The following is a 57,005-nucleotide window of genomic DNA, read 5'->3' as shown; positions in this document are numbered from 1 at the left end:
GTGCATGGACGCGATCGGTGACGTGCGGGAGCCGTCTCAACGGGTGCCGGATCTCCTCCCCTGCCCGAGGGCCGACGCCAGCCCCGAGGGGTCGGTGCCCAGCTTCCGGTAGACCGCCGACAGCAGGCATACGACGGTCTGCTCGTCCGTGTGGAGCTCCGCTGCGATCTCCGGCTCGGTGCGGCCGGCGACGGTGAGCGTGGCTGCCGTGCGTTCGCGTGTGGTGAGGGTGTCGGTCTCGGCGCTGTGCAGACGGCGGGGGCGCAGTCCGGCGGCGGCGAGCTCGTCGCGGGCCGTCTCGGCGAGTCCGTCGGCGCCGCACTGGGCCGCCGTTTCGAGGCCCCGGTAGAGATGGTCGGCGGCTTCCCTGGTGCGGCCGTTGCGGCGCAGTTCGGTGCCCAGGGCTACCAGTGCGTAGGCGAGCTCGTAGGCGGCCGGGGAGCGGTCCAAATGGGTGACGGCCTCTTCCAGGTACTTGACCCGGGCGGAGCCCGAGGACACCTCCGCGGCCGTCCGCAGGGCCTGTCCGATGGCGGACGGGGCGCCGAACTGGCGGGCGCGGCCGACCGCCTCCAGGGCGGTGTCCAGGGCCCGTTCGGGGTCGTCGTGGCTCTGTGCGCGGGCGAGGTGCACCTGCCAGGGGCACCAGGCCGGATTGCGGATGCCCCGGGGGTCGAGGCGGCGTCCGGCGGCCGAGAGCGCGGCGGCCGCTTCCTTGGGCAGGCCGCGGGCCAGGAGCAGTTCGCCGTACACGGTCTGGACGTCGGGGAAGACTACGGCGGCCGGGAAGGGTTCCCCGAAGCAGAAGGCGTCGGCGGTCTGGGCGGCCTCCGTGACCCGGCCCCGGGCCAGCAGGACCTCGATCAGGATGCCCATGGCGTACCAGTGGGCGGGGGTGCCGGGCCCGACGCGTTCGGCGAGCCTGAGGCCCGCGCGGACGAAGTCCTCGGCCTCGGCGAGCCGCCCCCTGCGATAGCGGACGTAGGCCAGCAGGGTGTAGGCGAAGGAGAGGTGGGCGCCGCGCCAGCCCTGGTGTTCGTAGTCGGCGATCCCGGCGGCGAAGAGCTCCTCGGTGCGGCCCGGCCGGTCGGCGTACATGAAGGTCATGGCCACCAGGACCGGGACCTCGAATCCGCGGTCGGGCTCGGCCCAGCGCAGGCCGCCGGCCAGGGCGCGTTCGGCGTGGTGGAGGGCGACGGGGGCGGGTTCGCCGCGCAGGACCGCGTCCCAGGTGCGCAGTCCGATGACGTAGCGCTCGGTGAGGTCGCGGCCCTTGAGCCGGTCGGCGAGCCGGGCGAGGCGGCGGGAGCGGGCCGGATGGTCGGGCTCGTCGGCGCGGAAGGCGTCCCACATGAACTGCTCGGCCGCCATGCGCAGCCGGACCCGGGCGTCGCCGGTCAGCCGTATCTCCCGGGCGAGGGTGTCGGAGGCCTCGGCGAGGTGGTCGCTGTGGGCGAGGACCTGGGAGAGGCGGTAGACGATGTTGTGCCGCAGTTCGGGGTCGGCGATGGGCTCGTCGAGGGCGGCGCGCAGATGGTTGACGGTGGTCGCCGGTTCGGTGAGCAGGGAGGCGGAGCCCAGCTCGTACAGGACGGCGGCCCGGTCGGCCGGGAGCGGGGGTTCGCGCAGCGCACGGGCGAGGTAGCCGCGGGCGGCGTCGGGGGCGCCGGCCCTGAGGGTCTCGCCGGCGGCGGCGCGCAGTTGCTGCACGACCCAGGTGTCGCCGTCGGGGTGGGTCTCCAGGAGATGGCGGCCTGCGGCGGAGGGCCCCTGCCCGTCGTTGATCACGCACCAGGCGGCCTGTCCGTGCAGGGCGACCCGGACGCCGGTCGGGATGGCCCGGTAGACGGCGGTGGCGATCAGCGGGTGGACGAACTCCAGGGTGCCCTCGGCGGTCACGTCGCCGGTGAGGATGCGGGCGCCGCGCAGCGCGTCCGCGGCGTCGGCGGCCTCCTCGGGGCCGAGTCCGGCGACGGCGGCGGCGAGCGCCGGATGGATCTCGGTGCCCAGGACGGCGCAGGCCCAGGCGAAGCGGACGGTGGAGGTGCCGAGGCGTTCGAGCCGGGTGATCAGACCGCTGCCCTTGACGGCGGCGGCGAGGTCGCGCAGCAGGGGTGCCCCGGCCTCGGTCGGGGTGAGGCCACGGTCGCTCACCTTGGCGGTCAGTTCGACCGTCTCGAACGGGTTGCCCTCGGTGACGGCCCAGCACTCGCGGCAGAACGCGTCGTCGGCGTGCGCGCCGAGGGTCTCCCGCACCAGTCGGGTCACGGCGGCCACGCTGAGCGGCTCCAGGCCGAGCGGGCGTCCGCCGGCGCGTCCAGGCAGTGAGCGGAACGACTCGGCGTGGTCGGGCAGTTCGTCGGGCCGGTAGGCGACGACGACCAGCATCGGGAGGTCCTCGGCCCGGGGTGCGAACGCGGCCAGCCAGCGCAGGGATTCGGGGTCGGCCCAGTGCGCGTCGTCGAGGACCAGGACCATCGGGGCGCGGCGCACGGCGAGATGGGTGAGCACCCAGTCGAGGCCGTCGCCCAGGCCCTGCGGGTCGGGTGGGGCGCCGTCGGTGGGGGCGCACAGACCGAGGGCGGGGCCGACGATGTCGTACCAACTGCCCAGTGAGGAGCGCAGTTCGGCCTCCGGGACGCCCGCGAGCTGCGGTTGCAGGAGCTGGCGGGCCACGTGGAAGGCGACGCGCTGTTCCTGGTCGCCGCCGCGGGCGGACAGCACCGTGCAGCCCTGTGCGGTGGCGCGGCGGCGGACCTCGGCGAGGAGGGTGGTCTTGCCGATTCCGGCGCGGCCCGCGAAGGCCAGTAACGCGCCGCGCGGCGGCGCGGGCTGTTCGGTGCCGTCCGCCCGCAGACCGGTGAGCTCGCCCAACGCCTCGTCGATCGCGGCGAGTTCGCTTTCCCGTTCGAGGAGCGTCCGCTTGTTCCGAACGATCCGTTGTTCCATCACTACCCCCCGCCACAGTCGCACCCGCGCGGGGAGCGGGCACGCAGCGTGGCTGTCAGGCACCCCAGCGTACGCCTCGCCGCGACCGTGTGAGCATGATCGGCAGGTACTGCTCGAAACAGTTCCGCGCGGGCTTCCGGTCCCCCCGTACGGAGCGGGTGCGGCTCACTCCTCGGGGGGTGCGGGCGGTACCACCGCGATCGGGCTCGCCGCGTGCAGCAGGACCGCCTGGGTGACGGAGCCCATCATGCGGGCCGGCGCGAGGAGGCGTCGGCGGTGGCGCCCGACGACGACCAGCGCGGCGTCCCCGGAGGCGGCCACGAGGTGACCGGCCGCGTCGCCGGGCAGCGCGTGGACGTCGCAGCGGACGTCCGGGCGCGCCTTGCGGTGCGGGGCGAGGAAGCCCTCGGCCAGGATCCGTGTCTCGTGCTCGACGGCGCTCCGGTCGACGGCGGGCGGGAGCAGTTCACCGGGGGCGGCCAGGCTCGTCACCGGCCACGGGTAGGCGGCGATCACCTGGAGGCGGGCGCCGAGCAGGGCGGCCTCGGTGAAGGCGAAGGCCAGGGCGGCCTCGTCGGGGCTGTCCGCGTGCAGGCCGACGACCACCCGGGGCCCGGGCTCGGCCGGCAGTCCCTCGTGAACCTCGCGGCCGGGCCGCGGCACCACGACGACGGGGCACTCGGCGTCCCGGGCGGCGGCAAGGCTGTTGGAGCCGAGCAGCAGGCTGGCGAAGCCGCCGCGCCCCCGGGATCCCAGCACCAACAGCTGTGCGGTGGCGCTGAGTTCGGGCAGGACGACGGCGGGCGCCCCCACCGGGGCGGTGTACTCCACGTCGAGGCCCTCGCCGCGGCCCGCCAGATGCTCGCGCGCCCGGTCGAGGACGAAGTCGTCGTCGGGTCCGGGCGGTCCCACGACCAGGATGTCGGGCTGGGCCCAGGCGGCGTACTGCCACGCGTGCGCCACCCGCAGCGGGGCGGAGCGTCTGCGGGCGGCCGCGAGGGCCCAGTCCAGGGCACGCAGGCTGTCGTCCGAACCGTCGACCGCTGCGACGACCGGCGCAGTGTTCATCGTTCCTCACCTCCGGAAGGCGACCTCCCCCTGTCCGGGGCCAGCCTCGTCGAGGCGGCCGCCCCGGAGGGGCCCTACAGGTCGCGTGTCCGGAAAACGGGACGGAACACCCACCGGTCGGCTCGTCGGCACCGCTCGCGGCGCCCCCGGCTCAGGTCAGGTCGAACTCCCCTTCCCTCGCCCCGGACACGAAAGCGCCCCACTCCGCGGGGGTGAAGATCAGGGAAGGGCTCTGGGGCCGGCCGCTGTTGCGCATCGCGATGAATCCCTCGACGAAGGCGATCTGGACATCCCCAAGACCTCGGCTGCTGGACTGCCACTCGGCCCCGCTCAGGTCCAGCTCCGGCTTGTCCCAACCCACGAGCGGCTGCTGCTGGATGGTGCTCTCGGCCACGTCCGTGCTCCTCCCGATTCGTCGTCCGCGGTCAGCCTAGCGATCGACCCCGACCGCCGACAGGCCACATGAGGAGGACCTTTCAGGTGTCGGGCGCGTCGGATCCCACGAGCCACATCGAGAAGAACTGGGAGCCGCCGCCGTAGGCGTGCCCGAGCACCCTGCGGACCCCGTCCACCTGGTGCTCTCCCGCCTGTCCACGGACCTGGAGCGCCGCCTCGGCGAAGCGGATCATGCCCGAGGCGCCGATCGGGTTGGTGGACAGCACACCGCCGGACATGTTGACGGGCAGGTCCCCGTCGAGCTCCGTCACCCCGGACTCGGTGAGCTTCCAGCCCTCGCCCTCCTCGGCGAAGCCGAGGTTCTCCAGCCACATGGGCTCGTACCAGGAGAACGGCACGTACATCTCGACGGCGTCGATGTCCCGGCGCGGGTCGGCGATGTGGGCCTGTCGGTAGACGTCGGCGGCGCAGTCCTTGCCGGCCTGCGGCGAGACGAAGTCCTTCCCGGCGAAGAGCGTGGGCTCGCTGCGCATCGCGCCGCCCAGCATCCAGGCGGGCGGCCGGGGCGCGCGGGCGGCCCCGGCCCGGTCGGTCAGGACCATGGCGCAGGCGCCGTCCGAGGACGGGCAGGTCTCCGAGTAGCGGATGGGGTCCCACAACATGGGGGACGCCTGGACCTTCTCCAGGGTGATGTCGTGCTCGTGGAGATGGGCGTAGGGGTTCTTCAGGGCGTTGCGCCGGTCCTTGTAGGCGACCAGCGAGCCGATCGTGTCGGGGGCGCCGCTGCGCCGCATGTACGCGCGCACATGGGGCGCGAAGAAGCCGCCCGCGCCCGCGAGCAGCGGCTGCTGGAAGGGGACCGGCAGCGACAGGCCCCACATGGCGTTGGATTCGGATTGCTTTTCGAAGGCGAGGGTGAGGACCGTGCCGTGGACGCGTGCCGCCACGAGGCCCGCGGCGACCAGCGCGGTGGACCCGCCGACCGAGCCGGCCGTGTGCACCCGCAGCATGGGCTTGCCGACCGCGCCGAGCGCGTCGGCCAGGTACAGCTCCGGCATCATGACGCCCTCGAAGAAGTCGGGCGCCTTGCCGATGACGACGGCGTCGATGTCGGACCAGGTCAGCTCGGCGTCGTCCAGGGCCCGCCGGGCGGCCTCGCGGACGAGTCCGGCGATCGACACGTCCCGGCGGGCCGCCACGTGCTTGGTCTGGCCGATCCCTGTGACGGCCACGGGCTCCTTGCTCATCGTGGATCCCCTTCGAGTACGGCGACCAGGTTCTGCTGCAGACAGGGGCCGGACGTGGCGTGGGCGAGCGCCCGGTCGGACTCGCCACGGTGGATCCGGGCGGCCGCCTCGCCGATCCTCACGAGACCGGCGGCCATGACCGGGTTCGCGGCCAGGGCGCCGCCGGACGGATTGACGCGCACGCCGTCGTCGAGCCGCAGCGCCTTGCGCAGGACGACCTCCTGGGAGGCGAACGGCGCGTGCAGCTCGGCGGTGTCGACGGGCCGTTCGAAGGCACCCGCGCGCTCCGCGGCCAGACGCGTGGAGGGTGAGTCGGTCAGATCGCGCACGCCCAGTGCGTGGGCCTCGATGCGGTGGTCGAGGCCCCGGATCCAGGCGGGTCGCGCGCACAGGTCCCGGGCCCGCTCGGCGGCCGCGAGGATCACGGCGGCGGCGCCGTCGCCGATGGGCGGACAGTCACCGGTGCGCAGGGGCCGTACCAGGTAGTCGCCCCGGGGCACCGGACCACGAAGCTGCGCGTGGGGGTTGTCCGCGGCGGCGGCCCGGCTGCGTGCCCCGACGGCGGCGAGCGCGGGCTCGTCGGTGTCCCCCGCGTCGATGAGCGCCTGCGCCTGGAGCGCGGCCAGCGCCACGGAGTCCGGCCACAGCGGGGCGACGTAGTACGGGTCGAGCTGCCGGGAGAGCACGTCACGGACCGAGCCGGGCGAGGACTTGCCGTACGCGTACACGAGAGCGGTGTCCGCGTCCCCGGTGAGCAGCTTGGTCCACGCCTCGTACAGCGCCCACGCGCCGTCCATCTCCACGTGCGACTCGGAGATGGGCGGCCAGGCCCCCACGCCGTCGAGGGCGAGGGTGAAGGAGAAGGCCCGGCCGGCCAGATAGTCGCTGGAGCCGGAGCAGGTGAAGCCGATGTCGGCGGTCCTCAGGCCGGTTTCGCCGAGGACCTCGTGCAGCACCGGCATGAGCATCTCCACCTCGGAGAGCTCCTCGCTGGTGCGCCGGTGCCCGGTCTGCGCGAAGGCCACGACGGCGATGTCCCGCGTCAGGGCGGCTCCTTGCGTCACAGCAGCTCCTTGTAGGCGTCGTAGTCCGCGTCGGGTTCGCCGGTGGGCCGGTAGTGGTCGGGATGGCGGGCCCCGTCCGTCCACACCGGCTCGACGCGCAGGCCCATCCGCACCTGGTCGTAGGGGATGCCGCCGATACGGCCGTGCAGCGCGAGGCCGGCGCCGTCGAGGGCGATGTGCGCGTAGACGTAGGGCACCTCGATGTCGAGGTTCCGCGCCTTGATGTTGACGATGCAGAAGGTGGTGACCGTGCCGCGGGGACCCACTTCCACCTGTTCGGCTGTGGCGACACCACATGTGGGGCACGCACCCCTGGGCGGGACGTACACCTTGCGGCAGGACGGACAGCGCTCGCCCACGGTCCGCCGTCCGGAGAGGGCGGTGATGTAGGCGGACTGTGCGCGGCCGGGCGAGTAGGTGTAGTCGAGGCGGGCGGGGGCGACGATCCCGGTGACCGGGTCCTCGAACTCGCCGCTGTGCGCCTCGGCTCCGGTGTTCTCGCCCGCCTCGCTCGCATCGCCCACCTCGCTCGCCTCGCCCTCGTACGGCTCGAAGCAGGCGATGTCCGTGATGGCGCCGGAGCGCTCCTCGGCCCAGCGCACGCGCACCCGCATGCCGGTGTGCACGGTGTCGGGGCCGGGCGCGTCCAGGACGTGCAGGAGGGCGGTGTCGGCGCCGTCGAGCCGGACCAGGACCCAGGCGAAGGGGGTGCCGAGGGGCTGGCCGCGGCGCGGTTCGTGGTTCCAGGCCCAGGTGGTGACGGTGCCGGTCGGGGCGACCTCGACAAGCTCGCGTATCTCCTCCGCGGTGACGGGGTCGTACTCCACGGGCGGCACGAGGACGTGGCCGTCGCCGGTCCGCACGCCGAGGACGACACACTCGCGCAGGCCGGTGAGGAAGGCGCTCTGGACCGGGCCGAGGGAACGGGTGAAGGGGAACTCCACGACCAGGGGGGCGCTCAGGACTTCGGGCATCGAAGGCTCTCTCCTTCGCGGGTCAGGCACGCTTGTAGACGGGGGATCGCTTCTCCGCGAAGGCACGGGCGCCCTCCTCGGCGTCCGCTGTGTCGAAGACCGGCCAGCCACGCCCCAGTTCGGCGGCGAGCCCCTCGGTCTCGGTCATCTCCGCGGTCTCGTACACCGAGGCCTTGACGGCCTCGACGGCCAGCGGGCCACAGGCGTTGACCCGCTCGGCGATCTCCAGGGCCTGCTCCAGCGCGGTGCCGTCGGGGACGACATGGCCGATCAGCCCGATGTCCGCCGCCTCGCGGGCGCTGTAGGGCCGTCCGGTGAGCAGCATCTCCAGTGCGTGGGTGCGCGGGATCTGCCGTTGCAGCCGGACGGTCGAGCCGCCGATCGGAAAGAGCCCGCGCCTGACCTCGAACAGGCCGAAGGTCGCGGACTCGCCCGCGACCCGGATGTCGGTGCCCTGCAGGATCTCCGTCCCGCCCGCGACGCAGTACCCCTCGACGGCGGCGATCACGGGTTTGCGCGGGCGGTGGTGGCGCAGCATCGCCTTCCAGTGCAGGTCGGGGTCGGCCTTGAGCCGGTCGCGGTAGTGCTCCCCCGCCATGCCCCGGCCGGCCAGCGCCTTGAGGTCCATCCCGGCGCAGAAGGCGCCCCCCGCCCCGGTGAGCACGATCGAGCGGACCGTGTCGTCCTCGTCTGCCTCCAGCCACCCGTCGTACAGGCCGACGAGCATGGGCAACGAGAGCGCGTTCTTGGCGTCGGGCCTGTTGAGCGTGAGCACCAGTGTGGCACCCTCGCGCCGCACGCTGAGGTGTTCCGTCCCACCCATTGACCGTCTCCCCTCTGAAAGAACGAGAACAGGTTGCAGTAGGCGCGTGGGCACTTCAAGGGTTTTCTGACAGACAGTCAGATTTCTTGGCGCGGACCCTTCCCAGTTGCGGCGCCCTTTGCTCTGATGACCGGCGAACCGTCGGATGCCAGGCACGCCCGCGCGCTGCAACGGGGTCAGGAGGAGCGGTGGAGTACAACCTTGCCGACCTGTTCGAGTCGGTCGTCGACGTGGTGCCGGACCGCGAGGCGCTCGTGTACATCGACCACCCCGGCACGGGCGCGGAGCGCCGGCTCACCTACGCGGAGCTGGACACCGCCGCCAACCGCATCGGCCACCATCTGATCGACAGCGGGATCCGCCCCGGCGAGCACCTCGGCCTCCACCTCTACAACGGGATCGAGTACCTGCAGACGGTGCTCGCCTGTCTGAAGGCGCGGATCGTCCCGGTCAACGTCAACTACCGCTATGTGGAAGAGGAGCTGGTGTACCTCTACCGCGACGCGGACCTGGCGGCCCTGGTCTTCGACGCCGAGTTCACCGACCGGGTGGCGGCGGCGCTGCCGCGGGCTCGGAAGCTGCGGCACGTGGTGCGGGTGGGGAGCCCGGCACCGGGGGCGCGCGAGGTACCGGCCGTGGCGTTCACGCAGGCCGAGGCGGCGGGGTCGCCCGAGCGCGGCTTCCCCGCACGCTCGGCGGACGACCAGTTCATCATCTACACGGGCGGCACGACCGGGATGCCCAAGGGTGTGATGTGGCGCCAGGAGGACCTGTTCTTCGCGGGGCTGGGCGGCGGGGCACCGACCGGTGAGCCGGTGAAGAAGCCGGAGGAGCTGGCCGAGCGGGTCGCGGCCGGCGGTTCGGGGATCACCTTCTTCCCCACTCCCCCGCTGATGCACGGCACCTCCACCCTCACCGCGTTCATCGGCTTCCACTTCGGGCAACGGATCGTGCTCCACCGCAAGTTCGTGCCGGAGGAGGTGCTGCGGACCGTCGAGCGGGAGAAGGTCACCAGCATGTCGCTGGTGGGCGACGCGATGCTGCGGCCGCTGATCGACGCCCTGAGCGGGCCCATGAAGGGCACCGACTGCTCGTCCATGTTCAGCGTGTCCTCGTCGGGCGCGATCATGTCGGAGACGGTGCGCAGGCAGTTCCGGGAGCTGGTCCCGAACGCCCTGCTGCTGAACAACTTCGGCTCCTCCGAGTCCGGCTTCAACGGCACGGCCACGGACGACTCCGGTCCCGAGCGCGGCTTCCGCATCCGCGTCAACTCCCGTACGCAGGTGGTGGACCCGGCCACCCACGAACCGGTCGCGGTGGGCGAGGTCGGCCGGGTCGCCCAGTGCGGCCACGTACCGCTCGGCTACTACAACGACCCCCGGAAGACCGCGGAGACCTTCTTCGAGAAGGACGGCCGGCGCTGGGTGCTGCTGGGCGACATGGCGACCGTCGACGCGGAGGGCGTCGTCACCGTGCTGGGCCGTGGCTCCCAGTGCATCAACACCGGCGGCGAGAAGGTGTATCCGGAGGAGGTCGAGCAGGCCCTCAAGTCCCATCCGGACGTGTACGACGCGCTCGTGGCCGGGGTGCCGGACACCAAGTGGGGCAATCATGTGGCGGCGGTGGTGCAACTGCGCAAGGGCGCGGACCGGTTGTCCCTGACCGACCTCCAGAATCACTGCCGCGCTCAACTGGCCGGTTACAAGATCCCGCGCCAGCTCGTGCTCACCGAGTCCATCCAGCGGTCGCCGAGCGGCAAGGCGGACTACCGGTGGGCGCGGGAGGTGGCGGTGGCCGCGGACCGGTAGGGCGGCGGCCGGCGGGCCTGAGCGGCGTACTCTGTGCGGGCGGTCGACCCGGTGTTGAACAATCGGTGACGGTCGGCCGTACGGGTGATGACGGGGCCCGGCATCCCGAGCCTGGTCCGCCGCACGAGCACCGGGCCACGCACGGAAGGACCTTCGGGTGTCGCACCTCACACCTCCTCGTCAACTGCCGGACGCCGAGACGGAATCGGGACCGGACGCGAACGCGGACACGGTCACCGACACGGGCACGGACGCCAAGGGGAGCGACGCACCGGACGCAGGGGGCACTCCGGAGGCCGAGCCCGGCCCGCAGGACTTGGCAGGCCCGGAGGACTCAGCAGACCCGCAGGACTCAGCAGGCCCGGAGGACTCAGCGGCCCCGCAGCGCGCCCCCGTCTCCCCCGGCTGGTTCGGCTGGCGCCGCAAGTACCCGCGGGTCGCGCGCGGCGTGTACATCGGGACCACGGTGCTCGCCGCCGCCCTCGTGCTCGGCGCGCTGCTGCTGCCGAACCAGCTCGACCGGCTCACGGTCTCCGCGTTCCTGCGCATCCCCGCGGAAGGAATCCTCCTCGCGGGCCTGCTGCTCGCGCTGCCGCCGCGGCCGAGGCGGGTCACGGCGGTGGTCGCGGGCGTGCTGCTGGGCCTGCTCACCATCCTGAAGTGCATCGACATGGGCTTCTACGAGGTGCTGGTACGCCCCTTCGACCTGGTCCTCGACTGGATCCTGCTCGGCGCAGCCACGGAGTGGACGAGGGAGTCCTTCGGCCGCACCGGCGAACTGTTCGCCATCGCCGCGGTGCTCGTCCTCGTCGTCGCCGTCCTCGTCCTCACGACGCTCGCGATGGTGCGCCTGTCGAACCTGATGGTCCGGCACCGCCCGGTGGCCGCCCGCACCACACTGATCCTCGGCACGGCATGGATCACCTGTGTCACCGTCGGCCTGCAGTTCGGCGACACCCCCATCGCCGCCAAGATCGACGCCGAGCTGATCGACAACCGCGTCCAGCAGGTGCAGGCGGGTCTCCAGGACGCCCGTGTCTTCCAGCGGCAGGCCGCCGTCGACGCCTTCGCGAAGACACCGCCCGACCAGCTGCTCACCGGACTGCGCGGCAAGGACGTGCTGTTCACCTTCATCGAGAGCTACGGCCGTACGGCGATCGACGACCCGGCGATGGCCCCGCGCATCGACGAGGTGCTCAAGGAGGGCACCGCGGGCCTCAAGGCGGCCGGGTTCGAGTCGCGCAGCGGCTGGCTCAGGTCGCCGGTGACGGGTGCCGGCAGCTGGCTCGCCCACTCCACGTTCCTGTCCGGCCTGTGGATCAAGAACCAGCAGCGCTACCGGAACCTGACGTCCAGCGACCGCATGACCCTCACCCGCTACTTCCGCAGGACCGGCGCCTGGAACACGGTCGGCATCGTGCCCGGAGTGCGCCGGGCCTGGCCCGAGGGGAAGTTCTTCGGCCTCGACCACATCTACGACTCCGAGCACCTCGGCTACCACGGCCCGTACTTCAGCTGGACGCCCGTGCCCGACCAGTTCAGCCTGGAGGCGTTCCAGCGGCTGGAGTTCGGCAAGAAGGACCGGGGCCCGCTGATGGCAGAGATCATCCTCGCCTCCAGCCACAACCCCTGGGCGCCCGTGGCCCACATGATCGACTGGAACGACCTCGGCGACGGCTCGGTCTTCGAGCAGATCAAGAAGGAGGGCAAGGACCCCAAGGAGGTCTGGAAGAACGCGGAGAGCGTGCGCACGGAGTACCGGGGCGCCATCGAGTACTCGCTGCGCAGCCTGACCGGGTTCATGGAGCGGTACGGCGACAAGAACACGGTCCTGGTCTTCCTCGGCGACCACCAGCCCGTGCCGACCGTCACCGCCGGCAGCACCAGCCGCGAGGTGCCGGTCACGATCGTCGCCCATGACCCGAAGGTCCTGGACCGGATCTCCGACTGGGGCTGGACCGAGGGGCTCAAGCCGGCCAAGGACGCGCCCGTCTGGGCGATGAACAAGTTCCGCGACCGCTTCATGACGGCGTACGGCCCAAGCGCCGGCTGATCCCCCTCACCGGCTCAGGAAGGCGACGGCTCACCGGTCCGGGAACGACCACTCACCGGTCCAGAAAGGCGACGACCCGGCGTACGAACCACTCCGGGTCGTCCACCCACGGGTGGTGCCCGGCGCCGGGCTGGACGGTGAGCTCGGCGTTCGGGAAGGCCTCGGCGGTGCGGCGGGCCAGGTCGGGGCGGGGGCCGCCGTCGAGTTCGCCCGCGTGCACGAGGACCGGGGCGGTCAAGGCGGTGAGTGCGGCGCGGGTCGCGTCCGGGTCGAAGGCGCCGTCGGCGAAGTAGTGCCCCTCCGCCTCCTCGTTGGTCTGTTCCTCGGTCGCCGCGTCGAGGGCACGGGCGGCGTCGTCCCAGCGGCCGAAGTAGAAGGGGGCGAGCGCCGGGTCGAAGTCGGCCTGCCCCGTCAGCCAGGCCTCCAGCGCCGGGAACCCCTTCTCGAACCAGGGCTCGTGCGCGCGCAGCCGGGCCGCGGCCAGCCGGTCGTCGACGGTGGCCGGCATACCGAGGGCCGACGGATTGGGGGTGATCAGCGCGAGCCGCCGCACCCGTGCCGGATACCGTGCCGCGTACAGGATCGCCAGGCTCCCGGCCGCCGAGTGCGCGAGCAGATCCATATGCTCCAGCCCCATGTGGGCGCGCAATGCCTCCACGTCGTCGACCATGTGGTCGCAGCGGTACGTCGCCGGATCAGCCGGGACCGCGGAGTCGCCGGTCCCCCGCAGGTCGAGCAGGCTCAGTCGGCGGTGGGCGGTGAGTCCCCCCAGGTCGCCGAGGTAGACGGAGGCCCGCATCGGTCCCCCGGGCAGGACGACGAGGGGTTCGCCCGTGCCGCGCAGGTGATAGGCGAGCTGGGTCCCGTCGGGTGCGGTGAAGGTCGGCATGCCGTCGATCATCGGGGTGGACCGGGACCGGCCGCAACGAAGTTACTTCGGAGCCCGACCGGGCGGAAAATCGTGGTGGAGCTCTTGCCCGGGCATCGGCGGCCTGGATTACTGATCCCGGGTGGGGCGACCGAATGATCGGTAGCCCGGATCGATGTGCTCGGCGAGGGAGAGGTGTCCCATGGCTGATGGTGCGACGGAGCTGCTCGACGCGGGGGAACGGCTCGACGCGGAGGCACTCGCGGCACTGCAGCTGGAACGGATGCGCGCCTCCCTGCGGCACGCCTACGAGCACGTGCCCTTCTACCGGGAGTCCTTCGACAAGGCCGGGGTCCGGCCGGAGGACTGCCGCTCCCTTGCCGACCTGGCCCGCTTCCCCTTCACCACCAAGGCCGACCTGCGGGAGAACTATCCGTACGGGATGTTCGCCGTGCCCCGGGACCGTATTCGCCGGATCCACGCGTCGAGCGGCACCACGGGACGCCCCACGGTGGTCGGCTATACGGAGAACGACCTTGCCATGTGGGCGGACATGGTGGCGCGCTCGATCAGGGCGGCGGGCGGCCGCCCCGGCGACACGGTGCATGTGGCCTACGGCTATGGGCTGTTCACGGGCGGTCTGGGCGCCCACTACGGTGCCGAGCGGCTGGGCTGTACGGTCGTCCCCGCGTCCGGCGGTATGACGGCCCGCCAGGTCCAGCTGATCCAGGACCTCCGGCCCGGAATCATCATGGTCACCCCGTCGTACATGCTCACCCTGCTCGACGAGTTCGAACGGCAGGGCGTCGACCCGCGCGGGACCTCGCTGCGGGTCGGCGTGTTCGGTGCCGAGCCGTGGACGGAGGAGATGCGGCGCGAGATCGAGGAGCGGTTCGCGATCGACGCCGTCGACCTCTACGGGCTCTCCGAGGTGATCGGGCCGGGTGTCGCCCAGGAGTGCGTGGAGACCAAGGACGGACTGCACATCTGGGAGGACCACTTCTTCCCGGAGGTCGTGGACCCGATCACGGGCGAGGTGCTCCCGGACGGCGAGGAGGGCGAGCTGGTCTTCACCTCGCTCACCAAGGAGGCGATGCCGGTGGTCCGTTACCGGACCCGTGACCTGACCCGGCTGCTGCCCGGCACGGCGCGGGTGTTCCGGCGTATGCAGAAGGTGACCGGGCGCAGTGACGACATGGTGATCGTGCGCGGGGTCAACCTGTTCCCGACCCAGATCGAGGAGATCGTGCTGCGCACCCCGGGCGTCGCGCCGCACTTCCAGCTGCGCCTCACCCGGGAGGGCCGCCTCGACGCGCTCACGGTACGGGCTGAGGCACGCCCCGGCGCGACACCCGAGGCACGGGAGGAGGCCGCGCGGGTCGTCGCCGCGGCCGTGAAGGACGGGATCGGCGTGTCCGTGGGCGTCGAGATCGTCGAACCGGAGTCGCTGGAGCGCTCGGTGGGCAAGATCCGCCGGATCGTGGACCTGCGTCCGCGGTAGGTGCCGTCGCGGGTCGGCGGTCAGCCCCCGAAGCGGTCGCGCAGCTCGCGCTTGAGGATCTTCCCGCTCGCGTTGCGCGGCAGCGCGTCCACGAACAGCACCCGTTTGGGCGCTTTGAAGGATGCCAGCTGCTCGCGTGCGTGGGCGATCAGCTCGGCCTCGGTGACCTCGCCGCGCGGCACGACGACCGCCGTGACGGCCTCGATCCACCGCTCGTCGGGGAGGCCGATCACGGCGGCCTCGGCGACCGCCTCGTGGGTGTACAGGGCGTCCTCGACCTGCCGTGAAGCGATCAGCACTCCACCGGAGTTGATGACGTCCTTCACCCGGTCGACGATGGTGAAGTAGCCGTGCGCGTCCCGCACCGCGAGGTCGCCGGAGTGGAACCAGCCGTCGCGGAAGGCGGCCGCGGTCTCCTCGGGCTTGTCCCAGTAGCCCTCGCACAACTGCGGTGAGCGGTAGACGATTTCACCGGGCGTGCCGTCGGGCACCTCCTCGCCGTCCTCGTCCACCACCCGCGCGTCCACGAACAGCACGGTGCGGCCGCAGGAGTCCAGCCTGCCCTTGTGCTCGTCGGGTGCCAGCACCGTGGCCAGGGGGCCGATCTCGCTCTGGCCGAAGCAGTTGTAGAGCGCGAGCGCGGGCAGCCGTTCGCGCAGCCGCTCCAGCACGGGCACCGGCATGATCGACGCCCCGTAGTACGCCTTGCGCAGACCGCTCAGGTCCCGGGTCGCGAAGTCGGGCCGGTTCGACAGCGCGATCCACACGGTGGGCGGCGCGAACAGGCTGTCCACGCGCCCGTCCTCGATCAGGTCGAAGAGCGTGTCCCCGTCCGGTGCGTCGAGGATGATGTTGGTCGCGCCGATCGCCAGGCAGGGCAGCAGGAACACATGCATCTGGGCCGAGTGGTACAGCGGCAGCGCGTGCACGGGCCGGTCGCCGGCGCTCAGGTCGAGGGCGGTGATGGCGCTCAGGTACTCGTGCACCAGGGACCGGTGGGTCATGATCGCGCCCTTGGGGAGCGCGGTGGTGCCCGAGGTGTAGAGCAGCTGCACGAGGTCCTCGGTGCGCGGTTCGGGACCGTCGTACGGCTGTGCCGTCGCGAGTCCCGCGAGGAGCGAGTCGTCGGCGTCCCGCAGCGGCAACACCCGTACGTCCTCGGGCAGCCGGCCGGCGAGGTCGGGGTCGGCCAGCACGAGCGTGCTGCCCGACTGGCCGACGATGTACGCGAGGTCGTCGCCGGTCAGGTTCTGGTTCACCGGCACGTGCACGAGGCCCGCCCGGGCGCAGGCGAGGAAGGCGATGAGGTAGGCGTCGGAGTTGTGGCCGTAGGCGCCGACCCGGTCGCCGGGGGCGAGGCCCTGGGCGAGGAGCACTCCCGCCGCGCGGGAGACGGCGTCGTCCAGTTCCTCGTACGTCCAACTGCGCTCGCGGTACTCCACCGCGACGCGCGCGGGGGTGCGCCGGGCGCTGCGCCGCAGCACCCCGTCGACCGTGCTGCCCTGTCCCTGCGTCATGGCACATGATCCTCTGTCCCCCGCTCGAGGAGGTCAAGAACCCGGGAGCCCGGACACATACCCGTTGGTACGCTCAACCGCTCCTTCCCTCAATGACGTTGGGAGGTACGATGCGCATCCGCTTGAAACGGCTCGCCGTCACGGCCGCCGCAGTGCTCACCGCCACCGCCGCCCTGCCGGCGGCGTCCGCGCAGCCGGCGCAGCGACAGGAACACCCGTCGCACGGGGGCCTGTCCGCCGTCATCCGTTACACCGAGTACGGCATCCCGCACATCCTCGCGAAGAACTACGCCGGCCTGGGCTTCGGCACCGGCTGGGCGCAGGCCGCCGACCAGGTGTGCACGCTGGCGGACGGTTTCGTGACCCTGCGCGGGGAACGCTCACGGTACTTCGGACCGGACGCGGCCACCGATCTCTCCCTCTCCTCGGCCACGACGAACCTCGCCAGTGACCTCTACTTCCGCGGGGTGCGGGACGCCGGGACGGTAAACGGGCTGTTCGCCGAGCCGGCGCCGCTCGGCCCGACCGGCGAGGTGCGGGACTTGATGCGCGGCTTCGCGGCCGGCTACAACGCCTGGCTGAGGAAGCACCGGATCAGCGATCCGGCGTGCAAGGGCGCCGCATGGGTCGGGCCGATCACCACGCTCGACGTGGCCACCCGCAGCTACGCCCTCGCCGTCCTCGGCGGCCAGGGCCGCGCCGCGGACGGGATCACCGCCGCACAGCCACCGGCCGGCACGATGCCCACGACCGGCGCCCCGGACGCGGCCGCCACCGCCCGGGCCGCCCGTGCGCTGCTGTCCGCCGACAACGCCGACATGGGCTCGAACGCGGTCGTCTTCGACGGCGCCACCACGGCGAACGGCCGTGGTCTGCTCCTGGGCAATCCGCACTACCCGTGGCAGGGCGGACGCCGCTTCTGGCAGTCGCAGCAGACGATCCCCGGAAAGCTGAACGTCATGGGCGGCTCGCTGCTCGGCTCGGCCACGATCTCCATCGGGCACAACTCCCATGTGGCCTGGAGCCATACCGTCTCCACGGGCGTCCCGCTCGATCTGGAGCAGCTCACCCTGGATCCGTCCGACCCGACGGTCTATCTCGTCGACGGCACCCGGGAGCACATGACCCGGCGGACCGTCACGGTCCCGGTCGCGGGCGGAGCGCCGGTGACCCGGACCCAGTGGTGGACGCGGTACGGCCCGGTGGTCACCTCGCTCGGCGCCACGGTGCCACTGCCCTGGACGTCGACGACGGCGTACGCGCTGAACGACCCGAACGCGGCGAATCTGCGTTTCCCCGACACGGGGCTCGCCTTCAGCAAGGCCCGCAGCACGGCCGACGTCCTCGCGGCGGTCGAGCGGACGCAGGGCCTGCCCTGGGTGAACACGTTCGCCGCCGACTCCGCGGGGCACACGCTGTTCACCCAGGCGCAGGTGCTCCCGCGCATCACCGACGAGCTGGCGCGGCGCTGTTCCACGGCGCTCGGCAAGGTCACCTACCCCTCGTCCGGGCTCGCGGTCCTCGACGGCTCGCGCGGCGACTGCGCGCTCGGCAGCGACGCCGACGCCGTGCAGCCGGGGATCTTCGGGCCCGCGCGCATGCCCGCGCTCCGGGACGCCCCGTACGCGGAGAACTCGAACAACAGCGCCTGGCTGACCAATGCGGACCGGCCGCTGACCGGGTACGAGCGGATCTTCGGCGACATCGGCACGCCCCGCTCGCTGCGCACGCGCGGCGCGCTGGACGACGTCGCCGCGCTGGCCCGGCGGGGTCGTCTGACCGTGGCCGATCTGCAGCGGCAGGAGTTCGCGAACCGGGTGACCGCGGGGAACCTGATCGCGAACGACACGGCGAAGGCGTGCGCGGCCCTGCCCGGCGGCACGGCGACGGACAGCTCCGGCAAGGCCGTCGACGTGCGCGAGGCGTGCGGGGTGCTGGCGGCCTGGGACCGCACGGCGCACAGCGGGAGCCGGGGCGCACTGTTGTTCGACCGGTTCTGGAGGAACCTGACGGCGGACGTGCCGCCGGCGCAGCTGTGGAAGGTGCCGTTCTCCACGGCGGACCCGGTGCACACGCCGAACACCCTGAACACGGCCGCGCCGGGCTTCACCACGGCCCTCGCCGACACGGTCGCCGCACTGCGCGCGGCCGGTGTCGCCCTCGGCTCCCCGCTGGGCGAGCGTCAGTACGTCGTGCGTGACGGGCGGCACATACCGGTGCCGGGCGGCACCGAGTCGCTCGGCGTGTGGAACAAGGTCGAGCCCGTGTGGGACGCGGCCCAGGATGCCTATACCGAGGTGAGCTTCGGCTCCAGCTACATCCAGGCGGTGGGCTGGGACGGCGGCCCCTGCCCGGTGGCCCGCACGCTGCTGACGTACTCGCAGTCCTCGAACCCGAACTCGTCCCACTACAGCGACCAGACCCACCTGTACTCCCAGGAGCGGTGGGTGACGTCGCGGTTCTGCGAGAAGGACATCCTGTCGTCGCCCTCGCTGAGCGTGGTGAGGGTTTCCGACCGCTGACGGCCCCGAGGGTGTGGTCCCGGCCCTCATGGGGCGGGACCACACCCTTTCGTCTGACAGCCGGTGTCGCTCACACGGGTCGTGTGCGGCCCTCCCAGTAGGGGTCCCGCAGCCGTCGCTTGTACAGCTTGCCGTTGGGGTCGCGCGGCATCTCGGCGATGAAGTCGATGCTCCTGGGCCGTTTGTAGCCGGCGAGCCGCTGCGCGCAGTGGCCGAGGAGGGCGGCGGCGAGGTCCGGCCCGGGCTCGTGTCCCGGGGCGGGCTCCACGACGGCCTTGACCTCCTCGCCCCAGTCGTCGTGCGGGATGCCGAAGGCGGCGGCGTCGGCGACTGCGGGATGGGCGAGCAGCGCGGACTCGATCTCGGCGGGATAGATGTTGACCCCACCCGAGATGATCATGTCGATCTTGCGGTCGCGCAGGAAGAGATAGCCGTCCTCGTCGAGACAGCCGAGGTCGCCGACGGTGAAGAAGTCACCGATGCGGTTCTTCCTCGTCTTGGCCTCGTCCTTGTGGTACGAGAAGCCGCCGGTGTTCATCTTCAGGTAGACGGTGCCGAGTTCACCGGGCGGGAGCCGGTTGCCGTCGTCGTCGAAGATCGCGAGCTCGCTGATCGGCCAGGCCTTGCCGACGGTGCCGGGCTTCTTCAGCCAGTCCTCGGCGGTCGCGAAGGCACCGCCGCCCTCGCTGGCCGCGTAGTACTCCTCCACACAGTGCCCCCACCAGTCGATCATGGCTCGTTTCACATGGTCGGGGCAGGGGGCGGCACCGTGGATGGCGTGCCGCATGGATGAGACGTCGTACGCCTGCCTGGTGTGTTCCGGGAGTGCGAGGAGCCGGTGGAACTGTGTCGGGACCATATGGGTGTGCGTGCACCGGTGGGTGTCGATGAGACGGAGCATCTCCTCGGGGGTCCACTTGTCCATCAGCACCAGCCGGTGGCCGATGTGCAGGGACGCGCCCGCGAACTGGAGCACGGCCGTGTGGTAGAGCGGTGAGCAGACGAGGTGCACGTTGTCGTCGTACGGCTTGATGCCGAAGATGCCGAGGAAGCCGCCGAGGTAGGCCTCCTCGGGGGTCTTGCCGGGCAGGGGGCGGCGGATGCCGCGCGGGCGGCCGGTGGTGCCCGAGGTGTAGTTCATGACCCAGCCGAGGGTGCGGTCCGCGGGCGCCGACCCGCTCTGCCCGTCGAGGAGTTCGGCGTACGGCCGGAAACCCTCCACGTCGCCGACCGCGTACCGGTGGGTGGCGGGCAGGCCGGCCTCGTCGGCCGCGTGCCGGGCGGGTCCGGCGAACCGTTCGTGGGCGATCAGCACCTTCGCGCCGGAGTCGGAGACGATCCAGGCGATCTCCGGGCCGACGAGGTGGTGGTTGACGGGGACGAGGTAGAACCCGGCCTGGCTGGCGGCGAGGTAGGCGATGAAGAACTCGACGCCGTTGGGCAGCACGACCGCGAAGGCGTCGCCGCGTTCCAGGCCCGCGGCACGCAGGCCGTGCACCAGCCGGTTGGCGGCGGCGTGCAGCCGGCCGGCGGTCCACTGCTCGCCGTCGGGGGCGACGAGGATCATGCGGTCGGGGTGCCGGGCGGCCTGGGCCCAGAAGCCGACGGGGGGTGTGGTCACGGCCGGCCGCTCCTTCCGGCGATGCGGTTGATGCGGTCGACGGCCCGCTCGAAGCCCCGGGTGAGGTCGTCGAAGACGGCCTGGACGCTGCGTCGACTCGTCATCCGGCCGACGATCTGGCCGACGGGTGTGCCGAGCAGCGGCTCGACCTCGTACTTCTGGATGCGGGAGACCGCCTCGGCGACCAGCAGGCCCTGCAGGGGCATGGGCAGGGTGCCGGGCCCGCCCGGGTCGTCCCAGGCGTCGGTCCATTCGGTACGGAGCTGACGTGCGGGCTTCCCGGTCAGGGCGCGCGAGCGGACGGTGTCGCCGGATCCGGCGGCGAGGAGCTTGCGCGTCAGCGCGGGCGAGTGGAGGTCGGCTTCTGTGGTGGTCAGCCATATGGAGCCCAGCCACACACCCTGGGCGCCGAGGCTCAGGGCGGCCGCCACCTGTTGTCCGCTGCCGATCCCGCCCGCGGCCAGCACCGGCAGCGGGTCGACGGCGTCGACGACCTCGGGAGTCAGCACCATGGACGCGATCTCGCCGGTGTGGCCGCCCGCCTCGTAGCCCTGGGCCACGACGACGTCGATGCCCGCCTCCTGGTGCTTGCGGGCGTGCCGGGCACTGCCCGCGAGCGCGGCGACGAGCACACCCCGGTCGTGGGCACGGGCCACCACGTCGGCGGGCGGGGAGCCGAGGGCGTTGGCGAGCAGTGCGATCGGATAGTCGAAGGCGACGTCGAGCTGGGTGCGGGCGACCTGCTCCATCCAGCCGGTGATGCGCCACCCGGCGGCCTCGCCCTCGGCGAGTTCGGGCACGCCGTACTTGGTGAGGGTGTCCCGGACGAACTGCCGGTGTCCTTCGGGGATCATCGCCTCGACGTCCGCCTCGGTGACGCCCTCGACCTTCTTCGCGGGCATGACGACGTCCAGGCCGTAGGGCCGGCCGTCGACGTGCGCCTCGATCCAGTCGAGATCGCGTTTGAGGTCGTCGGGGGCCGTGTAGCGGACCGCGCCGAGCACTCCGAAGCCGCCGGCCCGGCTGATGGCCGCGGCGACGGCGGGGAACGGCGTGAAGCCGAAGACGGCGTGCTCGACTCCCAGTTGCTTGCTCAGCTCCGTCTGCATGGGCGCAGGATGCCGCAGTCCTCCGGACGACGGAAGAGGTTTTCTGATGCTCCGTCAGATTTCTGGTTCCGGCTCCCGCGCCACCGCGGTACACGCACGCCTCATTGACACATCCCGCCCCCGACAGGAAGGTTTCATGATGACCGATGAGGTGGCCCACAGACTCACCCGCCGTCGACTCGGCGCCCTGACCCTCGGCGGCGCCCTCGCCCTCGCGTCCTTACCCGCCGGTCCGGCCGAAGCCGTTCCCGCGTCCGGCGGCCATCACCCCACCCTGCGCCATGGATCGCCGGAGCGCGCCGGACTGCTCCCGGAGCATCTGCGCCAACTGGTCGCCGACGCCGAGGCGTTCCTCGGCCCGTCCCCCAAGCACCCGTGGTACGCGGGCGCCGTCCTGCTCGCCGGGCGCGGCGGCACGGTGGCCCTGCACCGGCCCATCGGCATGGCGGTGCGCTACGCGGCGTACGACGAGAAGACCGACACGGGTGTCGAGTTCCCGCCCGGACAGCAGATCCCCATGACCGAGGACACGGTCTTCGACCTGGCCTCCGTCTCCAAGCTGTTCACCTCGCTCCTCGCCGTGCAGCAGATGGAGCGGGGCACGCTGGAACTGGAGGCGACGGTCGCCTCGTACGTCCCCGAGTTCGGGGCGGCCGGCAAGCAGGACATCACGATCCGTCAACTGCTCACCCACACATCCGGTTTCCGCGCCTGGATCCCGCTCTACAACGCGCCGACGCACGAGGAGCGGCTCCGGCTCATCTGGAACGAGGCGCCGCTCAACCCACCGGGCACCAAGTACCTCTACTCGGACCTGAACCTGATCTCCCTCCAGCTGGTGCTGGAACGCGTCACGGGCCGCGCCCTGGACGTCCTTCTGCACGAAGAGATCACCGCACCCCTGGGCCTGAGCCGCACCCGCTACAACCCGCCCGCCTCCTGGAGGCCCGGGATCGCGGCGACGGAGGACGCCCGCAGGCCCTGGTCCGGCCTCGACCGGGGGCTGGTGTGGGGCGAGGTGCACGACGAGAACGCGTACAGCCTCGGCGGTGTCGCGGGCCACGCGGGGGTGTTCTCCTGCGCCTGGGACCTCGCGGTCCTCGGCCGGACGCTGCTGAACCGCGGCGTGTACGGGCGCACGCGCATCCTCGCCCCGGAGTCGGTGGACCTGATGTTCACCGACTTCAACTCGGCCTTCCCGGGCGACGAGCACGGGCTCGGCTTCGAGCTCTACCAGCACTGGTACATGGGCGCGCTGGCCACCCCGCGCACGGCCGGCCACACCGGCTTCACCGGCACCTCGCTGGTCCTCGACCCCACGACCGACTCCTTCCTGGTCGTGCTCGGCAACTCGGTGCACCCCGTGCGCAGTTGGCGCTCCGGCTCGGCTCCGCGGGTGGCCGCGGGCAACAACCTGGCGCGTGCCGTCCCGGTCCGCCCGGCGCAGGGCCGTACGGCATGGTTCTCCGGCATGGCGAGCAACGCGACCGCGACGCTCGCCCTCCCCGCGCTCGACACCTCCTGCGGCACCGCCCGCCTGCGCTGTGCCCTGTGGTGGGACACCGAGCCCGGTTCGGACGTGCTCGTGCTGGAGTCCACCGCGGACGGCGGCGCCACCTGGCAGCCGGTCGCGTTCACCACCACCCGCCACGGCGAGGACCCCGAGGAGCACCCGGCCGGTACGGCCACGGGCTGGTCCGGCCGCGTCTGGCACCGGCTGACGGCGCCCCTTCCGGCGGCCGGGCAGCTCGTCCTGCGCTGGCGCTACGCCACCGACCGGCTCTACGTCGGCCGCGGCGCGTACGTCGACGCCCCGCGCGTGGAGGCCTCCGGAACCGTGCTGTTCGACGAGGCCCGGCCCGCGGACGCGGCACGCGTCACGGCGGCCGGGTGGGCTCCGTCAACCGACTAGGAGACGGCTGTGACAACCGGCTGGTAGAAGCCGGTGGCGGACGGCTCCAGCCAGGTGACGTCGGTGAAGCCGGCGGTGGTCAGCGCCTCCGTCAGCCGGCCGCGGGTCAGGGCCCGGTAGGCGGTGCGCCGGACCCGGACCTCCCAGCCGGTTCCGGTGGGCAGCAGCTGGAAGTGTTCCAGGTCGTAGCGCTCACCGTCGTCGTACCAGTGCCACAGCTGGAAGGTGACCACCCGCCCGTCGCCCCTCCCGGAGACCTGGGGCGGCGTGGAGACCGGGCGGTCGCGGCGGAGTTCGTCGTAGTCCCGCACGGTGATCACCACGAGTCCCCCGTCCCGCAGGACCCGTCGCATGCCCGCCAGGGCCGCGTCGAGGTCCTCGTCGGTGAGCAGGTGCGGGAGCGAGTTGTCGGCGCACACGACCACGTCGAAGGCGGCGGAGCCGAACGGCAGGGCGCGCATGTCGGCCGCCGCGGCCGGCAGCGCGGCGCCACGGGCGGTGGCTTCGGCGGCGGCCCGGGAGACGGCGACCGGGCTCAGGTCGGTGCCGGTGACGTGGTGGCCGCGCAGGGCGAGCCCGATCGCCTGGGTGCCGATCCCGCAGGCACAGTCCAGGATCCGGTGCGGCCCCGGGCCCAGCCGGGCGCGGACGAGACCGTCCAGCGCGGTGGCCTGGCGGGCCATGCTCGCGTCCCAGTCCGGGAAGATCAGGTGGTAGTCGGGGGCGAGCCGGTCGTAGAAGTCACGGACCGAGGGCGGGACCGAAGGTGTCTCGGACATGGGCCGTCACTCCCGCTCCAGCACCGCCATCGCCGCGTTGTGCCCCGGCACCCCGCTCACCCCTCCGCCGCGCACCGCGCCCGCCCCGCACAGCAGGATGTTGCCGTGCCGGGTCTCCACGCCCCAGCGTCCGGTCTCCTCCTGGGCGTAGGGCCAGGACAGGTCCCGGTGGAAGATGTTGCCGCCGGGCAGCCGCAGGTCGCGTTCGAGGTCGAGCGGGGTCTTCGCCTCGATGCAGGGCCGGCCCTCGGCATCGGTCGCGAGGCAGTCGGCGATCGATTCGGCGAGATGGGCGTCGAGCTGCGCGAGCGTGGACTTGAGGAGTTCGTCGCGTACCGCGTCGTTGTCCCGGTCGAAGAGCCGTGCGGGCGTGTGGAGGCCGAAGAGGGTGAGGGTCTGGTAGCCCGCGTCGACCAGGTTCCGGCCGAGGATCGTGGGGTCGGTGAGGGAGTGGCAGTAGATCTCGGACGGCGGTGCCGCCGGGAGCTCACCGGACGCGGCCTGGGCGTGGGCCGCGGCCAGCTGTTCGTAGCCCTCGGCGATGTGGAAGGTGCCGGCGAAGGCCTCGCGCGGGTCGACGGAGCCGTCGCGCAGCCTCGGCAGCCGCTTGAGCAGCATGTTCACCTTCAGCTGGGCGCCTTCGGCGGGCGCCGGCGCCGGGTCGCCGGTCAGAGCGGCGAGTTCCTGCGGCGAGGCGCCCACGAGGACGTGCCGGGCGGTGGCGATGCCCTCGCCGTCGGCCGTGCGGTGGGTGACCTCGGCGCTCTGCCCGTCCGTCTGGATCCGTACCGCCTCGTGCCCGGTCGCGATGACCGCGCCCGCGGCGCGTGCGGCGGCGGCCAGCGCGTCGGTCAGGGCGCCCATGCCGCCGACGGGCACGTCCCAGGCGCCGGTGCCGCCGCCGATGACGTGGTACAGGAAGCACCGGTTCTGCCGCAGGGAGGGGTCGTGTGCGTCGGCGAAGGTGCCGATCAGTCCGTCGGTGAGGACCACGCCCCGCACCAGGTCGTCGGTGAAGTTCCGCTCGATCGCGGCACCGATCGGCTCCTCGAACAGGGCCCGCCAGGCGTCCTCGTCGTCGATGCGGCGGCGCAGTTCGTCACGGGTGGGCAGCGGTTCGGTGAGGGTGGGGAAGACCCGCTGGGCGACCTGGCCGGTCATGCCGTAGAAGCGCTGCCAGGCCTCGTACTCGCGGCTGCCGCCCGTCAGCCGGGCGAAGGCCTCGCGGGTGCGCCGTTCGCCGCCGCCGACGAGCAGTCCGGTCGGCCGTCCGTCCCGTTCGACCGGGGTGTACGACGAGATGGTGCGCCCACGGACCCGGAAGGCGAGGCCCAGGTCCCGCACGATCTTCTTGGGCAGCAGGCTGACCAGGTAGGAGTAGCGCGACAGACGGGCGTCGACACCGGCGAAGGGGCGGGTCGACACGGCGGCGCCGCCGGTGTGCTCCAGGCGCTCCAGTACGAGCACGGACTTGCCGGCCCTGGCCAGATAGGCGGCCGCGACCAGGCCGTTGTGGCCGCCGCCGACGATGACGGCGTCGTACGTCCGGGATCCCTCGTGTGCAGGCATGGTTCTTCGTAACACGTGATGATCTACGGCTGCCAGAGGCATGCCGTGCCTGCCCCGGCTCAGCGTCCGCCGGACGCGCGCTGCTGGCGCAGCACCGCCACCCGGCGGTACAGCTCGACGGCCTCGGCGCCGCGGCCGAGCTGCTCCAGGCAGTGGGCCTCGTCGTTGCGGCTGGCCAGGGTGTCGGGGTGGTCGGGGCCCAGCACGCGTTCGCGGGCGCCGGCGACCCGGCGGTACTCGGTCAGCGCGTCCGGCCAGCGGCCGAGCCAGCCGAGGCTCACGGCGACCTCGCGGCGGCTGACGAGGGTGTCGGGGTGCTCGGGGCCGAGGACGCGCTCACGGATGGCGCAGACGTCGCGGGACTCGGCGAGGGCCTCCTCCCAGCGGCCGAGGCGGCCCAGGTTGACCCCGAGGCCGTGGCGGGCGCGCAGGGTCTCGGGGTGGGCGGCGCCGTGGACTCGGGTGCGGTCGTCGATCAGCTCGCGGTACAGCTCGAGGGCGTCCGTGCTGCGGCCGAGGCGGCCGAGGCTGATGCCGACCTCGTAGCGGGCGGCGAGGGTGTCGGCGTGGTCGGGGCCGAGGGCCTGGGCGCGGGCCTCGGCGACCTCGCGGTAGGTGCGCAGGGCCTCCTCCCAGCGGCCCAGCTGGCCGAGCGCGTAGGCGACTTCGTAGCGGGTCACCAGGGTGTCGGGGTGGTCCGGGCCGAGCACCCGGGCGCGTGCGGCGGCCACCTCGTGGGCCATGCGGTACGAGTCGTCGAGGCGGCCGAGTCTGCTGAGGTTGAAGGCGAGGTTGTGGCGGCAGCGCAGGGTGTCGGGGTGGTCCGGGCCCATGGTGCGCTCCCGGGCGGCCAGCACCGAGGTGTATGTCTGGTGGGCGTCGAAGTGGCGGCCCAACCGGCCGAGCACATAGGCCATTTCCTGGCGGGCGGCGAGCGTGTCGGGGTGGTCGGCGCCCAGCACCCGCTCTCTGGCGCGGGCGACCTCGGTGTACTCGCGCAGGGCGTCGGCGGCGCGGCCGGTGCGGCTGAGGGTGAAGGCGATCTCGTAGCGGCTGGCGAGCGTGTCGGGGTGGTCCGGGCCGAGCAGGCGGGTGCGCTCGGCGGCGACCGCGCGGTGCACGTCGCCCGCCTCGGGCCAGCGGCCGAGCCGTCCCAGGCTGAGGCCCGCGTTGTGCCGTCCGGCGAGGGCGGTGACGGCCTCGTGGGACGGGGCGGACGGCGCCGGCAGGGGTGCCGGGCCGGTGGCGGGCCGGGCGATCCACTCGCCGGTGAGACCGGCCGCGGCGTCCGGGGGTGTGGTGCGCAGCCCGGCGCCGGTCGCCTTGTGGCCGGTGGTCATGCCCCGGGTCCAGGAGGGCAGGCGGGCCTCGCGGGAGGGGGGCTCGACGGGCAGCAGTCGGGGTTGGGGGCTCACCACGGTCGGCACGTACGCGGGTGTCGTACGGCCGGTGGTGATACGGCGCGCCAACTCACGTGCGTCGTACGGGCGTTGCTCCGGCCGTTTGGCCAGGAGGTCGAGGATGACCTGCTCCAGGTACTCGGGGAGTTCGGCCCGTCGGCCGCGTGGCGGGCTGGGCGGGGTGTCGCGGTGGCCGATGAGGATGGCCCAGGCGTCGCCCAGGTCGAACGGCGGTGCGCCGGTGGCGATTTCGTAGAGCACGCAGCCGAGCGAGTACAGGTCGCTGCGGTGGTCGACCTCGGAACCGCTGATCTGCTCGGGCGACATGTAGTGCGGGGTGCCCATCGCGATGCCGGTGCCGGTCAGCCGGGAGGTGAAGCCGATGTCGTGGCCGAGGCGGGCGATGCCGAAGTCGCAGATCTTCACGGTGCCGTCGGTGAGCCGCATGATGTTCGCGGGTTTCAGGTCGCGGTGCACGATGCCCTGTTGGTGGGTGTAGGCGAGGGCGGCGGCGACCTGGTCGGCGATGTCCACGATGTCGGGGACGGTCAGCGGGTGGTGTTCGTTGTCCTCCAGGAGCTGGCTGAGGTTGCGGCCTTCCAGCAGCTCCATGACGAGGTAGAGGATGCCGTCGTACTCGCCGAAGTCGTGGACGACGGTCACCCCGCGGTGCGAGAGCGCGGCGGCCACCCGGGCCTCACGGCGGAACCGTTCCCGCAGGACGCGGGTGAAGGAGTGGTCGTGGTGCGGGCCGAGCGGCTTGAGGCACTTCACCGCGACATGCCGCCCCAGGGACTCGTCCCGGGCACGCCACACCTCGCCCATCCCGCCCCGCCCGATCAGATCGAGCAGCCGGTACCGGCCCTGGACCAGTCTGGTGTCCGCCATCGTCCGCCGTCGCCCCCGTCGCCGTCCGCCCCTCCCCTGGGGTTGCCGTCAAGGTGCGGCCGCGCCAAGTCGGTCCGATCCGTGACACCCCCCTGCTCGTCCAGTATGGCGGCTTATCGTCCGACTTTGTACGGTGCCGGGCGTGAGTTGGGGCCGAGCCGGGCCATGGCGCGCAGGATGTGTTTGGGCGGCAGCTGCCAGCGCAGACGTGCGGGTATGCAGCGCAGCAGGCGGCCCGTGGCGCGCAGTCGGCGGGTGACCGTGGCGGGTGCGGGGGCCGGTCTGCCGTACAGCTCGTGGGCGTACGGCGGCAGGGAGGCGTACGCCAGATGGGCCACGCGCCGCCAGAGCACCTCGCGCGCCGGGACCAGGAGGGGATGCGTCGGCGGACGGAGCAGGAAGTCGTCCACCTCGAGTGCCTCGGGTCCTGCGGCGAGTTCGGGCCGCACCTTCTCGAAGTACGCGGCCATCTGGGCCCGGTCGGCCGGTACGGCGTCCGGGTCGAGGCCCACCAGCCGGGCACTGATGCGGTGTTCGGCGATGTAACGGTCGGCCTGCGCGTCGGTGAGCGGGTAGCCGGAGCGGCGCATCACGTGCAGATAGGAGTCGATCTCGGCGCAGTGCACCCACAGCAGCAGCTCGGGTTCGTCGACGCCGTACCGCTCCCCGGTGTCCGGATCCGTCGCCCCCAGCCTGCTGTGGATCTTCCGCACCCGGGCGCCCGCCCGCTCGGCGGCCTGCGTCGTGCCGTACGTCGTCGTGCCGACGAAGTCGGCGGTGCGCATCAGCCGGCCCCAGGCGTCCTTGCGGAAGTCCGAGTTCTGCATGACACCGCGCACCGCGCGCGGGTGCAGCGCCTGCAGATAGAGCGCGCGTATCCCGGCGACCCACATCATCGGGTCACCGTGCATCTGCCAGGTCACCGACCGCGGGGTGAACAGCCCCGGGTCACCCGGCCGGAGGTCTTCCACTGCCGCGGACATACTCGCAGGCTAGCGCCGTACCCGTGGCATCCCCAGACCGATCCAGGAGATGATTTCGCGCTGGATCTCGTTGTTGCCGCCGCCGAAGGTGAAGATCACCGCCGAGCGGTAGCCGCGTTCCAGGTCACCGTGGAGGACGGCGCCCGCGGAGCCCTCCTTCAAGGGTCCGGCGGCGGCGACGATCTCCATGAGCCAGGCATACGCGTCCCGGCGGGTCTCGGAGCCGTACACCTTGACCGCGGAGGCGTCCTGCGGGGTGAGCGTGCCCTCCTGGACGGCGGTGACCATCCGCCAGTTGAGGAGCTTCATGGCGTCGAGCCGGGTGTGGGTGCGGGCGAGCCGCCCGCGCACCCAGGGCAGGTCGATCACCCGGCGGCCGTCGGCGAGTTTGGTCTCCATCGCCCAGCGCTGGACGTCCTGCAGGGCGCGGATCGCCATGGTGCCGTGGGCGGCGAGGGTGACGCGTTCGTGGTTGAGCTGGTTGGTGATCAGCCGCCAGCCCTGGTTCTCCTCGCCGACCCGGCGGGTGACGGGGACGCGGATGTTCTCGTAGTAGCTGGCCGTGGTGTCGTGCGAGGCGAGGGTGTTGATGACGGTGCAGGAGTAGCCGGGGTCGGAGGTCGGCACGAGGAGCATGGTGATGCCCTTGTGCGCGGGGGCGTCCGGGTCGGTGCGGACCGCCAGCCACACCCAGTCGGCGGTGTCGCCGTTGGTCGTCCATATCTTCTGGCCGTTGACGATGTATTCGTCGCCGTCCCGTACGGCGCGGGTCTTCAGGGAGGCCAGGTCCGTGCCCGCGTCGGGCTCGCTGTAGCCGATGGCGAAGTCGATCTCGCCGGAGAGGATCCTCGGCAGGAAGTAGGCCTTCTGCTCGTCGGTGCCGAACTGCATGATCGTCGGGCCGACGGTGTTCAGCGCCATCAGCGGCAGCGGTACGCCGGCCTGCGCGGCCTCGTCGAAGAAGATGAACTGCTCCATGGGGGTCAGGCCGCGCCCGCCGTACTCCTCGGGCCAGCCCACACCGAGCCAGCGGTCCGTGCCCAGCCGCCTGATGGTGTCGCGGTAGAACCGCTTCTGCGCGGCCGGGTCGGCGTAGCGGGCGTAGGCGTTGTCCGGCACCAGGTCGGCGAAGTAGGCGCGCAGTTCGGTGCGCAGTCGCTGCTGCTCGGGCGTGTGGTCGAGATGCACGGCGCCTCCAGGCTCGCGATGGCCGGTCCTGACGGCGCACACCGTAGAACGTGTTCCAGAAATTGGGAATGCCGAGCCTCGAACCGGGCAGCGCCGGCGCGCGCCGGTTCGGTGGCTCAGGAGAGCGTCTCGACGAAGTCCGCACAGGCCCGCGCGCAGGCCAGGCACGCCTCGGCGGTCCCGGCGGCATCGAGCCGCCCCTCGAAGGCATGCGCGCATTCGAGGCAGACCGAGCGGCACCACTCCAGCTGGATGCGGATGGCCTTCTCCTCCTGGCTCTCGGCGAGCACCCGGCAGGTCGCGTCGCACACCTCGGCGCACATGACGGCCTGCCGCAGTATCCGCTCCTCCCCGTCGGCCCCGATGGGGATCGTGGCGCTCGCGCCCAGTGCGCACACCCTGGCGCACTCGGTGCACGCCTGCGCGCACGCGAAACGGTCCTCCAGGAACCGGTAGGGCTCCTGGCGGAAATTCGCCGGTGTCACACCCGGCGGGTAACCGGGACCGGTCGGCTCAAACCCCGGACCCGATGTCGCCGTATGCGACCGACGGTCACGGAAGGTGTCTGGTTCACCCCGTTCTGGGCGGGGTATTCCTGTGCTATGAGTACCGCATCCATGCAGCTGGCCGCGGCGAGCGGCCTCATGAGTCTTGTGCTCTTCCTGGTGGCCCTGGCCGTCCTGGCGCTGCTCGCCGGCGGTTTCTGGCTGAACTCCCGGGTCAAGTACCAGGAGTCGCCCCGCCCCCGTCCCGAAGAACAGCCGCATCTGCCGCCCGAGGGCGCGGTGCACGAGGTCCGGGAGAACCGGGAGTCCCAAGAGGTACCCAAGATGCCCGAGGGCGGTCGCCCACTGACCCCGTACGAGCTGAGCAACATCGACACCCGGCCGAGCGCGTCGAAGGACCGCCCGCGCTGGAGCAAGGGTTCGAGCGGCTCGTTCGGCGGCGGCGGGCTGGGCGCCCACTGACCCGACGACTCAGGTGACCTGACCCCCGTCACGACCCCGGTGGGCGGCCGGCCCGGGGCGAACCCGTCCGGTCGGCATCGAGACGTCCGACGTGGGCCATGTTGCCGCGGTCCTCGGGGTCCTCGCTGGGCGTGGCCGTGAACCAGGCGTCCAGGATCTCCTTGAGGACCGGCTCCGAGGTCAGACGCAGACCGAGGGCGAGGACGTTGGCGTCGTTCCAGCGGCGGGCGCCGTCGGCCGTGTACGCGTCCGTGCACAGCGCCGCCCGGACGCCCGGCACCTTGTTCGCGGCGATGGACGCACCCGTACCGGTCCAGCAGCACACGACGGCCTGGTCCGCCCTCCCCGCCGCCACGTCACGGGCCGCCGCCTCGGTACAGACCGCCCACTGCGGATCCGCCCCGGGCTGCAGCGCGCCGTACGTACGCACCTCGTGGCCACGCCGACGCAACTCCCCGACCAGTTGCCGGGCGACGGGTTCGTCCATGTCGGAGGAGACGGAGATCCGCATACTCCCGGAGCCTACGGCCTGTGCGGCGGAGCCTGCCACGGACGGGGGCAAGCACCTCGGCCGGCGACTGCAGGTCCTGAGCCCCGCTTGCCGGGCCATGGCCACCTGCGATGACGCCGAACCGGCCGGCCCGGCTGCGCTCCCCCGGCATCGGCGGCCCCGATGACGACCCGGCCGTGCTCATGGAGCCGACAGGCCCCGACCTTCGCCCGTGGCGCCAGCTCGTGACCGCGGCGAAGCGGGTGATGAACCGGGTGCGGCGGAACGTGCGCGCCTCGGGCGCCGGGGCCGGGACCGACCGGCTGACCGGACTCGGAGCGTCCGTTCTCGTCCGTTCTCGCGCGCCATGACGACGACACGCCCTCGGCCGACCCCGAGGGCAGCGAGTCCTGCCTTTCGGGGTCGGCCGAGGGCGTGGAGGGCCTGTCTACGGGATCAGCCCCGCCCCCCGCTGAGGTTCCGCCACTGCGGACCGATCCGCTTCCACTCCTCGTCCCACTCCGCGAGGCGTCGCCGCAGGAGTTGTCCGCACACCAGCCGGCCGCCGCCCCACACCACGAACCCGACGGCCGGTGCCACGAGCGCACCGGTGACGGCCGCCTGGAGCCAGGACTCCGTGGCGTCGAGGGGCTTGGAGACGAGCCGGCCCGTACCGTCCGTCCACATGGTGACCCGGGAGCCGGCGGCGATGCCCGGGGCGACCTTCGCCCGGTCGGTGTGCACGGAGCCGTCCGCCGCCTTCCAGCGCACCGTCGCCCACACCCTGCTGTCGTCGTATCCACCGGCCGCGGGTGCGGCGTCGACCGAGTTCTCGGTCAGCTCGGCCGAGACGGCGTGGACCTGCGCACGGCGTGCGCTGAGGTTGCCGTCCACCACCATCGCGGCCGCCACGCCCGCGCACACCGCGCCCAGGAGGGCGAGGATCCAGGTGGCGAGCACGACCCAGGCCTCGACGGTGTCGCTGCGGCGGTGCAGCGGATTGCTCCGCCACCTCCAGCGCCAGCGCCGGAACCACACCCCGGTCGCTTTCCTGCGACGTGTCCTCGCCATCGGCCGTCGCCTCCTTCCCGCGCTCCGGCCGTCCTCGGTGTGTCAGACGGGCCGGGCTCCTTCGATGTCCGGAAGGTCGGGGTCGAGGTCCCGGCGGCGGTTCGGTCCGGTGTCTCGGGTCTCACGGAAGGGACCGGCCGCCGTCACGACGTCGCCGGGCACGGCAGGCGCGCCGACGACGTACCAAGTGTCGTGCATGGCGACCTCCAGGGTGCTCAGGTGCCCGCGTACGACATCTTCATCTTCAGCTTGGAGCAGAAGTCCGCCGAGCGCATAGTCCGAACGGCCCCGACCGGTCGGCGGCCCGACGGCTACGCCTCCTCGACGGGGGTGTCGTGGCCCTCCTGCCCGGCCACCGGCACCTGCCACACCAGCGTGGTACCTCCGTCCTCGGGGCTGCGCAACTCCAGACGGCCGCCGAGCTGCCGCGCCCGCTCCTGCATGTTGCGCAGTCCGCTGCGGCGGCCCTCGGGCGGGATGCCCACGCCGTTGTCGGTGACCGTCAGGCACAGCTCGCGTCCGTCGGTCTTCAGGATCACATCCGCGCGGTCGGCACGGGCGTGCCGGGCGATGTTGGTCAGGGCCTCGGAGAGGACGGCGACCGCGTGGTCGGCGGTCTCCCGCGGCACGTCGGTGTCCACCAGGCCCTCCATCCGCACGCTGGGGGCGAATCCCAGCACGGGCGTCGCCTCGCCCACCACCCCTACGACACGGGCGCGCAGACCGGTCCCCGCGGGGCCCTCGCGCGCCTGAAGGCCGAAGATCGTCGATCTTATGATCTTGATGGTCTCGTCCAGGTCGTCCACGGCCCGCAGCACCCGCTCGTTGGCTCCCGCGTGCTCGATGAAACGGCCTGCGCTCTGCAGCGTCATGCCGGTCGCGAACAGCCGCTGGATGGCCAGGTCGTGCAGGTCCCGGGCGATCCGGTCCCGGTCCTTGAGCACCGCGATCGTCTCCGCGTCCCGGCGGCGCTCCGCCAGTTCCATGGCGATCGCCGCCTGCGCCGCGAAGACCTGCAGGGGCTCGGTCTCCTTGCCCGTGAACGGGGTCCGCCCGGTCTCCCTGACCAGCATGACCACGCCGCGGACGCCGCCCTCGCCGGTGCCGATGGGGACCGCCACGGCCGGGCCGAGCCCGGTGAACCGCAGCGGGCCGGCCGAGACGCGTGCGTCGCGGGTGACGTCGTCGCTGGTGACGGCGGCGGCGCCGGTGACCGCCTCGCCCATCAGGGTGCCGTCCTGCGGCAGCACCAGCCCCCGCAGGGCCTCCGCCTGCTGACCGAGGGCCAGTTCCACGCCGAGCGAGCCGGTGTCCGCCATGGGCGTCGCGACCACGGCCAGGGCCGCGCCGGTGATCTCCCTGGCGCGTTCGGCGATCAGGGCGAGGGCCTCGGCCTGACCGGCCCCGGACATCAGGCTGTTGGTGATCTCCGCGTTGGCCCGCAGCCAGCGCTCGCGCAACCGGGACTCCGCGTACAGCCGCGCGTTGTCGATCGCGACACCGGCCGCCACGGCCAGGGTCTGGGTGACCGAGACGTCCTCCTCGTCGAACTGGCCGCCGCCCCGCTTCTCGGTCAGATACAGATTGCCGAAGACCTCGTCGCGCACGCGGATCGGGACGCCGAGGAAGGTGTTCATCGCCGGGTGGTGGGGCGGGAAGCCGTACGACGCCGGGTGCTCCGAGAGCTTCGCCAGGCACAGCGGCTCCGGGTGGCGGATCAGCTCACCCAGGATGCCGTGGCCCTCCGGATACGGGCCGATGCTCGCGATCTGCTCCTCGCTGACACCGACGGTGTAGAAGGCCGACAGCCGCCTGCCGTCGGGCCCGATCACCCCGAGCGCCGCGTACTGGGCGTCGACCAGGGCCGCGGCGGCCTCGACGATGCTCTTCAGGGCCTGTTCCAGGTCCAGTTCCCGGCCGACCGAGAGGACCGCCTCCAGCAGGCTGTGCACCCGGTCGCGTGTGCCGCGGGCCGCGTCCAGACGGGCCTGCAGCTCCTCCAGCAACTCGTCCAGCCTCAGCTGCGGCAGCCGTATCCGCGCCTCCTCGGGGCTTCCCACCTGCGCTCCTCCCGGTCCCCTCTTGCTCATGGACATGGTCCGGTCCGGTCAGGTGCCACGGTAATGGCCGACGAGCGCGGCCTGCACCGGTTCCGGCAGGTCCCCGGTACCGCGGTTCCCGATCTTGCGTGGGCCGTTCGGCCCTTCCGCGGACCGATCGGCACTCCCGTTCGAGCGCGGACCGAGGCACAGTGGGATCAGGAGCGGCACCGATCCCCCGCGGTGTCGCTCCGCTCCTGTGCGCCCGGTCGGCCGGCGGGCGCGGGTGCCGTACGGCGCTCCTCGCGCGTTCCGCGGCGGCGGCCCGGTCCGGCCGGACGTCCGCCGAGGCCGAACGGCCCTAGCGCGACGGCCGCCCGTCCGGCTGCAATGACCTGGCAGAGCCCGCCCGTGGCTTCCGGAGACGCAGAGACGTGAGTGACACTTCCCGACCCAGCCCCCTGCTTCCCGCCGACCACGCCCCGTCGGCGGCCGGAAGGCCGCACCGGAGCGTCGAGATCGGCCGTGCCGAGGCGCTGCGCCTGCTGGGCAGTGTCTCGCTGGGGAGGGTCGTGTTCACCCGGCACGCGCTGCCGACCGTCCGCCCGGTCAACCACGTTCTGACCGACGGCGACATCGTCATCCGCACCCATGAGGGAGCGGCCCTGACCTCGCACGCCCGGCAGGGCGAGGGCTCGGGGGTCGTCGTCGCCTACGAGGCCGACGCCATCGACCCGGACACCCACCTCGGCTGGAGCGTGGTGGTCACGGGCTACGCGCAGCTGGTGACCGACCCGGAGGAACTGATCCGCTACCGGGCGCTGCTGCGCCCCTGGGTGGAACAGACCATGGACTACGCGGTCCGCATCCGCCCCGACCTGGTCACGGGCATCCGGCTCGTCCCCGACGAGGGGCCGGAGGATGTGTGAGGGCGAGTTAGCCGGTACGGGGCAGGTCCACTCCATGGCCGGTACACGGCAGGTCCGCTCCATGGCCGGTACGCGGCAGGTCGACTCCGTAGAGGGTGCGGCCGCCGACCAGCTCCCGGCCGGTGACCAGCTCCGGCTCGATACGGACGAAGACCTCCCGCGGCGCGGGCACCCAGGAGCGCGGCCCGCCGCGCATCAGCCGCTCGTGCTCCGCCGCGTCGGTCACCACCGTGGCCGGGCCGGTGACGACCACGCTCCAGCCGGACTGCGCCACCGCGTCGACCTCGTCGGCCTCGAACGCGACCACGGTCCCCTCGATCGCCCGCACCAGCTCCGACGCCGCGGAGGTCCGCAGCACGACCGCGCCGTCCGCGTCCAGGGCGAAGTTCACCGGAAGCACGGCGGGCAGGGCCCGTCGGGTGTGCACGATGCGGCCCACGGGCGCCTTCGCCAGCAGCCGCAGGCACTCCTCCCGGCCCAGCTCGCGGAATCCGTCGTTGGGGTACATCAGCCGTCCCGTCCCTCGCCTGGTGCAGCGGTACTGCCTCACTTCATCCTCGGCACGGCAGGCAGCGGACACGAGGGCCATCGGTCCCCACCGGGCCGGAGAACGACCCGGGCCGGTCCTCCGCCGGCCCGGTCCCCCAGACGGCGCCCCCTTGGCGGCGGAGCTGTCATGGACGGCATCGCAGGTGGGCAGGTTCGGGCGTGCTGCGGCCACTTGACGACATGTCGGTGCGGATGCGCCCGAGTTGCGCTGAGATGGCCCCTCTCATCGTGAGCCGCGGATCGAGGATGAACATGAGCGACTTGGCCGAAGTGGTGCCGCCCGGTTGCACCGACGTGGTCGCGAAGGGGTGCCGGTGCGGCGCGGGCGAGGCTACGGGCGGCCCGCGCGCGGCGGAGGAGCGCTTCCGCGGGTTACTGGAGGCGGCTCCGGACGCGATGGTGATCGTCGACGACACAGGAACGATCAAACTCGTCAACGCACAGACCGAAGCGCTCTTCGGCTACCAGCGCGAAGAACTCCTCGACCGCCCCGTCGAACTCCTCGTCCCCGGCCGCTTCCACGCCCACCACACCGAACACCGCAACAACTACGCCCACAACCAGCAAGTACGCCCCATGGGCGCCGGACTCGACCTCTACGGCCTGCGCAAGGACGGCACCGAGTTCCCCGTCGAGATCAGCCTCAGCCCCCTCGAAACCGCCGACGGCCTCCTCGTCTCCGCCGCCGTCCGCGACGTCAGCGAACGCAAGGCCGCCGAGGAACGTTTCCGCGGACTGCTGGAGGCGGCTCCGGACGCGATGGTGATCGTCGACGACACAGGAACGATCAAACTCGTCAACGCACAGACCGAAGCGCTCTTCGGCTACCAGCGCGAAGAACTCCTCGACCGCCCCGTCGAACTCCTCGTCCCCGGCCGCTTCCACGCCCACCACACCGAACACCGCAACAACTACGCCCACAACCAGCAAGTACGCCCCATGGGCGCCGGACTCGACCTCTACGGCCTGCGCAAGGACGGCACCGAGTTCCCCGTCGAGATCAGCCTCAGCCCCCTCGAAACCGCCGACGGCCTCCTCGTCTCCGCCGCCGTCCGCGACGTCAGCGAACGCAAGGCCGCCGAGGAACGCATCAACGAACTCGCCGCGCTGGTCGAGTCCTCCCAGGACGCGATCCTCGCCAAGACCCTCGACGGCCGGATCACGTACTGGAACGCCGCCGCCCAGCGGCTGTACGGCTATACCGCGGCGGAGGCGGTCGGTCAGCATGTGTCGATACTCGCCCCGCCCGACCGGGGGGACGAGATCAGTCAGCTCCTGGAGCGGCTGCGCCGGGGCGAGAAGGTCGAGCACTTCGAGACCCTGCGCCTCACCCGTTCGGACGCGATGCTGGACGTCGACGTGACGCTGTGGCCGACCCGGGCCCAGGACGGCACGGTGATCGGGGCGTGCGCCATCGTCCGCGACATCAGCGACCGCAAGCGCGCCGAGGCGGAACTGACGGAGCTGTACGAGCAGCAGCGGCACATCGCCCTGACCCTGCAGCGCAGCCTCATGGGCACCCCGCCCGCCATACCCGGCCTCGCCACCGCGAGCCGCTATCTGCCCGCCACCCAGGGCGCCGGCGTGGGCGGGGACTGGTTCGACCTGATCCCGCTGGGGGCCGGCCGGGTCGGCGTGCTGATCGGCGACGTGATGGGCCGCGGCCTGGAGGCGGCCGCGGTCATGGGTCAGCTCCGGTCCGCCGCGCACGCGCTGGCCAAGACCGGGATGCAGCCCCGCCAGCTCATGCAGGCCCTCGACACCGTCGTCGCCGACCTGGGCGTCCCCGACCAGCTGGTCACCTGCTGCTATCTGGTCATCGCCGCCGACACCGGGGAGGTGACCGTCTGCTCCGCGGGCCATCTGCCCGTCCTGGTCACGGTCCCGGTCGAGGCCGTGCGGACACTCCCCGCGCCCGTGAACGCGCCCCTCGGCGTGGGCAACGTGGTCTACGAGCAGTGCTGTACGACGCTCGCGCGCGGTGCCACCCTCGTGCTCTACACGGACGGACTCATCGAGACTCCCGGTGGTGACATCGAGGACCAGCTCACCGAGCTGATCAACACGCTGGACAGGCTCGCGACCGGCTCCCCCGACCTCGAAATTGTCGCCGACCACGTACTGGCGACCCTGCTGCCCGACGCCGACGGCCACGACGACGTCACCCTGCTGCTGACACAGCTGCCGGCGGCCCCGCTGGCCACGGCCACCACCGACCTGCCCGCCGTGGCGCGGTCCGTGTCGGCGGGCCGGGACTTCCTCGGCCGCGTGCTCGTCGAGTGGGACCTCACGGACCGGGCGGACGACGCGTGCCTCCTGCTGTCCGAGGTGCTCACCAATGCCGTACAACACGCCCAGGGGCCGATCGGACTGCACATCTGCCGGACCGACATCGAACTGACGGTCGAGATCGGTGATCGCAGTCCTCAGCTGCCCCAGCCCCGCACGGCGGCCGAGGACGCGGAGTCGGGCCGGGGACTCCTCCTCGTACGGGCCCTCGCCGACGACTGGGGCGTGCGCCCGACGGACGAGGGCAAGACGACGTGGTTCAGCCTCAAGAGCGTCCTGGCGCGCCAGGGCGGGTGACGATCACCCGCACAAGGTCGATACTTCCGAGAGTAGGCAACAGGTCGGCATCGGTCCTGGGAGAACACGGGCCGGAGTCCTACCTGCCGGGCCCACCAGGAGGTACCGATGAAGATGCTCATCAACGTTCCGGAAACCGTGGTGGCAGACGCGCTGCGGGGAATCGCGGCCGCACATCCCGATCTGACCGTCGACGTCGAGAACCGGGTGATCGTACGACGGGACGCCCCCGTGGCCGGGCAGGTGGGACTCGTCTCGGGCGGCGGCTCCGGGCACGAGCCGCTGCACGGCGGGTTCGTGGGCCACGGCATGCTGTCGGCCGCATGTCCGGGCGAGGTGTTCACATCCCCCGTGCCGGACCAGATGGCGCGTGCGGCGGCGGCCGTGGACAGCGGGGCCGGCGTGCTGTTCGTCGTGAAGAACTACACCGGCGACGTGCTCAACTTCGACATGGCGGCCGAGCTCGCCGAGGACGAGGGGATCCAGGTCGCCAAGGTGCTCGTCAACGACGACGTGGCGGTCACCGACAGCCTCTACACGGCCGGACGCCGCGGCACCGGTGCGACGCTGTTCGTCGAGAAGATCGCGGGCGCCGCCGCGGCCGAGGGGCAGCCGCTGGAGCGGGTGGAGGCCGTCGGGCGCCAGGTCAACGAGAACTCCCGCAGCTTCGGTGTCGCCCTCAGCGCCTGCACCACCCCGGCGAAGGGCACCCCCACCTTCGATCTGCCGCCCGGCGAGCTGGAGTTGGGCATCGGCATCCACGGCGAGCCGGGCCGGGAACGGCGGGCGATGATGACCTCCGGAGAGATCGCCGACTTCGCGCTGAACGCGATCCTGGAGGACATGCCCCCGCGCAACCCCGTCCTCGTCCTGGTCAACGGCATGGGCGCGACCCCGCTGCTGGAGCTGTACGGCTTCAACGCCGAGGTGCAGCGGGTGCTCGGCGAGCGCGGCGTCACCGTCGCCCGCACGCTCGTCGGCAACTACGTGACCTCCCTGGACATGGCGGGCGCCTCGGTCACCCTGTGCCAGGTCGACGAGGAGCTGCTGCGGCTGTGGGACGCGCCGGTGAGGACCCCCGCCCTGCGCTGGGGCATGTGACACGGCGCCAGCAGCGACCGACGTTCCTACCACGCAAGGAGATCCAGTGCTCGACGCCGACTTCTTCCGCCGTTGGATGGTGGCGACCGCCGCGTCCGTCGACCGCGAGGCGGAACGGCTCACCGCTCTCGACTCGCCCATCGGGGACGCCGACCACGGCAGCAACCTTCAGCGCGGGTTCACCGCGGTGAAGGCATCGCTGGAGAAGGAGGCGCCGGACACGCCGGGTGCCGTGCTGACCCTCGCCGGACGCCTGCTGATCTCGACGGTGGGCGGTGCGTCCGGGCCCCTGTACGGCACGCTGCTGCGGCGTACGGGCAAGGCGCTCGGGGATGATTCCGAGGTCGGTGCCGGGCGGCTGGCCGAGGCGCTGCGGGCGGGCGTGGACGGGGTCATGGCCCTCGGGGGCGCCGCGCCGGGCGACAAGACCATGATCGACGCCCTGGTGCCGGCCGTCGACGCGCTCGGCGACGGTTTCGCCGCGGCGCGGGCCGCGGCCGAGGAGGGGGCCGTGGCGACGATCCCGCTGCAGGCCCGCAAGGGCCGGGCGAGCTATCTCGGCGAGCGCAGCATCGGACACCAGGACCCGGGAGCCACCAGCTCGGCGCTGCTCATCGCCGCGCTCGCGGAGGCCGCAGGTGAGTGACGAGAAGCTGGTCGGGATCGTGCTGGTGTCGCACAGCGCCGAAGTGGCCTCGTCCGTCGCCGAACTGGCGAAGGGCCTGGCGGGCGGCGCCGCGGCGGTGCCCGTCGCGACGGCGGGCGGCACCGAGGGCGGCGGGCTCGGTACCAGCGCCGAGCTGATCTCCGCCGCGGCCGCCGCGGTCGACCGGGGCGCCGGCATCGCCGTGCTCACCGATCTGGGCAGCGCGGTGCTCACCGTGAAGGCACTGATCGCGGAGGGCGGCGAACTGCCCGACGGCACACGTCTGGTGGACGCCCCGTTCGTGGAGGGCGCGGTGGCCGCGGTCGTCACGGCGGCCACCGGGGCCGACCTCGACGCGGTTGAGGCGGCGGCCACGGAGGCGTACAGCTACCGGAAGGTGTGATGCCGGCGAGCACCGTCAACGGCGGGCTCGGCGCCGCTCGGGACTACGGCCGGGCGGCGTCCGACGACACGGGTCGGCCGGACCGGGGCGAGCGGGGTGGTTCAGCCGCCCCGCACGAACCGGCCGGCCAGCCGTTGGCCGGTCGCCACGGCCGCCGTGTGGCTTTCGATGGGCCTGACCCGGGAGCCCTTGAACACGATGTAGGTGACGCCCGAGGGGACCCCGCCCCGGCGCGGGTCGGGGCTGATGCCGAGGCCCCGGGCCGTGGCGTAGGAGGCCTCGCCGATGATGCCGCGCGGGCCGGTGTCCCCGACGACGGCGTACTGGACCCGGCTCCGGTAGACGACGGCGACGACGGCCCCGCCGCGGACGCCGTGCGCACGGAAGTCCCAGACACCGCTCGGGGCCGGGACCACGATGTACGGCAGGCGTTCGGCGTTCAGATGGCGGCCGTCGGACTGCTGGAAGGCGGTGGCCGCGAAGAACATCGGATCGGTGCGGCGGTTGCAGCGGGTGGTGGTCCGCCCGTCGCAGTCGATGTCCATGTCGGCCTTCCAGAACACGGCGCCTCGGGTGCCGCAGACCCGGACGGTGGCGGACGCCCCCTCGTCGGTGCGGTAGCGGCCGCGCGAGACGGGAGTGCAGTGCCGGACCCGGGCCAGCAGGTCGGCGGCGCGGACCCGGCCCTCGCCGCGCACCGCCGGCTCCCGTCGTGGGCCGGCGGAGGCGGGGGCGGGTAGCGTCGCCGGGACGAGCAAGGCGGCGCCGGCCGCGGCCAGCGTCAGCGACCGGACACGCACGATGCGGGAACCTCTCCTGGGAACGTTGACGGCCACCTGGCCCGATCCGGCTCCAAGAGGTCTGACGTTCCGTCGATTGACGACAGGGGCCGGGGAGCTGAGCCGATGTCGGCCCAGGCCACCCCGGCCACCCGCGTCGGCGCGGGATCAGCGACGACAGCGTTCCGCGCCACAGGCATGAACTCCCCTGTCCTCTGGGGGAGTTCAGCCGAGAGGAATCTCAGCATACGTAACTTTCCCGGGTCGTCACCAATGCGGCCGCCCTCTTGCTGCGATCGCATCGACGGGGTCATATTGGTCCGGACCTTTGCTGTCACAGTCATCATGCCGTCCTTTGGGAGGCAGAGCGGTGCGACGCGTTGACGTTCCGCCATTCGTGGCCGCCGGCGTCCTGCTGCTGGTCGCGTCCTGTGGCTGGGGCGGCGCGGCCGACGGCGAGAGCGGGCGGATGCCCGGCGCGCCGACGGGCGTCACCGCCACGGCCGGAAGCGCGACCAGCGTCCACGTCATGTGGAACGCGGTGACCGACGGCCCCGGCATCCGTGCGTACGAGATATATCGCGGCACCACAAAGGTCCGGGAAGTGCCCGGTTCGGAACACATGGTGGACGTCATCAGGCTCAGGCCGTCCACCGTGTATGTCTTCACCGTGCGGGCCCGGGACAAGGACGGGCGCCTCGGACCGGGCAGCCGGGAGGTCCGGGCGAGGACCCCGGCCGTCGTCACGGCGGACCACTCACCGCCGACCCGTCCGCGCGATGCGGCGGGCCGCACGGTCGCCGCCCGGGCGGTCCAGCTGTCCTGGGCGGCGTCGGCGGACGACCGGGCGGTGGTCTCGTACGACGTCTACCAGGGCACGACGAGGATCCACAGCGTCGGCGGCGGCCAGACCGCGACGGTCGTCACCGGGCTGCGCCCCGCGACCCGCTACACCTTCACCGTCCGCGCCCGCGACGCCGCCGACAACCTCTCCCCGGCGAGCGCCCCGGTCCGGCTCACCACACCGGGCACCGACGACGGCCGGAACACGGCACCCACCGGATTCGGTGCGACGACCCACCGTGCCGACGGCGCGTACTACATCGACCTGTCCTGGCTGCCGCCGCGCACGGACGGGGTGATCACGGAGTACCAGATCCAACTGGACGGCAGCCCGGCGACGTCCCTGGTCTGGGGCGGTACACCACCACGCGGCCGGGCGACGTACAGCTTCTACGCGGGACGGGACGCCGGAGCCGTCCACCGGGTGCGGATCCGTGCGCGGCTGCCGGACGGCACATGGGGCGGGTTCTCCGCGGAGCGGACGGTGACGACGGGGGCGCGCGGCGGCGCCGGGTCCTGACGGCGGAAGGCTCTCCCCCGGCGTCCCCGGGCACTGCGCCCGCCCCGGACGGCGGCATCCGTCACCCGGTCGGGGGCGGTCCGCATGCGGGACAGGCCGGGGGCGCATTGGCTACTGACGAGGCAGCACGGGCGTTTCCCGACCCTCGGCGGCGCATGGGACGTTCCGCCAACCGTGCCGCCGGAGGGCAGCCCAATGCGCACTACTCGACTTCTCCTCCGCTCCGGCCTGACCCTGGCGGCTGCCGCCGCCCTTCCGACCACGCTCGCCGGGCCGACCGCCGCGGCCTCGGGGATCTCCGTGAGCACCATCGGGTCGACCGTGTCGGTCGTCACCAGCGCCTGCACCCAGATCAACGGCAGCTGGGGCAACGCGTCCCTGCTGGGCAGCAATCAGGCGAACTTCGCGCAGGGCCGTCAGGCGGCGCTCGCGGGCACGAGCATCAGCCAGTCGGCCGCCTGGTCGGGCATCACCCCCGGGACGTACACCGTCGTGGTCGTCTGCTCGAACGGCGGCACCGCGGGCACGCAGTCCATCGTCGTCTCCCCCGCCAATGCCCCGACCACCTCGTCGACCGCCAAGACGTCCTCGACCTCCGCCCCGACCCGCGGTGTCGCGGGCGGACTCGGCGGCGCGGCCCGGGACTACGGCCCGGTCGCCATCGGTGTGGGCGCGGCGCTCGTGGGCGCCGGCGTCATCGCCACGGGCTGGTACCTGCGCCGCCGCTCGAAGCCGTACCGGCTCTGACCGCACGGGGCCCGCGGGCGGCTCGAACCGTGCCGCGCACCCTGTTCGCCTATTCGGCGGCCCCGCCGCCCGGCCGTTCCCCGGCCGTGTCCGGAAGTTCGTCGAACTCCTTCAGGGCGTGGGTCAGCCACTGCGTCCAGAAGGTCTCCAGGTCGATGCCCGCCCGCAGGACGAGATGGCGCAGCCGGTCCTGCGGGGTGTCGCGGTCGGGCGGGAAGTCGCGCCGCTCGATCTCCTCGTACTCGGCCAACTGGCGCCGGTGCAGGTCGAGATGGCGGCGCAGATCGGTCGCGAGGCCCGCCGTGCCGACGACCGCCGCCGCGCGCAGCCGCAGCAGCAGGACGTCGCGCTGCGGCTTGGGGTCCTGGGACGCGGCGGTCCAGCGGGCCAGTTCGGCGCGGCCCGCGGGCAGGACCTCGTAGCTCTTCTTCTGCCCACGGGCCGGCTGCTCGGCCGGCAGGGTGCGGATGTACCCCTCGGCCTCCAGCTTCCCCAGCTCGCGATAGATCTGCTGATGCGTCGCCGACCAGAAGTAGCCGATCGACCGGTCGAACCGGCGGGTCAGCTCCAGCCCCGACGACGGCTTCTCGAGCAGGGCGGTCAGGATCGCGTGCGGGAGTGACATGGCCTCATCCTAGGGACGCGCGGACGTGCCGCACGGGCCCCTACAGCGCCGCCGCCAGCTCGGTGCCCTGCTTGATGGCGCGCTTGGCGTCCAGCTCGGCCGCCACATCGGCGCCGCCGATCAGATGCGCGCTGCGCCCGGCGGCGACCAGTTCCTCGTACAGGCCGCGGCGCGGCTCCTGACCGGTGCACAGGACGATGGTGTCGACCTCCAGGACCGTGCTCTCCTCGCCCACGGTGACATGCAGACCCGCGTCGTCGATCCGGTCGTAGCGGACGCCCGGCACCATGCTGACGCCGCGGTGCTTGAGCTCGGTGCGGTGGATCCAGCCGGTGGTCTTGCCGAGGCCTGCGCCGACCTTGGTGGGCTTGCGCTGGAGCAGGTGGACGGTGCGCGGCGGGGCGGGCCGCTGCGGCGCCGCGAGGCCGCCGGGTGCCCGGTAGTCCATGTCGACGCCCCAGTTGCGGAAGTACGTCGCCGGGTCCTCGCTCGCCTTGTCGCCGCCGTCGGTGAGGTACTCCGCGACGTCGAAGCCGATGCCGCCGGCACCGAGGATCGCGACCCGGTCGCCGACGGGGGCGCCGTCGCGCAGCACGTCGAGGTAGCCGAGGACGCGCGGGTGGTCGATGCCGGGGATGTCGGGGGTGCGCGGGGTGACACCGGTGGCGACCACGACCTCGTCGTAGTCGGTCAGCTCCGCGGAGGTGACCCAGGTGTCGAGGCGTACGTCCACCGCGTGCGCGTCGAGCTGGTGGCGGAAGTAGCGCAGCGTCTCGTCGAACTCCTGCTTGCCGGGGACCTTGCGGGCCACGTTGAGCTGCCCGCCGATCTCGCTCGCGGCGTCGAACAGCGTCACCTCGTGGCCGCGTTCGGCGGCGCTCACCGCGCAGGCCAGGCCAGCCGGTCCCGCGCCGACGACGGCGACGCGCTTGCGCCGCCGGGTCGGGGAGAGGACGAGTTCGGTCTCGTGGCAGGCGCGCGGGTTGACCAGGCAGGAGGTGATCTTGCCGCTGAAGGTGTGGTCGAGGCAGGCCTGGTTGCAGCCGATGCAGGTGTTGATGGCCTCGGGCCGGCCCTCGGCCGCCTTGTTGACGAAGTCGGGGTCAGCGAGCATCGGGCGGGCCATGGACACCATGTCCGCGGCCCCGCCGGCGAGCAACTCCTCGGCGATTTCAGGGGTGTTGATGCGGTTGGTGGTCACCAGCGGCACGGACACCTCGCCCATGAGCTTCTTGGTGACCCAGGTGTACGCGCCACGCGGGACGGAGGTGGCGATGGTGGGGATACGGGCCTCGTGCCAGCCGATGCCGGTGTTGATGATCGTCGCTCCGGCCGCCTCGACGGCCTTGGCGAGCGTGATCACCTCGTCGAAGGAGGAGCCGCCCGGGACCAGGTCGAGCATGGACAGCCGGTAGATGATGATGAAGTCCTCGCCGACCGCCTCGCGCACACGCTTGACGATCTCGACGGGGAACCGCATCCGGTTCTCGTACGACCCGCCCCAGCGGTCGGTGCGGTGGTTGGTCTGCGCGGCGATGAACTCGTTGATCAGATAGCCCTCGGAGCCCATGATCTCGACGCCGTCGTAGCCGGCCTGCCGGGCGAGGCGGGCGGCGCGCGCGTAGTCCTCGATCGTCCGCTCGATGTCGGCGTCGGTGAGCTCGCGCGGCGGGAAGGGGCTGATCGGCGCCTGGAGGGGGCTCGGTGCGACCAGGTCCTGGTGGTAGGCGTACCGACCGAAGTGCAGGATCTGCATCGCGATCTTCCCGCCCTCGCGGTGCACCGCCTCGGTGATCGCGGCGTGCTGCTCGGCCTCCGCCTCGGTGGTGAGCTTGGCTCCGCCCTCGTACGGCCGCCCCTCGTCGTTGGGTGCGATGCCGCCGGTGACGATCAGTCCCACTCCCCCGCGCGCGCGGGCGGCGTAGAACTCCGCCATGCGCTCGAACCCGCGCTCGGCCTCTTCCAGGCCCACATGCATGGAGCCCATGAGCACGCGGTTGGGCAGGGTGGTGAAGCCCAGGTCGAGGGGGTTCAGCAGGTGCGGGTAGCGGCTCATCGGGCCCTCCGTGCGCGCGGTGTCGTCGCCTCTGTTGTAGAGGACGGCGGGCGCCTTTTGCAACTAGTTGCATAAACGGAGGGAGGTGAGCCCGGCCACTCCGCGACTGCGCGCGCGGTGCGGCCGGGCCCAGGTCACCTGCTTTCGAGCAGGACGTGCAGCTCCTTTTCCTGGTCGCCCGAGGCGGAGGACAGGTTGCGCACCGTGAAGAGGGAGTCCAGGGTCGTGCGGAGCCGGTCGATCGCCCAGTAGCCGCCATGCGCGTCGGCCTCGACGGTGGACGAGAGCCGTGCGGGAATCGCGCACTCGTGCGCGTCCGTGACCTCGAACGTGCCGAGCCACACCATCGGACGCGTCTCGTGGAGCTGCTGCGGCACGTCCTCGGCGCACCGGTCGGACTCGAAGCACGTGCACAGCGCGTCGAACACGATCCGGGCGTCTTCCTTGCTGCATCCGCTGATCTCGACGGAGACGGACTCGTCGTGCGTTCGCTCAGGGGCCATCGTGATCGCTCCTCTCATGGCGACGGCGCGGTACCGCGGGTTCCCCGCGAACCGCGCCACACCCCAAGAAAACCACCACTTTCCGGGCGCGCACCACCCGTCGCGGCACTCCGCCGAGGACTTGGCCGAAGACCCAGCCGAGGACTCAGCCGCGGGTGAACCGGTACGTCTTGCTGTCCGTGAGCACACAGAAGCCCGGCGACATCACGATCACCCGCAGGGTGCCGGTGCGACGGTCGTAGTCGATGCCCTCGGACTCGAAGGTGCCCGAGCAGGAGCTGCGCAGCGGGAGCTGCCGCAGCGCCGTGACATGGCCGGAGACGTCCGCCGTGCCGTTCGGCCGGCCGGACAGGTCGATCCGCAGGAGGAGCTTGGTGATGCCGAAGAGGGTGCCGGCGGGGTCGTCGGAGGAGCACAGCAGGGTCGTCGGGCCCGAGAAGTCGCAGCCCTGGACGTCACGCACGGCATGGTCCAGGTTGACGGTGGACACCTGCGGGAGGTTCGCCGAGGGCGAGGTGGCCGGGTTCGCCCCGGGGGTGGGGAAGACCAGGAACCGGCTCATCGTGCCGTACTCGCCCGCCAGCATCCACTGGCCGTCGGGCGAAATGGCGACCCAGGCGTTGTTCAGGGCCTCCCCGGCGTCGAGCGTGTGGACGTACTCCGACCAGGCACCGCCCGGCGCCTGCGCCCGGAACATCTTGGTGCTGCCGGAGTCCCGCTGGTACGGCTCGACGTAGTAGCCGTCGTAGGAGGCGTCGGGGTCGCCCACGTGGTTCCAGCCTCGGCCGCTCACGCCGGACGGGACGGTGCCGATGCCGGTGTACCGGTTGGGGCTGCCGGCCGGAACCTCGACCGAGGTCAGGCCCTGGCTCTCGGTGAGCGGGTCGGCGCGGTCGGAACCGGCCTCGGTCCAGGTGTCGGCAGCCGAGGCGGGCGTGGCGGGTGCGCCGAGGGACACGACGAGGGCGGTGGCGAGGGTGACGAGTCCGGTCAGGACCCTGTGACAACGTTGCCGGGCGGTGGACGCGGGCATGGGGCTGCTCCTCGGATCCGGGGTGGGGGCGTTCGGCCGACAGTCTGGCGGCGCCTACTAGTCATGTACAGACCAATAGTGGAACGGCGGATGAACAGGCCGGACCTGTCCACCCCGCGGCGTGGCACAGGTCATACGCCCGCGTGGCCGCGTCCTCGCGGCTTCTCCGGACGCCCGCCGCCGTGTTGAGGGATGGTGGAGACACTCGTCGGCGGCGTCGGAGATTCGGTGTGAGCGCGGTAGAACAAGGGGAGTCGGCACACGGGGCGGCGTGCCGTACGGTCCGTCGAAGGCGGTGCGTGGAATGAATGCAGCCGAGGCTCCGGTGGCCCAGGGCGGCGGGCCGGTGCGGCCGAGCGGTCTGCTCGACGTGCTGGGCGTGGCCTCGGTGGTGCTGGACGCCGAGGGGCGCATCGTGCTGTGGAGCCCGCAGGCGGAGGAGCTGTTCGGCTACTCGGCCCAGGAGGCGCTCGGCGAGTACGCCGCCCGTCTGATGGTGCACGAGCAGCACATCCAGCTGGTCGGCAAGCTGTTCGCCGACGTGATGCGCACCGGGCAGAGCTGGGCCGGCGCCTTCCCCGTCCGGATCAAGGACGGCGGCACCCGGCTGGTGGAGTTCCGCAACATGCGTCTGCTGGACGACCAGGGCGATGTGTACGCGCTGGGTCTCGCGGCCGACCGGTCGACGGTGCGCCGTCTCGAACAGGACGTGGCGCTGTCCGAGCGGATCGTGAACCAGTCGCCGATCGGGCTGGCCGTGCTGGACACCGAACTGCGGTACGTCTCGGTCAACCCGGCACTGGCGAAGATCAACGGAGTTCCCGCCGCGGACCACGTCGGACGGACGGTCCCCGAGGTGCTGCCGCTGGTGGACGCCGGCACCCTGGAAGGGGCGGCCCGCCGGGTCCTGGAGACGGGAGAGCCCTTCGTCGACAGGACCACCGTCGGCCGGACCCCGGCGGATCCGGACGAGGACCGCACCTGGTCGGTGTCGCTGTACCGGCTGGAGGACGCCATGGGCACGGTCCTCGGCGTCGCGGCCTCGATAGTGGACATCACCGAGCAGCACCGGGCCGGGGTCGAGGCCGAGACCGCGCGGCGCCGCCTCGCCGTCATCGCCGACGCCTCCGCCCGGATCGGCACCACCCTGGAGCTGGACCGCACGGCCCGCGAGCTGGCCGACGTCGCCGTGCCCGAACTCGCCGACGTGGCAGCCGTCGACCTGCTCGACGCGGTGGTCGAGGGCCGCCGCAGCACGCTCGGCCCCTCCGAGCCCGCGGTGATCCGCGCCCTCGCCGTACGGGCGGAGGACGGCGAGGACGCCCTCCAGGCCGCCGACCCGCCCGGGCAGCTCGTCCGGTACGCCCCCGACCGCCTGATCACCGAGTGCGTACGGACCGGCCGCCCGGTGGTGGTACCCCAGGTGAAGGACGAGCACCTGCCCCGCATCGCCCGCTCCCCCGAGTCGGCGGTGCTGCTGGGCCGGGCGGGCGTCCACTCCTATCTGGCCGTCCCGCTGATCGCGCGCGGCGAGGTGCTCGGCGCCCTCGACCTCAAACGCACCCGCAATCCGGCGCCCTTCGGCGAGGACGACCTGCTGCTCGCCCGTGAGCTGGCCGCCCGCGCGGCCGTGCAGATCGACAACGCGCGCTGGTACCAGAACGCCCGCAACACCGCGCTCACCCTGCAGCGCAGCCTGCTGCCCGGCCATCCGCCGGTGACGACCGGTCTGGAGGTCGCCTCGCGCTACCAGCCCGCGGGAGCCACCACCGAGGTCGGCGGTGACTGGTTCGACGTCATCCCGCTGGAGGGTGGCAGGACGGCGCTGGTCGTGGGCGACGTGATGGGCAGCGGTATCAACGCGGCCGCCACCATGGGCCGGCTGCGCACGGCGACCACCACCCTGGCCTCGCTCGGCCTCGATCCCGCGGTGCTCCTGGAGCATCTCGACAAGATCGCCTCGGGCCTGGACCACTCCATCGCGACCTGTGTGTACGCCGTCCACGACCCCCGACTGCGCCAGTGCCGCATCGCCAATGCGGGGCATCTGCCCCCGGCCCGGGTCCGCGTCGGCCACCCGCCCGAGCTGCTCGACCTGCCCACGGGCGTGCCGCTCGGGGTGGGCGGGGTCCCGTTCTCCACCACCACGGTCGACTTCGCCCCCGGCGACGAGCTGGTGTTCTACACGGACGGGCTGGTCGAGACGCGCAGCCACTCGCTCGACGAACGCCTCGACTTCCTCCTCTCCCTCCTCGACGACCCGGCCCGGCCCCTGGAGGAGGCCTGCGACCTGCTGCTGCGCACCCTGCACCACCCCGACAACCACGACGACGTGGCACTCCTGATGGCGCGGGCGCAGGAACTGCCCTGAGCTGCGCGGGCACCGGCCCGACCGACCGATTCACAGCAACTCGTTACCAGGCCCTTATCGGCGTCATCGGACAATCACAGGGAGGCATGCGTACGGGATGCCGCGTGTCATGGCCGATGGGAGCGAGCAGTGACGCACGAACCGGATCACGGGCACGGCTCCGGCGACGGGCCCGCGGAGTCGATCCCGCCGATCCCGCCGATGCCCCCGCATCCGCCGCGGGCGGCCGGGGAATGGGAAGTGATCGCCGGACCGGGACAGGACCGTGAGCCGGGTCTGCCGCTGCGGGCACGGTGGCGGAGGCAGTCGGCCCGGGTCCGGGCGGTGACCGTGGCGGCCACGGTCGTGGCACTGGCTCTCGGCGGCACCGTCGCCTACGCCGCCACCTCGGGCGGCCCGGACACCGGCGTCGTACCCGCTGCCGCCGGCTCCCCCTCCGGGTCACCGTCGCCGGAGGGCCATGGACGCGGCCCCGGCTTCGGCTGGTTCGGCCTCGGCGGGGGCGGTGTGCACGGCGAGGCGACGGTCAAGGACCGGGACACCGGGAAGTGGGTCGTACGGACCTGGCAGCGGGGCACGGTCGAGAAGGTGGACGGCGACCAGGTCACCGTGAAGAGCGACGACGGCGCCCGGTGGACCTGGACGGTGGGCTCGGACGCCGAGGTGCACCGCGAGGGCTCGTCCGGCAAGGGCGCCGACGCGCTGAAGAAGGGCGACAAGGCGTTCCTGGCCGGCACGCGCTCCGACAGCGGCACGAGGACCGCCGCGGTCGCCGTCGCGGGCACCTTCGACCGCGGGGGCCCGGGCGAGGACCGGCACGACGGCCGCTGGGGCTTCCCCGGCCACGGCGGTCCGCGGTGGGGCCACCCGGACCGTACCGCGTCACCGAGTCCGACGGGCAGCGGGACGACGACCTGAGCCGACACGGCTCGGTCCGGGGTGGCGCCTACGGCCGGACGGCGATCACCACGTTGGCGTACAGCTCCTCGGACACCGCGAGGCGGGCGCTCAGGCCGGCCTCGGTGAACGCCTCGACGGCGCTCGGCGCCTGACGTTCGCTCGTCTCCACCAGGACGCAGCCGCCGGGGGCGAGCCACTGTGGTGCCCCGGCGGCGACCCGGCGCAGGACGCCCAGGCCGTCGGCGCCGCCGTCGAGGGCGACGAGGGGTTCGTGGTCGCGGGCCTCCGCCGGCAGGAGGTCCACCTCGTCGGTGGGGACGTACGGCACGTTCGCCGCGAGGATGCCGACCCGGCCGCGCAGGTCGCCGGGCAGCGCGTCGAACAGATCGCCCGTATGGGCATGCCCACCGAAGGCGGCGATATTGCGCCGGGCGCAGCGCACCGCGGCCGGATCCACGTCGGCGGCGTGCAGTTCCACCCGGCCGAGCGCGGCGGCCAGGGCCGCGCCGACCGCTCCGGAACCGCAGCACAGGTCCACGACGACGGACGCGTGCGGGGCCTGGGCGAGGGCCTGGTCGACCAGGAACTCGGTGCGGCGGCGGGGGACGAACACGCCCGGTCCCACCGAGATGCGCAGTCCGTGGAACTCGGCCCAGCCGAGGACGTGTTCGAGGGGCAGTCCGGCGACGCGCCGGTCCACCATCGCGGCGAGTTCGTCCGGCGTGCGGGCGGTGGCGAGGATGAGTTCCGCCTCGTCCTCGGCGAAGACACACCCGGCGGCGCGCAGCGCGGAGACGACGGTGGCAGGGGAATACGGGGGCATGAGAGCCGAGAGCCTTTCGGAGACCTGGGGCCGAAGGATGCTCTCGTGGTCACCTACTGCCGGTGACCCGCAATACGTCGAGGAGAGAGCACCCGAGCTGACACAGCGGTAATGGGTCTCACCTCCTCGCGGCGCACGGCCGGGACGGTCCGCGGCCGACCGCAACCCTACCCCAACGGTCGGACGCCGACGGCCCCTTCGACCTCCGCCTCGGCCCCGTCCGGGAGGGGGCTCCAGAGTTTAAGTTGTACTATGCAACTAGGACGTGGAGGAGGTGATTCCCGTGACAGCAGCGGAGACGGCCGTCGAGACCATCCAGCGCGAGATGACGATCTTCGCCCGCCGGGCCCGCGCCTCGGCGGGACGCATGCACCCGGAGCTGTCGCTGGTGTCGTACACCCTGCTCGGGCACCTGGAGGAGAGCGGCGGCTGCCGGGCCACCGACCTGGCCGCGCACTACGCCCTGGACAAGTCCACGGTCAGCCGTCAGGTGGCCGCGCTGGAGCGGGCCGGGCTGATCGAGCGCCGTACGGATCCGGAGGACCAACGCGTCCAGGTGCTGCAACTGACGGAGGCGGGCGAGGAGATCCTCGCCCAGGTCACCCAGAGCCGCCGGGCCGCCTTCCGGGAGCGGCTCGCACACTGGCCCGAGGAGGACCTGATCCGGTTCGCCGGGTATCTGGAGCGGTACAACGCGGGGCCGACGCCGGCCGCCGACCGCGACTGAGCGGACGCCCGCCCTACGACACCGGTACGGCTTCCCGGCCGTCCGCAAGCCGCTCCGGCGCCCGCGCCGCGAGGAACGCCGTGCGGCGGCGCAGCCGGAAGCCGAGGGACTCGTAGAGCCGGATGGCGTGGGTGTTGCGCGCACCGGTGTGCAGGAACGGCGTCTCCCCGCGCTCCCGGATGCCGTGCGCGACGGCGAGGATCAGCCGGGTCGCCAGGCCCTCGCCACGCAGGGCGGGGTCGGTGCAGACCGCGCTGATCTCGGTCCAGCCGGGCGGACGGAGTCGCTCCCCCGCCATGGCGACCAGCGCGCCGCCGCGGCGTATGCCCAGGTAGGTGCCGAGTTCGATGGTGCGGGGCAGGAACGGTCCGGGCCGGGTGCGCTCGACCAGATCGAGCATCTCGGGCACGTCGGCGGCACCGAGGCGGACCGCCTCCGCGTCCGGCGCGGCGACCACGCCGTCGTCCACGAGCTGTACGCCCTCCACCCGGAAGGTGATCTCCCAGTCGGCGGGGACCCGCCCCCGGAAGCCCGGCAGCGGTACCTCGGCGCCCGGCCCGGCCAGCGCGGCGAGATCGGCCCAGTCGTCCGCGTCGGGTTCGGCGGGCAGCGCGAGCCACGGGGACACGTCGACCGGGTAGCGCAGCACACGCCCGCGCCGCTCGGCGAAGTGCGCGTGCGGGCCGGTCAGGGAGGCGAGGGCGGGGTTGTCGAGGACGTGCGGGACGCCGCCGCCGAGGCCGGGGTCGCTCATGCGGCGACTGCCTCGGCCACACCGGCGCCCCCGTCGGCCGCCGCGGTCACCGGTCCGCCGTACCGCGTGCACACATACACCTCTGGCATCTGCTTCCTCACTCTCCCTACGCTGCCGCCGGGGCGGTCGATCCCGGCACTCAGCGCCAAGGACGAACGCGCGAGGGCTATTCCCGGCCCCGTGCAGACTTGGTACGGCCGCCGTGAACGGGCCGCTGACCAGGGACGGAGCACCGGCGGCGACAGCGTACGGTTGAAGCATGAACGTCACCCGAGGCTTCACCGGGCGCCCCCGCGTCGCCAACTCCGGGCTGCCACCCGGCCAGTACGACGCGGGCGACGACTGGCCCGTCCTGTCCGCCGAGGTCACCCCCGACCTCGCGCCCGCCGACTGGTCCTTCCGCGTGGACGGACTGGTCGCCGAGCCGCGGACCTGGGACTGGGACGAGGCGCACGCCCTGCCAGGGTCGGTGTACGAGGGCGACATCCACTGCGTGACGAGCTGGTCGAAGTTCGGGGTACGGTTCGGAGGTGTCTCGCTGGACGCATTCCTCGGTGTGGTGCGGCCCCATGGATCCGCCACACATGCCGTGGCCTATTCGCACACCGGCTATACGTCCAGCCTCCCGCTCGCGGACCTCACCGACGGACGCGCCTGGATCGCCTGGGAGTACGACGGCAGGCCGCTCGCGGCCGAGCACGGCGGGCCGGCGCGGCTGCTGGTGCCGCACCTGTACTTCTGGAAGAGCGCCAAGTGGATCGCGGGCCTCACCCTGCTCGACCACGACGCGCCGGGCTTCTGGGAGCAGAACGGCTACCACGCGCGCGGCAACCCCTGGGAGGAGCAGCGGTACTCCGGTGACTGAGACCTTCACTCCCCCCACCCGTTTCGCAGTGCCGGGGCGCATCGCGGTCAGCGGCCAGGCCGCGACGGCATGGCAGCCGGCCACCCTCACGGAGATCCGGCGCGAGACCCCGCACGCCGCCACCTTCCGGTTCGCGGTGCCGCACTGGGCGGGGCATCTGCCCGGGCAGCATCTGATGCTGCGGCTCACCGCCGAGGACGGCTATGTGGCGCAGCGCCACTATTCGATCGCGTCCGCACCCGACGACTCCGGGCACATCGAGCTGACCCTGGATCATGTCGAGGGCGGCGAGGTCTCCGGCTGGTTCCACACGGTGGCCAGGCCGGGCGACACCGTCGAGGTGCGCGGCCCGCTGAGCGGTTTCTTCGCCTGGCCCGGCGACCGGCCCGCGCTCCTGATCGGCGCCGGTTCCGGAGTCGTACCGCTGATGTCGATGGTGCGGCACCACCGCGCGAGCGGTCTCACCGTGCCGCTGCGACTGCTGGTGTCCGCGCGCGGACCCGAGGAGCTGATCTACGCGCGCGAGTTCGGCGCGGAGACGACACCGGTGTTCACCCGTAGCGCGCCGGACGGTGTGCCAGTGGGACGTATGGCCACCGCACATGTGGCGCCGCTCCTGGCCGAGCAGCCTACCGGTGGGTGGGAAGCCTATGTGTGCGGCTCCAACGGGTTTGCCGAGCATGCCTCACGGCTGCTCGTGGCGGCGGGCCAGCCCGTGGACCGTATCCGCATCGAACGCTTCGGCTGACCTCGCGCCGTTTCCGGCAGACCCACGGCCCCACGGACTCGCAGACCCGCAGACGCGCAGACCCGCAAGCCGGCACGCCCGGATGCCAGTGGCTGTCGAGCGTCGCTGTGGACGGTCTTGTCACGCTCGGTCCCTCCGGCGAGGTGAGCCGACTGCGCCGTACGGGGTACCACTCCGGTGTGGACGCTCGCATGGGTGACTGCGAGGAGGTCGACATGCGAACCCGGGTTCGCGGCTGGCGCTGGCGGGACAACCCGCTACGGCGCCGGTCGGACGTCGTGGAGGCGTGGATCGCGCTGACCGTCGCCGTGCTGCTGCTGGTCGGAGCGCCCCTGGCCGGTGCGCTGGTGGGCCTGTGGGCCCACGACGGGGCCCGGACGGTGGCCGCGGCGCAGCGGGCCGAGCGGCATCGCGTCCGTGCCGAGGTGATCGGCGGCACGCCCCGGCAGCTCCCCTCGGTGCAGACCGGCCGGCAGCACCCCTACCGGGCGACGGTGCGCTGGACGGAACAGCCGGGCGCGGCGGCCCGCACGGCCGTGGCGCGGGTCCCGGCGGGCACGCGCCAGGGTGATGTGGTGGACGTGTGGTTCGACTCCCGGGGGCGTGGTGTCGCCCCACCGCCGAACGACGTGGCGGTCTGGCAGCACACCGTCTCCGTCGGTGTGTGCGCGGCCGGCGGCGCGGCGGCCGTCACCCTCGTCGGCCACGGCCTCATACGCCGGGTCTCGCTCCGCCACCGGATGTCCGAGTGGGAACGGGAGTGGGCGCGCACGGGCCCGGAGTGGACCCGCTGGACGGCATGAGCCGGGACGTATGAGCCGGGGCGTGTGTGCCGAGGCGTATGAGCCGGGGCGTGTGTGCCGGGGCGGAGGAACCGGGGCGTCGCCGACGCGGGCGACCCGGGCCCTTTCGGCTCCTCCGACCACCCACGTACGGTGTGATCATCCGCAGGATCACTCCTCAAAGGCGGTTGCGATGGCCCTGTTCGACCTTCCTCTCGACGAGCTCCGTGAGTACCGCAGCGAGTCCACGGAGCCCGAGGACTTCGACGCCTTCTGGTCCAAGACGCTCCAGGAGGCACGCGAGCACGACCTGGACGCCCGCTTCGAGCCGGTCGACGCCGGTCTGGCGACGGTGCGGGTGTACGACGTGACGTTCGCCGGGTTCGGCGGCCACCCGGTCAAGGGCTGGCTGCTCCTGCCCGCGGGGGCCGAGGAGCCGCTGCCCGTGGTGGTGGAGTTCGTGGGGTACGGCGGAGGGCGCGGGCTGCCGCACGAGCACCTGCTGTGGGCGTCGACGGGCCGGGCGCACTTCGTGATGGACACCCGCGGGCAGGGCAGCGCCTGGGGCGGCGGGGGCGGCACCGCCGACCCGGTGGGCGGCGCTCCAGCGTACCCCGGATTCATGACGCGGGGCATCGACGCGCCCGAGAACTACTACTACCGGCGGGTGTTCACGGACGCGGTGCGCGCGGTCGAGGCGGCCCGCTCGCACCCGCTGACGGACGCGGCGCGCACGGTGGCGCTCGGTTCGAGCCAGGGTGGCGGGATCACCCTCGCGGTGGGCGGTCTGGTCCCCGACCTGGTGGCGGTCGCCCCGAACGTGCCGTTCCTGTGCGACTACCCGCGCGCGACGACGCTGACGGACCGTCACCCGTACCGGGAGATAGCCCTCTACCTCAAGACGCACC

General features: G+C 72.5%; 50 protein-coding genes (1 of these 50 only partly in view). 21 read left to right on the top strand and 29 right to left on the bottom strand.

The features are described from left to right. Positions 1–36 precede the first annotated feature (36 nt). The 7 genes from AB0I54_RS29115 to AB0I54_RS29085 form a co-directional block, all read right to left on the bottom strand. Positions 37–2,949: an AAA family ATPase gene (locus AB0I54_RS29115; RefSeq protein WP_363299134.1), complete on the bottom strand. Its 2,913-nt coding sequence runs from the start codon at positions 2,947–2,949 to the stop codon at positions 37–39. A 165-nt stretch (positions 2,950–3,114) separates the two neighbouring features. Further along, complete coding sequence (locus tag AB0I54_RS29110) at positions 3,115–4,017, bottom strand: universal stress protein (RefSeq protein ID WP_363299133.1); 903 nt, start codon at positions 4,015–4,017, stop codon at positions 3,115–3,117. Between the two features lie 151 nt (positions 4,018–4,168). Then, entirely contained in the window at positions 4,169–4,411 is a 243-nt protein-coding gene (locus tag AB0I54_RS29105; protein WP_363299132.1) for a DUF397 domain-containing protein, read from the bottom strand. Positions 4,412–4,493: 82 nt separating this feature from the next. Then, complete coding sequence (locus AB0I54_RS29100; protein ID WP_363299131.1) at positions 4,494–5,660, bottom strand: thiolase domain-containing protein; 1,167 nt, start codon at positions 5,658–5,660, stop codon at positions 4,494–4,496. After that, positions 5,657–6,706, bottom strand: coding sequence for a thiolase domain-containing protein (locus tag AB0I54_RS29095; protein WP_363299162.1), 1,050 nt, complete (start codon positions 6,704–6,706; stop codon positions 5,657–5,659). Before AB0I54_RS29095 ends, AB0I54_RS29100 begins: the two co-directional genes overlap by 4 nt. A 14-nt stretch (positions 6,707–6,720) precedes the next feature. Further along, a complete protein-coding gene (locus tag AB0I54_RS29090; protein WP_363299130.1) occupies positions 6,721–7,698 on the bottom strand; it encodes an OB-fold domain-containing protein in 978 nt (325 codons plus the stop codon). Between the two features lie 22 nt (positions 7,699–7,720). Next, positions 7,721–8,521: a crotonase/enoyl-CoA hydratase family protein gene (locus AB0I54_RS29085; protein WP_363299128.1), complete on the bottom strand. Its 801-nt coding sequence runs from the start codon at positions 8,519–8,521 to the stop codon at positions 7,721–7,723. A gap of 188 nt (positions 8,522–8,709) precedes the next feature. Here AB0I54_RS29085 and AB0I54_RS29080 point away from each other — a divergent pair, with 188 nt between their 5' ends. After that, positions 8,710–10,329, top strand: coding sequence for an acyl-CoA synthetase (locus tag AB0I54_RS29080; protein ID WP_363299127.1), 1,620 nt, complete (start codon positions 8,710–8,712; stop codon positions 10,327–10,329). A 157-nt stretch (positions 10,330–10,486) separates the two neighbouring features. Beyond that, a complete protein-coding gene (locus AB0I54_RS29075; RefSeq protein WP_363299126.1) occupies positions 10,487–12,382 on the top strand; it encodes a sulfatase in 1,896 nt (631 codons plus the stop codon). Positions 12,383–12,434: 52 nt separating this feature from the next. On the opposite strand, the gene AB0I54_RS29070 is transcribed toward AB0I54_RS29075, so the two are convergent. After that, complete coding sequence (locus tag AB0I54_RS29070) at positions 12,435–13,271, bottom strand: alpha/beta hydrolase (RefSeq protein WP_363299125.1); 837 nt, start codon at positions 13,269–13,271, stop codon at positions 12,435–12,437. A 181-nt stretch (positions 13,272–13,452) separates the two neighbouring features. On the opposite strand from AB0I54_RS29070, the gene paaK reads away from it, so the two are divergent. Next, the gene (paaK, locus tag AB0I54_RS29065; RefSeq protein ID WP_363299124.1) at positions 13,453–14,751 is read left to right on the top strand and encodes a phenylacetate--CoA ligase PaaK; all 1,299 of its coding nucleotides are present in this window, start codon (positions 13,453–13,455) and stop codon (positions 14,749–14,751) included. Positions 14,752–14,771: 20 nt separating this feature from the next. Here paaK and AB0I54_RS29060 read toward each other — a convergent pair whose 3' ends face one another. Further along, a complete protein-coding gene (locus AB0I54_RS29060) occupies positions 14,772–16,268 on the bottom strand; it encodes an acyl-CoA synthetase (protein WP_363299123.1) in 1,497 nt (498 codons plus the stop codon). Between the two features lie 110 nt (positions 16,269–16,378). On the opposite strand from AB0I54_RS29060, the gene AB0I54_RS29055 reads away from it, so the two are divergent. Next, a complete protein-coding gene (locus tag AB0I54_RS29055; RefSeq protein ID WP_363299122.1) occupies positions 16,379–18,790 on the top strand; it encodes a penicillin acylase family protein in 2,412 nt (803 codons plus the stop codon). A 70-nt stretch (positions 18,791–18,860) separates the two neighbouring features. On the opposite strand, the gene AB0I54_RS29050 is transcribed toward AB0I54_RS29055, so the two are convergent. Next, entirely contained in the window at positions 18,861–20,411 is a 1,551-nt protein-coding gene (locus tag AB0I54_RS29050) for an acyl-CoA synthetase (protein ID WP_363299121.1), read from the bottom strand. Beyond that, the gene (locus AB0I54_RS29045) at positions 20,408–21,520 is read right to left on the bottom strand and encodes a nitronate monooxygenase (protein WP_363299120.1); all 1,113 of its coding nucleotides are present in this window, start codon (positions 21,518–21,520) and stop codon (positions 20,408–20,410) included. The genes AB0I54_RS29050 and AB0I54_RS29045 overlap by 4 nt, the downstream gene beginning before the upstream one ends. Positions 21,521–21,659: 139 nt before the next feature. On the opposite strand from AB0I54_RS29045, the gene AB0I54_RS29040 reads away from it, so the two are divergent. Then, on the top strand, positions 21,660–23,432 hold the full coding sequence (locus tag AB0I54_RS29040; protein ID WP_363299161.1) for a serine hydrolase: 1,773 nt from the start codon (positions 21,660–21,662) through the stop codon (positions 23,430–23,432). On the opposite strand, the gene AB0I54_RS29035 is transcribed toward AB0I54_RS29040, so the two are convergent. From AB0I54_RS29035 to AB0I54_RS29010, 6 genes are all read right to left on the bottom strand, one after another. After that, the gene (locus AB0I54_RS29035; RefSeq protein ID WP_363299119.1) at positions 23,429–24,211 is read right to left on the bottom strand and encodes a class I SAM-dependent methyltransferase; all 783 of its coding nucleotides are present in this window, start codon (positions 24,209–24,211) and stop codon (positions 23,429–23,431) included. The genes AB0I54_RS29040 and AB0I54_RS29035 overlap by 4 nt on opposite strands. Positions 24,212–24,217: 6 nt before the next feature. Next, a complete protein-coding gene (locus tag AB0I54_RS29030; RefSeq protein WP_363299118.1) occupies positions 24,218–25,780 on the bottom strand; it encodes an NAD(P)/FAD-dependent oxidoreductase in 1,563 nt (520 codons plus the stop codon). A 59-nt stretch (positions 25,781–25,839) separates the two neighbouring features. Beyond that, on the bottom strand, positions 25,840–28,068 hold the full coding sequence (locus AB0I54_RS29025; protein WP_363299117.1) for a serine/threonine-protein kinase: 2,229 nt from the start codon (positions 28,066–28,068) through the stop codon (positions 25,840–25,842). Between the two features lie 113 nt (positions 28,069–28,181). Next, positions 28,182–29,051: an oxygenase MpaB family protein gene (locus AB0I54_RS29020; RefSeq protein ID WP_363299116.1), complete on the bottom strand. Its 870-nt coding sequence runs from the start codon at positions 29,049–29,051 to the stop codon at positions 28,182–28,184. A 9-nt stretch (positions 29,052–29,060) separates the two neighbouring features. Beyond that, the gene (locus AB0I54_RS29015) at positions 29,061–30,239 is read right to left on the bottom strand and encodes an acyl-CoA dehydrogenase family protein (protein WP_363299115.1); all 1,179 of its coding nucleotides are present in this window, start codon (positions 30,237–30,239) and stop codon (positions 29,061–29,063) included. 116 nt (positions 30,240–30,355) lie between these two features. Further along, a complete protein-coding gene (locus AB0I54_RS29010; RefSeq protein ID WP_363299114.1) occupies positions 30,356–30,724 on the bottom strand; it encodes a ferredoxin in 369 nt (122 codons plus the stop codon). 117 nt (positions 30,725–30,841) lie between these two features. On the opposite strand from AB0I54_RS29010, the gene AB0I54_RS29005 reads away from it, so the two are divergent. Then, positions 30,842–31,207 carry a DUF6479 family protein gene (locus AB0I54_RS29005; protein ID WP_363299113.1) on the top strand — a complete coding sequence of 122 codons (366 nt, stop codon included), beginning with the start codon at positions 30,842–30,844 and terminating at the stop codon, positions 31,205–31,207. 28 nt (positions 31,208–31,235) lie between these two features. Here the strand turns inward: AB0I54_RS29005 and AB0I54_RS29000 are convergent, their stop codons facing one another. Beyond that, complete coding sequence (locus AB0I54_RS29000) at positions 31,236–31,718, bottom strand: RpiB/LacA/LacB family sugar-phosphate isomerase (RefSeq protein WP_363299111.1); 483 nt, start codon at positions 31,716–31,718, stop codon at positions 31,236–31,238. A 110-nt stretch (positions 31,719–31,828) separates the two neighbouring features. On the opposite strand from AB0I54_RS29000, the gene AB0I54_RS28995 reads away from it, so the two are divergent. Beyond that, positions 31,829–32,068, top strand: coding sequence for a hypothetical protein (locus AB0I54_RS28995; protein ID WP_363299109.1), 240 nt, complete (start codon positions 31,829–31,831; stop codon positions 32,066–32,068). Between the two features lie 85 nt (positions 32,069–32,153). Here AB0I54_RS28995 and AB0I54_RS28990 read toward each other — a convergent pair whose 3' ends face one another. The 3 genes from AB0I54_RS28990 to AB0I54_RS28980 form a co-directional block, all read right to left on the bottom strand. Continuing rightward, entirely contained in the window at positions 32,154–32,768 is a 615-nt protein-coding gene (locus AB0I54_RS28990) for a hypothetical protein (protein ID WP_363299108.1), read from the bottom strand. Positions 32,769–32,810: 42 nt separating this feature from the next. After that, positions 32,811–32,966 carry a hypothetical protein gene (locus tag AB0I54_RS28985; protein ID WP_363299107.1) on the bottom strand — a complete coding sequence of 52 codons (156 nt, stop codon included), beginning with the start codon at positions 32,964–32,966 and terminating at the stop codon, positions 32,811–32,813. A gap of 113 nt (positions 32,967–33,079) precedes the next feature. Then, positions 33,080–34,828, bottom strand: a complete 1,749-nt coding sequence (locus AB0I54_RS28980; protein WP_363299106.1) for a GAF domain-containing sensor histidine kinase — start codon at positions 34,826–34,828, stop codon at positions 33,080–33,082. Between the two features lie 440 nt (positions 34,829–35,268). On the opposite strand from AB0I54_RS28980, the gene AB0I54_RS28975 reads away from it, so the two are divergent. Beyond that, a complete protein-coding gene (locus AB0I54_RS28975) occupies positions 35,269–35,736 on the top strand; it encodes a pyridoxamine 5'-phosphate oxidase family protein (protein WP_363299160.1) in 468 nt (155 codons plus the stop codon). A gap of 7 nt (positions 35,737–35,743) precedes the next feature. Here the strand turns inward: AB0I54_RS28975 and AB0I54_RS28970 are convergent, their stop codons facing one another. Beyond that, positions 35,744–36,244 carry a pyridoxamine 5'-phosphate oxidase family protein gene (locus AB0I54_RS28970; RefSeq protein WP_363299105.1) on the bottom strand — a complete coding sequence of 167 codons (501 nt, stop codon included), beginning with the start codon at positions 36,242–36,244 and terminating at the stop codon, positions 35,744–35,746. Between the two features lie 293 nt (positions 36,245–36,537). On the opposite strand from AB0I54_RS28970, the gene AB0I54_RS28965 reads away from it, so the two are divergent. The 4 genes from AB0I54_RS28965 to AB0I54_RS28950 all read left to right on the top strand — a co-directional run bounded on the left by AB0I54_RS28965 (position 36,538) and on the right by AB0I54_RS28950 (position 41,021). Further along, positions 36,538–38,871 (top strand): PAS domain S-box protein, encoded by a 2,334-nt coding sequence (locus tag AB0I54_RS28965; RefSeq protein ID WP_363299104.1) that lies wholly within the window; start codon positions 36,538–36,540, stop codon positions 38,869–38,871. Positions 38,872–38,979: 108 nt separating this feature from the next. After that, positions 38,980–39,972, top strand: coding sequence for a dihydroxyacetone kinase subunit DhaK (gene dhaK / locus AB0I54_RS28960; RefSeq protein ID WP_363299102.1), 993 nt, complete (start codon positions 38,980–38,982; stop codon positions 39,970–39,972). Between the two features lie 46 nt (positions 39,973–40,018). After that, positions 40,019–40,618 (top strand): dihydroxyacetone kinase subunit DhaL, encoded by a 600-nt coding sequence (dhaL, locus tag AB0I54_RS28955; RefSeq protein WP_363299101.1) that lies wholly within the window; start codon positions 40,019–40,021, stop codon positions 40,616–40,618. Then, positions 40,611–41,021, top strand: coding sequence for a PTS fructose transporter subunit IIA (locus AB0I54_RS28950; protein ID WP_363299100.1), 411 nt, complete (start codon positions 40,611–40,613; stop codon positions 41,019–41,021). The genes dhaL and AB0I54_RS28950 overlap by 8 nt, the downstream gene beginning before the upstream one ends. Positions 41,022–41,122: 101 nt before the next feature. Here AB0I54_RS28950 and AB0I54_RS28945 read toward each other — a convergent pair whose 3' ends face one another. Beyond that, entirely contained in the window at positions 41,123–41,821 is a 699-nt protein-coding gene (locus AB0I54_RS28945) for a glycoside hydrolase family 75 protein (RefSeq protein WP_363299099.1), read from the bottom strand. Between the two features lie 349 nt (positions 41,822–42,170). Here AB0I54_RS28945 and AB0I54_RS28940 point away from each other — a divergent pair, with 349 nt between their 5' ends. Continuing rightward, positions 42,171–43,163 (top strand): fibronectin type III domain-containing protein, encoded by a 993-nt coding sequence (locus AB0I54_RS28940; protein WP_363299098.1) that lies wholly within the window; start codon positions 42,171–42,173, stop codon positions 43,161–43,163. 195 nt (positions 43,164–43,358) lie between these two features. After that, on the top strand, positions 43,359–43,910 hold the full coding sequence (locus AB0I54_RS28935; protein ID WP_363299097.1) for a hypothetical protein: 552 nt from the start codon (positions 43,359–43,361) through the stop codon (positions 43,908–43,910). A gap of 49 nt (positions 43,911–43,959) precedes the next feature. Here the strand turns inward: AB0I54_RS28935 and AB0I54_RS28930 are convergent, their stop codons facing one another. The 4 genes from AB0I54_RS28930 to AB0I54_RS28915 form a co-directional block, all read right to left on the bottom strand. Then, a complete protein-coding gene (locus AB0I54_RS28930) occupies positions 43,960–44,535 on the bottom strand; it encodes a PadR family transcriptional regulator (protein ID WP_363299096.1) in 576 nt (191 codons plus the stop codon). 40 nt (positions 44,536–44,575) lie between these two features. Further along, entirely contained in the window at positions 44,576–46,591 is a 2,016-nt protein-coding gene (locus AB0I54_RS28925) for an NADPH-dependent 2,4-dienoyl-CoA reductase (RefSeq protein WP_363299095.1), read from the bottom strand. Between the two features lie 134 nt (positions 46,592–46,725). Further along, entirely contained in the window at positions 46,726–47,094 is a 369-nt protein-coding gene (locus tag AB0I54_RS28920) for a hypothetical protein (RefSeq protein ID WP_363299094.1), read from the bottom strand. Positions 47,095–47,239: 145 nt separating this feature from the next. Continuing rightward, on the bottom strand, positions 47,240–48,127 hold the full coding sequence (locus AB0I54_RS28915; protein WP_363299093.1) for a hypothetical protein: 888 nt from the start codon (positions 48,125–48,127) through the stop codon (positions 47,240–47,242). Between the two features lie 304 nt (positions 48,128–48,431). On the opposite strand from AB0I54_RS28915, the gene AB0I54_RS28910 reads away from it, so the two are divergent. Then, positions 48,432–50,498 (top strand): SpoIIE family protein phosphatase, encoded by a 2,067-nt coding sequence (locus AB0I54_RS28910; RefSeq protein ID WP_363299092.1) that lies wholly within the window; start codon positions 48,432–48,434, stop codon positions 50,496–50,498. Between the two features lie 129 nt (positions 50,499–50,627). Beyond that, a complete protein-coding gene (locus AB0I54_RS28905; RefSeq protein WP_363299090.1) occupies positions 50,628–51,416 on the top strand; it encodes a hypothetical protein in 789 nt (262 codons plus the stop codon). A gap of 28 nt (positions 51,417–51,444) precedes the next feature. Here AB0I54_RS28905 and AB0I54_RS28900 read toward each other — a convergent pair whose 3' ends face one another. Beyond that, entirely contained in the window at positions 51,445–52,221 is a 777-nt protein-coding gene (locus tag AB0I54_RS28900) for a putative protein N(5)-glutamine methyltransferase (RefSeq protein ID WP_363299089.1), read from the bottom strand. A 283-nt stretch (positions 52,222–52,504) separates the two neighbouring features. On the opposite strand from AB0I54_RS28900, the gene AB0I54_RS28895 reads away from it, so the two are divergent. Next, complete coding sequence (locus AB0I54_RS28895) at positions 52,505–52,948, top strand: MarR family winged helix-turn-helix transcriptional regulator (protein ID WP_363299088.1); 444 nt, start codon at positions 52,505–52,507, stop codon at positions 52,946–52,948. A 13-nt stretch (positions 52,949–52,961) separates the two neighbouring features. On the opposite strand, the gene AB0I54_RS28890 is transcribed toward AB0I54_RS28895, so the two are convergent. Then, positions 52,962–53,702, bottom strand: coding sequence for a GNAT family N-acetyltransferase (locus AB0I54_RS28890; RefSeq protein WP_363299087.1), 741 nt, complete (start codon positions 53,700–53,702; stop codon positions 52,962–52,964). Between the two features lie 259 nt (positions 53,703–53,961). Here AB0I54_RS28890 and AB0I54_RS28885 point away from each other — a divergent pair, with 259 nt between their 5' ends. From AB0I54_RS28885 to AB0I54_RS28870, 4 genes are all read left to right on the top strand, one after another. Then, positions 53,962–54,567, top strand: a complete 606-nt coding sequence (locus AB0I54_RS28885) for a sulfite oxidase-like oxidoreductase (RefSeq protein WP_363299086.1) — start codon at positions 53,962–53,964, stop codon at positions 54,565–54,567. Beyond that, complete coding sequence (locus AB0I54_RS28880) at positions 54,560–55,315, top strand: ferredoxin reductase (RefSeq protein ID WP_363299085.1); 756 nt, start codon at positions 54,560–54,562, stop codon at positions 55,313–55,315. Before AB0I54_RS28885 ends, AB0I54_RS28880 begins: the two co-directional genes overlap by 8 nt. A gap of 215 nt (positions 55,316–55,530) precedes the next feature. Then, entirely contained in the window at positions 55,531–56,118 is a 588-nt protein-coding gene (locus AB0I54_RS28875) for a hypothetical protein (RefSeq protein WP_363299084.1), read from the top strand. Between the two features lie 172 nt (positions 56,119–56,290). Next, positions 56,291–57,005 carry the 5' portion of an acetylxylan esterase gene (locus AB0I54_RS28870; RefSeq protein WP_363299083.1) on the top strand. 254 nt of this gene lie beyond the right edge of the window, so 715 of the gene's 969 nt are visible here — the first part of the coding sequence; it begins with the start codon at positions 56,291–56,293; its stop codon lies beyond the right edge, outside the window.

The organism is Streptomyces sp. NPDC050625 (assembly GCF_040654755.1).
Taxonomy (GTDB): Bacteria; Actinomycetota; Actinomycetes; order Streptomycetales; family Streptomycetaceae; genus Streptomyces.
This window is presented reverse-complemented; position numbering and strand designations above follow the sequence as displayed.

Bases quoted from the DNA above. Each gene is read 5' to 3' on its own strand.
- AB0I54_RS28965 (WP_363299104.1), top strand. From the start codon at position 36,538: ATGAGCGACTTGGCCGAAGTGGTGCCGCCCGGTTGCACCGACGTGGTC.
- AB0I54_RS29110 (WP_363299133.1), bottom strand. From the start codon at position 4,017: ATGAACACTGCGCCGGTCGTCGCAGCGGTCGACGGTTCGGACGACAGC.
- AB0I54_RS29045 (WP_363299120.1), bottom strand. From the start codon at position 21,520: ATGCAGACGGAGCTGAGCAAGCAACTGGGAGTCGAGCACGCCGTCTTC.
- AB0I54_RS29090 (WP_363299130.1), bottom strand. From the start codon at position 7,698: ATGCCCGAAGTCCTGAGCGCCCCCCTGGTCGTGGAGTTCCCCTTCACC.
- AB0I54_RS29035 (WP_363299119.1), bottom strand. From the start codon at position 24,211: ATGTCCGAGACACCTTCGGTCCCGCCCTCGGTCCGTGACTTCTACGAC.
- AB0I54_RS29055 (WP_363299122.1), top strand. From the start codon at position 16,379: ATGCGCATCCGCTTGAAACGGCTCGCCGTCACGGCCGCCGCAGTGCTC.
- AB0I54_RS28885 (WP_363299086.1), top strand. From the start codon at position 53,962: ATGAACGTCACCCGAGGCTTCACCGGGCGCCCCCGCGTCGCCAACTCC.
- AB0I54_RS28995 (WP_363299109.1), top strand. From the start codon at position 31,829: ATGACGCCGAACCGGCCGGCCCGGCTGCGCTCCCCCGGCATCGGCGGC.
- AB0I54_RS28990 (WP_363299108.1), bottom strand. From the start codon at position 32,768: ATGGCGAGGACACGTCGCAGGAAAGCGACCGGGGTGTGGTTCCGGCGC.
- AB0I54_RS28910 (WP_363299092.1), top strand. From the start codon at position 48,432: ATGAATGCAGCCGAGGCTCCGGTGGCCCAGGGCGGCGGGCCGGTGCGG.
- AB0I54_RS29040 (WP_363299161.1), top strand. From the start codon at position 21,660: ATGACCGATGAGGTGGCCCACAGACTCACCCGCCGTCGACTCGGCGCC.
- paaK (WP_363299124.1), top strand. From the start codon at position 13,453: ATGGCTGATGGTGCGACGGAGCTGCTCGACGCGGGGGAACGGCTCGAC.
- AB0I54_RS29115 (WP_363299134.1), bottom strand. From the start codon at position 2,949: ATGGAACAACGGATCGTTCGGAACAAGCGGACGCTCCTCGAACGGGAA.
- AB0I54_RS29000 (WP_363299111.1), bottom strand. From the start codon at position 31,718: ATGCGGATCTCCGTCTCCTCCGACATGGACGAACCCGTCGCCCGGCAA.
- AB0I54_RS28875 (WP_363299084.1), top strand. From the start codon at position 55,531: ATGCGAACCCGGGTTCGCGGCTGGCGCTGGCGGGACAACCCGCTACGG.
- AB0I54_RS29060 (WP_363299123.1), bottom strand. From the start codon at position 16,268: ATGACGCAGGGACAGGGCAGCACGGTCGACGGGGTGCTGCGGCGCAGC.
- AB0I54_RS29030 (WP_363299118.1), bottom strand. From the start codon at position 25,780: ATGCCTGCACACGAGGGATCCCGGACGTACGACGCCGTCATCGTCGGC.
- AB0I54_RS28915 (WP_363299093.1), bottom strand. From the start codon at position 48,127: ATGCCCGCGTCCACCGCCCGGCAACGTTGTCACAGGGTCCTGACCGGA.
- AB0I54_RS29025 (WP_363299117.1), bottom strand. From the start codon at position 28,068: ATGGCGGACACCAGACTGGTCCAGGGCCGGTACCGGCTGCTCGATCTG.
- AB0I54_RS29085 (WP_363299128.1), bottom strand. From the start codon at position 8,521: ATGGGTGGGACGGAACACCTCAGCGTGCGGCGCGAGGGTGCCACACTG.
- AB0I54_RS28890 (WP_363299087.1), bottom strand. From the start codon at position 53,702: ATGAGCGACCCCGGCCTCGGCGGCGGCGTCCCGCACGTCCTCGACAAC.
- AB0I54_RS28920 (WP_363299094.1), bottom strand. From the start codon at position 47,094: ATGGCCCCTGAGCGAACGCACGACGAGTCCGTCTCCGTCGAGATCAGC.
- AB0I54_RS28985 (WP_363299107.1), bottom strand. From the start codon at position 32,966: ATGCACGACACTTGGTACGTCGTCGGCGCGCCTGCCGTGCCCGGCGAC.
- AB0I54_RS28900 (WP_363299089.1), bottom strand. From the start codon at position 52,221: ATGCCCCCGTATTCCCCTGCCACCGTCGTCTCCGCGCTGCGCGCCGCC.
- AB0I54_RS29100 (WP_363299131.1), bottom strand. From the start codon at position 5,660: ATGAGCAAGGAGCCCGTGGCCGTCACAGGGATCGGCCAGACCAAGCAC.
- AB0I54_RS28935 (WP_363299097.1), top strand. From the start codon at position 43,359: ATGCGCACTACTCGACTTCTCCTCCGCTCCGGCCTGACCCTGGCGGCT.
- AB0I54_RS29020 (WP_363299116.1), bottom strand. From the start codon at position 29,051: ATGTCCGCGGCAGTGGAAGACCTCCGGCCGGGTGACCCGGGGCTGTTC.
- AB0I54_RS29005 (WP_363299113.1), top strand. From the start codon at position 30,842: ATGAGTACCGCATCCATGCAGCTGGCCGCGGCGAGCGGCCTCATGAGT.
- dhaK (WP_363299102.1), top strand. From the start codon at position 38,980: ATGAAGATGCTCATCAACGTTCCGGAAACCGTGGTGGCAGACGCGCTG.
- AB0I54_RS28930 (WP_363299096.1), bottom strand. From the start codon at position 44,535: ATGTCACTCCCGCACGCGATCCTGACCGCCCTGCTCGAGAAGCCGTCG.
- AB0I54_RS29070 (WP_363299125.1), bottom strand. From the start codon at position 13,271: ATGCCGACCTTCACCGCACCCGACGGGACCCAGCTCGCCTATCACCTG.
- AB0I54_RS28970 (WP_363299105.1), bottom strand. From the start codon at position 36,244: ATGTACCCCAACGACGGATTCCGCGAGCTGGGCCGGGAGGAGTGCCTG.
- AB0I54_RS28925 (WP_363299095.1), bottom strand. From the start codon at position 46,591: ATGAGCCGCTACCCGCACCTGCTGAACCCCCTCGACCTGGGCTTCACC.